General features: G+C 71.8%; 53 protein-coding genes, 1 rRNA gene and 1 pseudogene (1 of these 55 running past the window's edge). 28 read left to right on the top strand and 27 right to left on the bottom strand.

Annotated features, from left to right (window positions below; translation table 11 throughout):
• On the bottom strand, window positions 1–28 hold the beginning of the coding sequence (locus tag ACWEOZ_RS13490; RefSeq protein WP_451911004.1) for a hypothetical protein. Its footprint begins 206 nt before the window's first position; the window shows 28 of its 234 coding nt (coding positions 1–28); it begins with the start codon at window positions 26–28; the stop codon falls past the left edge of the window.
• A gap of 45 nt (window positions 29–73) precedes the next feature.
• Complete coding sequence (locus ACWEOZ_RS13485; RefSeq protein ID WP_451911003.1) at window positions 74–544, bottom strand: hypothetical protein; 471 nt, start codon at window positions 542–544, stop codon at window positions 74–76.
• Window positions 545–984: 440 nt separating this feature from the next.
• Between ACWEOZ_RS13485 and argC the strand changes: the two genes are divergently transcribed.
• From argC to ACWEOZ_RS13445, 8 genes are all read left to right on the top strand, one after another.
• Window positions 985–1,986, top strand: coding sequence for an N-acetyl-gamma-glutamyl-phosphate reductase (gene argC, locus ACWEOZ_RS13480; protein WP_451911002.1), 1,002 nt, complete (start codon window positions 985–987; stop codon window positions 1,984–1,986).
• Window positions 1,983–3,155 carry a bifunctional glutamate N-acetyltransferase/amino-acid acetyltransferase ArgJ gene (gene argJ / locus ACWEOZ_RS13475; RefSeq protein ID WP_451911001.1) on the top strand — a complete coding sequence of 391 codons (1,173 nt, stop codon included), beginning with the start codon at window positions 1,983–1,985 and terminating at the stop codon, window positions 3,153–3,155. Before argC ends, argJ begins: the two co-directional genes overlap by 4 nt.
• Entirely contained in the window at window positions 3,152–4,042 is an 891-nt protein-coding gene (argB, locus tag ACWEOZ_RS13470; protein WP_451911000.1) for an acetylglutamate kinase, read from the top strand. Before argJ ends, argB begins: the two co-directional genes overlap by 4 nt.
• Window positions 4,039–5,196, top strand: a complete 1,158-nt coding sequence (locus tag ACWEOZ_RS13465) for an acetylornithine transaminase (RefSeq protein ID WP_451910999.1) — start codon at window positions 4,039–4,041, stop codon at window positions 5,194–5,196. The genes argB and ACWEOZ_RS13465 overlap by 4 nt, the downstream gene beginning before the upstream one ends.
• Window positions 5,197–5,281: 85 nt before the next feature.
• Complete coding sequence (gene argF / locus ACWEOZ_RS13460) at window positions 5,282–6,205, top strand: ornithine carbamoyltransferase (RefSeq protein ID WP_451910998.1); 924 nt, start codon at window positions 5,282–5,284, stop codon at window positions 6,203–6,205.
• Window positions 6,202–6,699, top strand: a complete 498-nt coding sequence (locus ACWEOZ_RS13455; RefSeq protein ID WP_451910997.1) for an arginine repressor — start codon at window positions 6,202–6,204, stop codon at window positions 6,697–6,699. The genes argF and ACWEOZ_RS13455 overlap by 4 nt, the downstream gene beginning before the upstream one ends.
• Window positions 6,696–7,574 carry a hypothetical protein gene (locus ACWEOZ_RS13450; RefSeq protein ID WP_451910996.1) on the top strand — a complete coding sequence of 293 codons (879 nt, stop codon included), beginning with the start codon at window positions 6,696–6,698 and terminating at the stop codon, window positions 7,572–7,574. The genes ACWEOZ_RS13455 and ACWEOZ_RS13450 overlap by 4 nt, the downstream gene beginning before the upstream one ends.
• A gap of 30 nt (window positions 7,575–7,604) precedes the next feature.
• Complete coding sequence (locus ACWEOZ_RS13445) at window positions 7,605–8,849, top strand: argininosuccinate synthase (RefSeq protein ID WP_451910995.1); 1,245 nt, start codon at window positions 7,605–7,607, stop codon at window positions 8,847–8,849.
• Window positions 8,850–8,902: 53 nt separating this feature from the next.
• Here the strand turns inward: ACWEOZ_RS13445 and dapE are convergent, their stop codons facing one another.
• Window positions 8,903–9,970, bottom strand: coding sequence for a succinyl-diaminopimelate desuccinylase (gene dapE / locus ACWEOZ_RS13440; RefSeq protein ID WP_451910994.1), 1,068 nt, complete (start codon window positions 9,968–9,970; stop codon window positions 8,903–8,905).
• Between the two features lie 50 nt (window positions 9,971–10,020).
• Between dapE and argH the strand changes: the two genes are divergently transcribed.
• Together argH and ACWEOZ_RS13430 are read left to right on the top strand one after the other, a co-directional pair.
• Window positions 10,021–11,451 carry an argininosuccinate lyase gene (gene argH, locus ACWEOZ_RS13435; protein ID WP_451910993.1) on the top strand — a complete coding sequence of 477 codons (1,431 nt, stop codon included), beginning with the start codon at window positions 10,021–10,023 and terminating at the stop codon, window positions 11,449–11,451.
• Between the two features lie 139 nt (window positions 11,452–11,590).
• A complete protein-coding gene (locus tag ACWEOZ_RS13430; protein WP_451910992.1) occupies window positions 11,591–11,758 on the top strand; it encodes a hypothetical protein in 168 nt (55 codons plus the stop codon).
• 6 nt (window positions 11,759–11,764) lie between these two features.
• Here the strand turns inward: ACWEOZ_RS13430 and ACWEOZ_RS13425 are convergent, their stop codons facing one another.
• Window positions 11,765–12,685: a sulfite exporter TauE/SafE family protein gene (locus ACWEOZ_RS13425; protein WP_451910991.1), complete on the bottom strand. Its 921-nt coding sequence runs from the start codon at window positions 12,683–12,685 to the stop codon at window positions 11,765–11,767.
• 222 nt (window positions 12,686–12,907) lie between these two features.
• Between ACWEOZ_RS13425 and ACWEOZ_RS13420 the strand changes: the two genes are divergently transcribed.
• The gene (locus ACWEOZ_RS13420) at window positions 12,908–13,885 is read left to right on the top strand and encodes a LysR family transcriptional regulator (protein ID WP_451910990.1); all 978 of its coding nucleotides are present in this window, start codon (window positions 12,908–12,910) and stop codon (window positions 13,883–13,885) included.
• A 19-nt stretch (window positions 13,886–13,904) separates the two neighbouring features.
• On the opposite strand, the gene pdxR is transcribed toward ACWEOZ_RS13420, so the two are convergent.
• Window positions 13,905–15,368: a MocR-like pyridoxine biosynthesis transcription factor PdxR gene (pdxR, locus tag ACWEOZ_RS13415; RefSeq protein ID WP_451910989.1), complete on the bottom strand. Its 1,464-nt coding sequence runs from the start codon at window positions 15,366–15,368 to the stop codon at window positions 13,905–13,907.
• Window positions 15,369–15,451: 83 nt separating this feature from the next.
• Between pdxR and ACWEOZ_RS13410 the strand changes: the two genes are divergently transcribed.
• Both ACWEOZ_RS13410 and ACWEOZ_RS13405 read left to right on the top strand, forming a co-directional pair.
• Window positions 15,452–16,303: an EamA family transporter gene (locus tag ACWEOZ_RS13410; RefSeq protein ID WP_451910988.1), complete on the top strand. Its 852-nt coding sequence runs from the start codon at window positions 15,452–15,454 to the stop codon at window positions 16,301–16,303.
• Between the two features lie 42 nt (window positions 16,304–16,345).
• Window positions 16,346–17,212, top strand: coding sequence for an MBL fold metallo-hydrolase (locus ACWEOZ_RS13405; protein ID WP_451910987.1), 867 nt, complete (start codon window positions 16,346–16,348; stop codon window positions 17,210–17,212).
• Here the strand turns inward: ACWEOZ_RS13405 and ACWEOZ_RS13400 are convergent.
• Entirely contained in the window at window positions 17,155–17,832 is a 678-nt protein-coding gene (locus tag ACWEOZ_RS13400) for a CPBP family glutamic-type intramembrane protease (RefSeq protein ID WP_451910986.1), read from the bottom strand. The two genes, ACWEOZ_RS13405 and ACWEOZ_RS13400, sit on opposite strands and share 58 nt — an antisense overlap.
• Before the next feature lie 94 nt (window positions 17,833–17,926).
• On the opposite strand from ACWEOZ_RS13400, the gene ACWEOZ_RS13395 reads away from it, so the two are divergent.
• Window positions 17,927–18,685, top strand: coding sequence for a metallophosphoesterase (locus ACWEOZ_RS13395; protein ID WP_451910985.1), 759 nt, complete (start codon window positions 17,927–17,929; stop codon window positions 18,683–18,685).
• Here ACWEOZ_RS13395 and arfA read toward each other — a convergent pair.
• From arfA to ACWEOZ_RS13365, 6 genes are all read right to left on the bottom strand, one after another.
• Window positions 18,682–20,163: an arabinosylfuranosidase ArfA gene (gene arfA, locus ACWEOZ_RS13390; RefSeq protein ID WP_451910984.1), complete on the bottom strand. Its 1,482-nt coding sequence runs from the start codon at window positions 20,161–20,163 to the stop codon at window positions 18,682–18,684. The genes ACWEOZ_RS13395 and arfA overlap by 4 nt on opposite strands.
• A 2-nt stretch (window positions 20,164–20,165) precedes the next feature.
• On the bottom strand, window positions 20,166–21,008 hold the full coding sequence (locus tag ACWEOZ_RS13385) for a carbohydrate ABC transporter permease (protein ID WP_451910983.1): 843 nt from the start codon (window positions 21,006–21,008) through the stop codon (window positions 20,166–20,168).
• Window positions 21,009–21,011: 3 nt separating this feature from the next.
• A complete protein-coding gene (locus ACWEOZ_RS13380; RefSeq protein ID WP_451910982.1) occupies window positions 21,012–21,947 on the bottom strand; it encodes a carbohydrate ABC transporter permease in 936 nt (311 codons plus the stop codon).
• 11 nt (window positions 21,948–21,958) lie between these two features.
• Window positions 21,959–23,263 (bottom strand): extracellular solute-binding protein, encoded by a 1,305-nt coding sequence (locus tag ACWEOZ_RS13375; RefSeq protein ID WP_451910981.1) that lies wholly within the window; start codon window positions 23,261–23,263, stop codon window positions 21,959–21,961.
• Window positions 23,264–23,366: 103 nt separating this feature from the next.
• A complete protein-coding gene (locus ACWEOZ_RS13370; protein ID WP_451910980.1) occupies window positions 23,367–25,658 on the bottom strand; it encodes a putative bifunctional diguanylate cyclase/phosphodiesterase in 2,292 nt (763 codons plus the stop codon).
• A gap of 45 nt (window positions 25,659–25,703) precedes the next feature.
• Window positions 25,704–26,450 carry a hypothetical protein gene (locus tag ACWEOZ_RS13365; RefSeq protein ID WP_451910979.1) on the bottom strand — a complete coding sequence of 249 codons (747 nt, stop codon included), beginning with the start codon at window positions 26,448–26,450 and terminating at the stop codon, window positions 25,704–25,706.
• Window positions 26,451–26,589: 139 nt separating this feature from the next.
• On the opposite strand from ACWEOZ_RS13365, the gene ACWEOZ_RS13360 reads away from it, so the two are divergent.
• Genes ACWEOZ_RS13360 through ACWEOZ_RS13350 form a run of 3 tightly spaced genes read left to right on the top strand, consistent with a single transcriptional unit; the run spans window position 26,590 to window position 28,605 of the window.
• Window positions 26,590–27,318, top strand: coding sequence for a histidine phosphatase family protein (locus tag ACWEOZ_RS13360; protein ID WP_451910978.1), 729 nt, complete (start codon window positions 26,590–26,592; stop codon window positions 27,316–27,318).
• On the top strand, window positions 27,302–28,147 hold the full coding sequence (locus ACWEOZ_RS13355; protein ID WP_451910977.1) for an NAD(P)H-hydrate dehydratase: 846 nt from the start codon (window positions 27,302–27,304) through the stop codon (window positions 28,145–28,147). The genes ACWEOZ_RS13360 and ACWEOZ_RS13355 overlap by 17 nt, the downstream gene beginning before the upstream one ends.
• Window positions 28,148–28,191: 44 nt before the next feature.
• The gene (locus ACWEOZ_RS13350) at window positions 28,192–28,605 is read left to right on the top strand and encodes a CBS domain-containing protein (protein ID WP_360829891.1); all 414 of its coding nucleotides are present in this window, start codon (window positions 28,192–28,194) and stop codon (window positions 28,603–28,605) included.
• A gap of 51 nt (window positions 28,606–28,656) precedes the next feature.
• Here ACWEOZ_RS13350 and ACWEOZ_RS13345 read toward each other — a convergent pair whose 3' ends face one another.
• Window positions 28,657–31,758 carry a GH92 family glycosyl hydrolase gene (locus ACWEOZ_RS13345; protein WP_451910976.1) on the bottom strand — a complete coding sequence of 1,034 codons (3,102 nt, stop codon included), beginning with the start codon at window positions 31,756–31,758 and terminating at the stop codon, window positions 28,657–28,659.
• A 107-nt stretch (window positions 31,759–31,865) separates the two neighbouring features.
• On the bottom strand, window positions 31,866–32,372 hold the full coding sequence (locus tag ACWEOZ_RS13340; protein WP_451910975.1) for a hypothetical protein: 507 nt from the start codon (window positions 32,370–32,372) through the stop codon (window positions 31,866–31,868).
• Between the two features lie 70 nt (window positions 32,373–32,442).
• Between ACWEOZ_RS13340 and ACWEOZ_RS13335 the strand changes: the two genes are divergently transcribed.
• From ACWEOZ_RS13335 to ACWEOZ_RS13325, 3 genes and pseudogenes are all read left to right on the top strand, one after another.
• Window positions 32,443–32,805 (top strand): hypothetical protein, encoded by a 363-nt coding sequence (locus ACWEOZ_RS13335; RefSeq protein WP_451910974.1) that lies wholly within the window; start codon window positions 32,443–32,445, stop codon window positions 32,803–32,805.
• Between the two features lie 69 nt (window positions 32,806–32,874).
• Window positions 32,875–33,315 (top strand): glyoxalase superfamily protein, encoded by a 441-nt coding sequence (locus tag ACWEOZ_RS13330; protein ID WP_451910973.1) that lies wholly within the window; start codon window positions 32,875–32,877, stop codon window positions 33,313–33,315.
• Window positions 33,316–33,337: 22 nt separating this feature from the next.
• Window positions 33,338–34,451: pseudogene (locus ACWEOZ_RS13325) on the top strand (MerR family transcriptional regulator).
• A 7-nt stretch (window positions 34,452–34,458) separates the two neighbouring features.
• Here ACWEOZ_RS13325 and ACWEOZ_RS13320 read toward each other — a convergent pair.
• Window positions 34,459–35,100 carry a DNA-3-methyladenine glycosylase gene (locus ACWEOZ_RS13320; protein WP_451910972.1) on the bottom strand — a complete coding sequence of 214 codons (642 nt, stop codon included), beginning with the start codon at window positions 35,098–35,100 and terminating at the stop codon, window positions 34,459–34,461.
• A gap of 10 nt (window positions 35,101–35,110) precedes the next feature.
• Complete coding sequence (locus ACWEOZ_RS13315) at window positions 35,111–36,217, bottom strand: citrate synthase 2 (RefSeq protein WP_451910971.1); 1,107 nt, start codon at window positions 36,215–36,217, stop codon at window positions 35,111–35,113.
• 67 nt (window positions 36,218–36,284) lie between these two features.
• Here ACWEOZ_RS13315 and ACWEOZ_RS13310 point away from each other — a divergent pair, with 67 nt between their 5' ends.
• Window positions 36,285–37,481 carry a citrate synthase gene (locus tag ACWEOZ_RS13310; protein WP_451910970.1) on the top strand — a complete coding sequence of 399 codons (1,197 nt, stop codon included), beginning with the start codon at window positions 36,285–36,287 and terminating at the stop codon, window positions 37,479–37,481.
• Here ACWEOZ_RS13310 and ACWEOZ_RS13305 read toward each other — a convergent pair.
• The 3 genes from ACWEOZ_RS13305 to ACWEOZ_RS13295 form a co-directional block, all read right to left on the bottom strand.
• Window positions 37,478–38,983 carry a N,N-dimethylformamidase beta subunit family domain-containing protein gene (locus ACWEOZ_RS13305; protein ID WP_451910969.1) on the bottom strand — a complete coding sequence of 502 codons (1,506 nt, stop codon included), beginning with the start codon at window positions 38,981–38,983 and terminating at the stop codon, window positions 37,478–37,480. The two genes, ACWEOZ_RS13310 and ACWEOZ_RS13305, sit on opposite strands and share 4 nt — an antisense overlap.
• A 339-nt stretch (window positions 38,984–39,322) precedes the next feature.
• A complete protein-coding gene (locus ACWEOZ_RS13300) occupies window positions 39,323–40,102 on the bottom strand; it encodes a CAP domain-containing protein (protein WP_451911131.1) in 780 nt (259 codons plus the stop codon).
• Between the two features lie 142 nt (window positions 40,103–40,244).
• Window positions 40,245–40,985 (bottom strand): tyrosine-protein phosphatase, encoded by a 741-nt coding sequence (locus ACWEOZ_RS13295; protein ID WP_451910968.1) that lies wholly within the window; start codon window positions 40,983–40,985, stop codon window positions 40,245–40,247.
• Between the two features lie 118 nt (window positions 40,986–41,103).
• Between ACWEOZ_RS13295 and ACWEOZ_RS13290 the strand changes: the two genes are divergently transcribed.
• Window positions 41,104–42,051 (top strand): radical SAM protein, encoded by a 948-nt coding sequence (locus ACWEOZ_RS13290; protein WP_451910967.1) that lies wholly within the window; start codon window positions 41,104–41,106, stop codon window positions 42,049–42,051.
• Here the strand turns inward: ACWEOZ_RS13290 and ACWEOZ_RS13285 are convergent.
• Window positions 42,017–42,718: a hypothetical protein gene (locus ACWEOZ_RS13285; RefSeq protein WP_451910966.1), complete on the bottom strand. Its 702-nt coding sequence runs from the start codon at window positions 42,716–42,718 to the stop codon at window positions 42,017–42,019. The two genes, ACWEOZ_RS13290 and ACWEOZ_RS13285, sit on opposite strands and share 35 nt — an antisense overlap.
• Before the next feature lie 80 nt (window positions 42,719–42,798).
• Window positions 42,799–43,038, bottom strand: coding sequence for a hypothetical protein (locus tag ACWEOZ_RS13280; RefSeq protein ID WP_451910965.1), 240 nt, complete (start codon window positions 43,036–43,038; stop codon window positions 42,799–42,801).
• A 154-nt stretch (window positions 43,039–43,192) separates the two neighbouring features.
• Here ACWEOZ_RS13280 and ACWEOZ_RS13275 point away from each other — a divergent pair, with 154 nt between their 5' ends.
• Window positions 43,193–44,407, top strand: a complete 1,215-nt coding sequence (locus ACWEOZ_RS13275; RefSeq protein WP_451910964.1) for a hypothetical protein — start codon at window positions 43,193–43,195, stop codon at window positions 44,405–44,407.
• On the opposite strand, the gene ACWEOZ_RS13270 is transcribed toward ACWEOZ_RS13275, so the two are convergent.
• Window positions 44,389–44,994, bottom strand: coding sequence for a nucleotidyltransferase domain-containing protein (locus tag ACWEOZ_RS13270; RefSeq protein WP_451910963.1), 606 nt, complete (start codon window positions 44,992–44,994; stop codon window positions 44,389–44,391). The two genes, ACWEOZ_RS13275 and ACWEOZ_RS13270, sit on opposite strands and share 19 nt — an antisense overlap.
• Window positions 44,995–45,029: 35 nt before the next feature.
• Here ACWEOZ_RS13270 and ACWEOZ_RS13265 point away from each other — a divergent pair, with 35 nt between their 5' ends.
• The 3 genes from ACWEOZ_RS13265 to ACWEOZ_RS13255 are packed head-to-tail and all read left to right on the top strand — an operon-like array spanning window position 45,030 to window position 46,806.
• Window positions 45,030–45,515, top strand: coding sequence for a type II toxin-antitoxin system PemK/MazF family toxin (locus ACWEOZ_RS13265; RefSeq protein ID WP_451910962.1), 486 nt, complete (start codon window positions 45,030–45,032; stop codon window positions 45,513–45,515).
• Window positions 45,516–45,553: 38 nt separating this feature from the next.
• Entirely contained in the window at window positions 45,554–46,138 is a 585-nt protein-coding gene (locus ACWEOZ_RS13260; protein WP_451910961.1) for a hypothetical protein, read from the top strand.
• Window positions 46,139–46,152: 14 nt separating this feature from the next.
• A complete protein-coding gene (locus ACWEOZ_RS13255) occupies window positions 46,153–46,806 on the top strand; it encodes an adenylate kinase family protein (RefSeq protein WP_451910960.1) in 654 nt (217 codons plus the stop codon).
• A 31-nt stretch (window positions 46,807–46,837) separates the two neighbouring features.
• On the opposite strand, the gene ACWEOZ_RS13250 is transcribed toward ACWEOZ_RS13255, so the two are convergent.
• Window positions 46,838–47,599: a polyphosphate kinase 2 family protein gene (locus ACWEOZ_RS13250; RefSeq protein ID WP_451910959.1), complete on the bottom strand. Its 762-nt coding sequence runs from the start codon at window positions 47,597–47,599 to the stop codon at window positions 46,838–46,840.
• Window positions 47,600–47,700: 101 nt separating this feature from the next.
• Here ACWEOZ_RS13250 and tyrS point away from each other — a divergent pair, with 101 nt between their 5' ends.
• Window positions 47,701–48,942, top strand: coding sequence for a tyrosine--tRNA ligase (gene tyrS, locus ACWEOZ_RS13245; protein WP_451911130.1), 1,242 nt, complete (start codon window positions 47,701–47,703; stop codon window positions 48,940–48,942).
• Window positions 48,943–49,002: 60 nt separating this feature from the next.
• Here the strand turns inward: tyrS and ACWEOZ_RS13240 are convergent, their stop codons facing one another.
• The 4 genes from ACWEOZ_RS13240 to ACWEOZ_RS13225 all read right to left on the bottom strand — a co-directional run bounded on the left by ACWEOZ_RS13240 (window position 49,003) and on the right by ACWEOZ_RS13225 (window position 53,004).
• On the bottom strand, window positions 49,003–51,183 hold the full coding sequence (locus tag ACWEOZ_RS13240; RefSeq protein WP_451910958.1) for a bifunctional polysaccharide deacetylase/glycosyltransferase family 2 protein: 2,181 nt from the start codon (window positions 51,181–51,183) through the stop codon (window positions 49,003–49,005).
• A 6-nt stretch (window positions 51,184–51,189) separates the two neighbouring features.
• The gene (locus ACWEOZ_RS13235) at window positions 51,190–51,585 is read right to left on the bottom strand and encodes a hypothetical protein (RefSeq protein WP_451910957.1); all 396 of its coding nucleotides are present in this window, start codon (window positions 51,583–51,585) and stop codon (window positions 51,190–51,192) included.
• A gap of 5 nt (window positions 51,586–51,590) precedes the next feature.
• Entirely contained in the window at window positions 51,591–52,292 is a 702-nt protein-coding gene (locus ACWEOZ_RS13230; protein ID WP_451910956.1) for a hypothetical protein, read from the bottom strand.
• A 112-nt stretch (window positions 52,293–52,404) separates the two neighbouring features.
• Window positions 52,405–53,004: an RNA polymerase sigma factor gene (locus ACWEOZ_RS13225; protein WP_451910955.1), complete on the bottom strand. Its 600-nt coding sequence runs from the start codon at window positions 53,002–53,004 to the stop codon at window positions 52,405–52,407.
• Between the two features lie 1,891 nt (window positions 53,005–54,895).
• Here ACWEOZ_RS13225 and ACWEOZ_RS13220 point away from each other — a divergent pair.
• Window positions 54,896–55,109, top strand: a 16S ribosomal RNA gene (locus tag ACWEOZ_RS13220); the annotation flags it as partial.

Below are 55,109 nucleotides of genomic sequence, written 5' to 3'. Positions count from 1 at the left end.
GGATGCGGGCGAGTTCCTTGTCAGCCATGGCTGCAGTCATACCCGCCCGCGTCGCCGCCCGTCCACCGGCGCTTCAGTACGCGGGGCAGATCCGCTTGCGCACGACCTCGAGGATCCGGGCGGCCGTGGCCTCGCCGAAGCCGTCCGGGTGGTCCGGCGCGGTGAAGCGCTGGTCGGTCAGCGCCACCAGCTTGGCCTGATCGTCCGGCCACTGCTGGACGCCGGCGCACTGGTTCAGGCCGCGGTCGACGAGCCGGCGGATGTCGCCGTCGCCGACGATGGCCGGGTCGATGCGCCGCAGGTCGGCGACGTAGGCCTCGGCGGTCGCCCGGTCCGGCGGCGGCAGCATTCCGGGCGGGGGCGGACCGCCGGGCGGCGGCCCACCCGGCGGCGGGCCACCGGGTGGAGGACCACCGGGCGGTGGCGAGCCGCCGGGTGGCGGCCCTCCCGGTGCACCGGCAGGCTGGGCGGAGCCGCAGCCGGCGAGCGCGGCCAGGACCGCACCGACGGCCAGGACCTGACGTATGCGCACAGTGGACCTCACCGGGGCACGATAGCGGCCGGCCCGGCTCGCCCGCCGGACCGCACGTCCGGTCCTGGAGGCCCGCCGCGGGCATCGAGGTCCTGTCGATGGTGCCGTACCTCGCGGCCATCGGCCTGCTGACGGCGGCGGACGTGGGCTCGCCCGTACGAGTGGCGCTGCTCACCGGGTAGGTCGTCGTGACGGTGCTGCCCGCGCTGCTGCTGCTCGGGGTGCGTCAAGCGTTCAGCAGTCGGATCGAGACGCCGTTGCGGCTGGTCAGTGCATGAATGTCCCCGCGCCTGGACGGGGCGCTGGGCCGGCTGCTGGCGATCATCGGCGTGCTGCTCGTCCGCGACGCCGCGCTCCGGCCGCACCTGATCGGGTGAGAGCGCCACCATTCGAGGTTGCTTCCTGGCTCTGCGCGTTGATACCGTCCTCTGCATAGTCATGCGGAGGTAAGTATGGGAATCAGGGTCGCTGTCGCCGGGGCGAGTGGGTACGCCGGGGGCGAGCTGCTGCGCCTGATCGCCGGGCACCCCGAGTTCGACCTCGTCGCCGCCACGGCACACAGTCAGGCGGGAACGCCCGTGGCCGCCGTACACCCGCAGCTCGCGGGCCTGGATCTGGTCCTCGGCGCGACCGACGCGGAGACCCTGGCCGACGCTGATCTGGTCTTCCTGGCCCTGCCCCACGGGCAGTCGGCGGCGCTGGCCGCCCAGCTGCCCGCCGGGGTCAGGATCGTCGATCTGGGCGCCGACTTCCGGCTGCACGACGCCGGCGCCTGGGGCCGCTACTACGGCGGCACGCACGCCGGCACCTGGACCTACGGCCTGCCGGAGCTGCCCGGGCACCGGGCCGCCATCGCCGCCAGCGAGCGGGTGGCCAACACCGGCTGCTACGCGGCCACCATCGCCCTCGCGCTGGCCCCGCTGATCGCCGCCGGGGCCGCCGATCCCGCCGACGTCGTGGTGGTCGCCTCCTCCGGCACGTCCGGGGCCGGCCGGTCCGCCAAGGTCAACCTGCTGGCCAGTGAGGTGATGGGTGACCTGTCGCCCTACAAGGTGGGCGCGCACCAGCACGTCCCCGAGATCAAGCAGGCCACCGGCGCGACCTCGCTGTCGATGACCCCGGTGCTGGCGCCGATGCCGCGTGGCATCCTCGCCACGGTCACGGCCCGGCCGCTCGGTGACGCCGACCCGCGGGCCGTGCTCCAGGCCGCCTATGCCGACGAGCCGTTCGTGCACGTCCTGCCGGCCGGCACCTGGCCGCACACCGCGGCCACGGCCGGCTCCAACTCCTGCCACCTGCAGGCCACTCTCGACGTCGACTCCGGGCGGATCGTCGTCGTCAGTGCTCTGGACAATCTCGGCAAGGGCGCCGCGGGCCAGGCCGTGCAGTGCGCCAACCTCATGCTCGGCCTGCCGGAGACCGCGGGCCTGACGGTATTCGGAGTCGCTCCGTGACGATCACCACCCCCAAGGGGTTCCGGGCCAGCGGCGTCGCCGCGGGGCTGAAGACCGGCGGCGGTCCCGACGTGGCGCTCGTCGTCAACGACGGGCCCGACGCCACCGTGGCCGGTGTCTTCACCGCCAACCGGGTCAAGGCCGCGCCCGTGATGTGGAGCCAGCAGGTGCTCAAGGGCGGTGTCGTCCGGGCCGTCGTGCTCAACTCCGGCGGCGCCAACGCCTGCACCGGCACGCAGGGCTTCCGGGACACCCACGCCACCGCCGAGCACACCGCCGCCGTGCTGCGCGGCGGGCCGAAACCGCTGCTGGTCGGGGCCGGGGACATCGCGGTGTGCTCGACCGGCCTGATCGGCGAGCTGCTGCCGATGGACAAGCTGCTGCCCGGCGTGACCGCCGCGGTCAAGGCGCTGAAGCCGGACGGCGGCCCGGCCGCCGCGAGCGCCATCATGACCACGGACACCGTGGCCAAGAACGCGGTCGCGCACGGGGAGGGCTGGTCGGTCGGCGGCATCGCCAAGGGCGCCGGCATGCTCGCCCCCGCCCTGGCCACCATGCTGGTCGTGCTCACCACCGACGCGGTCGCCGGCTCCGAGGCGCTGGACACCGCGCTGCGCGAGGCGACCCGGCTGACCTTCGACCGGATCGACGCCGACGGCTGCATGTCCACCAACGACACCGTGCTGCTGCTGGCCAGCGGCGCCTCCGACGTCCAGCCGACCCAGGAGGAGCTGACCGCCGCGGTCACCACCGTCTGCGACGACCTGGCCCGGCAGCTGATCGACGACGCCGAGGGCGCCACCAAGCACATCGCCATCGACGTGCAGGGCGCGGCCAGCGAGGCCGACGCGGTCGAGGTCGGCCGTACGGTCGCCCGCAACAACCTGGTCAAGACCGCACTGTTCGGCAACGACCCGAACTGGGGCCGGATCCTGGCCGCGGTCGGCACCACGGCCGCGGCGTTCGCGCCGGACCGCATCGACGTCGCCGTCAACGGCGTGTGGGTGTGCCGGGGCGGGGCCGCCGCCGAGGACCGGTCCAAGGTGGACCTGAGCGGGCGGGACGTGACCATCACCGTGCACCTGCACGAGGGTGAGATGAGCGCGACGATCCGCACCACCGACCTGTCGCATGCGTACGTCCACGAGAACTCGGCGTACAGCTCGTGAACGCCTCCGACAAGGCCGCCATCCTGATCGAGGCCCTGCCCTGGCTGGAACGGTTCCACGGCACCACCGTCGTCATCAAGTACGGCGGCAACGCGATGATCGACCCCGAGCTGCAGCGGGCCTTCGCCGCCGACATGGTCTTCCTGCGGTACGCCGGAATCAAGCCGGTCGTGGTGCACGGCGGCGGCCCGCAGATCTCCTCGATGCTCGGCAAGCTCGGCATCGAGAGCGAGTTCCGTGGCGGCCTGCGGGTCACCACCCCCGAGGCGATGGACGTCGTGCGGATGGTGCTGGTCGGCCAGGTCGGCCGTGAGCTGGTCGGCCTGATCAACGAGCACGGCCCGTTCGCCGTCGGTCTGTCCGGTGAGGACGCCCGGCTGTTCACCGCCGTGCGCCGGCACGCGGTGGTCGACGGTGAGCCGGTCGACATCGGCCAGGTCGGTGACGTCGCGCAGGTCGACACCTCGGCCGTGGACGACCTGATCGCCGCCGGGCGCATCCCGGTCGTCGCCACCGTCGCGCCCGACGCCGACGGCCTGGTGCACAACGTCAACGCCGACACCGCCGCGGCCGCCCTGGCCGTCGCGCTCGGCGCCCGCAAGCTGGTCGTGCTCACCGACGTGCCCGGCCTCTACACCAACTGGCCCGACACCTCCTCGCTCACCTCGCAGATCGACACCGACGCCCTGGAGAAGCTGCTGCCCAGCCTCCAGTCCGGCATGGTGCCGAAGATGGAGGCGTGCCTGCGGGCGGTGCAGGGCGGCGTCCCCGCGGCGCACGTGGTCGACGGCCGCGTGCCGCACTCGACGCTGCTCGAAGTGTTCACTTCGGAAGGATTCGGCACGATGGTCGTGAGCGCAGCGAAGCAACAGGAGAGTCCGGCATGACCTCATTGTCGGACCGGTGGTCGCAGAGCATGATGAACAACTACGGAACGCCGTCGCTGGGTCTGATCAGCGGCTCCGGCGCCGTCGTGGTCGGCGAGGACGGCAAGGAGTACGTCGACCTGCTCGGCGGCATCGCGGTGAACGCCCTGGGTCACGCCCACCCGGCCATCGTCGCCGCGGTCTCCCAGCAGGTCGCCACCCTGGGCCACGTCTCCAACCTCTACATCGCCGAGCCGCCGCTGGCCCTGGCCGAGCTGCTGCTGGCCCTGGCCGGGCGCCCCGGCCGGGTCATCTTCAGCAACTCGGGCGCGGAGGCCAACGAGGCCGCGTTCAAGCTGTCCCGGCTCACCGGCCGCACCCACGTGGTCGCCACCGAGGGCGGCTTCCACGGCCGCACGATGGGGGCGCTCGCCCTGACCGGCCAGCCCGGCAAGCGGGAGCCGTTCCGGCCGCTGCCGGGAGAGGTCACCCACGTCCCGTACGGGGATGCCGAAGCCCTCCGCGCGGCCGTCACGACGCAGACCGCCATGCTCATCCTCGAGCCGATCCAGGGTGAGATGGGCGTGGTCGTGCCGCCGCCCGGTTACCTGGCCGCGGCCCGGGAGATCTGCACCGCCACCGGCACCCTGCTGGTGCTCGATGAGGTGCAGACCGGCATCGGGCGCACCGGGCACTGGTTCCACCACCAGAGCGAGGGCGTCGAGCCCGACGTCGTGACGCTGGCCAAGGGGCTCGGCGGCGGCCTGCCGCTGGGCGCCTGCATCGCCTTCGGCAAAGCCGGGGAGCTGTTCGGGCCCGGCTCGCACGGCACCACCTTCGGTGGCAACCCGGTCAGCTGCGCGGCCGGCCTGGCCGTCATCCGGACCATCGCCGGTGAGGGCCTGCTCGATCACGTCAAGCGGGTCGGCGAGCTGATCCGGCGGGGCGTCGAGGGTCTGCACAGCCCGGCGATCGCCGGGGTCCGGGGCGCCGGGCTGCTGCTCGGCATCGAGCTCACCGCGCCGACGTCCGCCGCGCTGGCGAAGTCCCTGCAGGAGGCCGGCTTCCTGGTCAACCCGATCCAGCCCGACGTGATCCGGCTCGCCCCGCCGCTGATCCTGACCACCGAGCAGGCCGAGGCGTTCGTCGCGGCGCTGGGGGAGGCTCTGTCGTGACCGCCTGCACCGAGCGTCGCTTGCCGGCGCTGGTCGACCGCCGTACCCGCGAGGGCCAGAAGGGCACGACAAAGGGAGCTCAGCCATGACGAGGCACTTCCTGCGGGACGACGATCTGTCGCCCGCCGAGCAGAGCGCGGTGCTCGACCTGGCCGCCGCGATGAAGGCCGACCGGTTCGCGTACCGGCCGCTGGAGGGGCCGCGGTCGGTCGCCGTCTTCTTCGACAAGGTCAGCCTGCGCACCCGGCTGTCGTTCGAGACCGGCATCCCCGAGCTGGGCGGCAACGCCATCGTGGTGGACACCCAGGCCACCCACTTCGGCCGCGGCGAGTCGCTGCTGGACGCGGGCCGGGTCGTCTCCCGGTACGTGTCCGCGATCGTGTTCCGCACCTCCGGCGACGAGCGGCTGGCCGAGCTGGCCTCCGATGTGCACGTGCCGGTGGTCAACGCGCTCACCGACGGCTTCCACCCCTGCCAGCTGCTGGCCGACCTGCAGACGATCCGCGAGCGGCTGGGCGCCACGGCCGGGCGCACGCTGACCTACGTGGGCGACGCCGCCAACAACATGGCCCACTCGTACCTGCTGGCCGGCGCGACCGCGGGCCTGCACGTACGGGTCGCCGGTCCCGAGGGCTTCGACCCGGACCCGGCCGTGGTGGCCCGGGCGGCGGAGATCGCGGCCGGCACCGGCGGTTCCGTCGCCGTGCTGCGGGACCCGCGCGAAGCGGCCACCGGCGCGCACGTGCTGGCCACCGACGCGTGGACGTCGATGGGCATGGAGCACGACGGGATCGACCGGCACACGCCGTTCCGGCCGTACCAGATCAACAAGGACCTGCTGGCCGCGGCCGCGCCCGACGCGATCGTGCTGCACTGCCTGCCGGCGCACCGCGGCGAGGAGATCACCGACGAGGTGATGGACGGCGCGCAGAGCGCGGTCTTCGACCAGGCTGAGAACCGCCTGCACGCCCAGAAGGCCCTGCTCACCTGGCTTCTGGACCAGCAATGACCGGGCCGGGCACGCGGGCTGCGCGGCACGCGCGGATCGTTGATCTGGTGCGGGACAAGGCCGTGCGGTCGCAGACCGAGCTGGCCGACCTGCTGGCCGTCGACGGCGTCCAGGTCACCCAGGCGACGCTGTCGCGCGACCTGGAGGAGCTGCGGGCGGTCAAGGTCGGCGGGGTCTACGTCATCCCCGAGGACGGGCTGCCCGCCCTGCGCCCGGTCGAGCAGGCTCCGGCCCGGCTGATCCGGCTGCTGCGCGAACTGCTCAACTCGGTCGACGTCAGCGGCAACCTGGTGGTGCTGCGGGTGCCGCCGGGGGCGGCGCAGTTCCTGGCCAGCGCCCTGGACCGCTCGGGCTTGCCCGACGTCGTCGGCACCATCGCCGGCGACGACACCATCCTCGTGGTGGCCCGCGACTCCGGCGACGGGCCGGGCGCCGCGCTCGCCGAGAAGCTCACGGCCTGGAGCCGTGCCGACCCCGAAGGGAGCCAACCATGACCGCCGTCGAGGCACACTTCCCCGGCTTCGCCGACAACATGCAGAAGCTCCTGAACCACGGGCTGGAGTTCTATCTGGCGTCCAACGAGTCGCTGCGGCCGTTCCTCAACGAGGCCCCGTACGGCCACAAGCTGAGCTGGCTCGACTTCACCGACACCACCGAGGACAAGGGCTGGGACACCGGTGCGTTCCTCAACCTGTTCAACGTGATGAACGGCATCGCGTTCGGCGACCGGGGCATCCCGATGCCGCAGTGGGTGATGGTCGACCTGATCCTGATGCCCTCGGCCGCGGTCATCGCCGCGCTGCCGCAGTCGTCGTTCACCGAGGTGCTGGAGACCAGCGCCTTCGACGAGGACGCCAAGCGCCACATGCGGGCGGTGTTCGACAAGGCCAAACAGAGCGACTACAACGGCCCGATCCCGATCGCCGGCTACTGCGCCGCGCCCAGTGCGGCCCCGGGCACCTGGGTGGGCTGGTCGCTGTGGTCGCTGTGGACCAGCGTCGGGCTGGGCAAGGCGCTCAAGGCGCTGGCGCTGTCGGCGTACCAGGCGCAGAAGCTCGACGGTGTCACCCAGTACGACAACAGCGCCCTGCGGGTGCACACCCGTTTCGGCCGGCTGCGCATCATGGTGGCGACCGTGCCGTTCCACACCTCGCCCGGCTCGTTCGTCTACGAGAACGACTTCACCGTGCCGGTCACCGGGCCCGAGCCGGAGCCGACGTTCCTGCTCGACCCGTTCGACTACGAGCGGCAGCGGGCCATGCAGAAGGCCATCGAGGCCCGCGAGTGCACGTACTACGTGCTCGCCCCCGGCCACCTCGTCCAGGAGGGCCGGACGTACGTGCCCATCCTCGAGATCCCCGCGTCCTGATAAGCCTGTGCCCTGATTAAGGAAGTCCTGATGTCCAAGCGCAAGATCGTCCTCGCCTTCTCCGGTGGTCTCGACACCTCGTACGCCCTGGTGTCCCTGCGCGAGCAGGGCTGGGAGGTGCTCACCGCCAACATCGACACCGGCGGCCTGCACAGCGGCGAGGGCGACGTCGTCCGGGCCCGGGCGGAGGAGCTGGGCTCGGCGCGGCACTTCGTCATCGACGCCCGCGAGGAGCTGTACGCGCGCGTGGTCACGTACGCGATCAAGGCGAACTACCTGCGCAACGGCGGCTACCCGTCCTGCGTCGGCGCGGAGCGGCTGGTCCAGGCCGAGAAGGTCGTGCAGTGCGCGCTGGACAACGGGGCCGACGCGATCGCCCACGGCTCCACCGGCGCCGGCGCCGACCACGTGCGTTACGACTCGGTGATCCGCGCACTGGCCCCGCAGCTGGAGATCATCACCCCGATCCGCGACGAGCGGCTGACCCGCGAGTTCGAGCGGGACTTCCTGCGGCAGCACGGCTTCGAGACCAGCGACAAGGTCACCACGTACTCGATCAACGAGGGTCTGATCGGCACCTCGATCGGCGGCAAGGAGACCTACGGCTCGTGGGACTACCTGCCCGAGGAGGCCTGGGAGAGCACCAAGTCCATCAAGGACGCTCCTGAGGACGGCATCGAGCTGATCCTGGCCTTCGACAAGGGCGAGGTCACCTCGGCGACCACGCTCGACGGCACCCCGATCGAGGGCACCGGCCCGGACGCGCCGAACTACGCGATCCTGCGCTCGCTGAACACGCTGGCCGCCGAGCACGGCGTCGGCCGGGGCATCCACATGGGCTCGACCATGGTCGGCAACCTGGCCCGGGTCGGCTTCGAGGCCCCCGGCATGCTCACCCTGATCGCGGCGCACCGGGAGCTGGAACGCCTCACCCTGAGCAACCGGCAGCAGGCCACCAAGCTCCAGCTCGGCAACACGTACGGCGACCTGCTGCACGAGGCCGTCTACTACGACCCGATCCTGGACGACTTCCGGGCGTTCCTCGACTCCAGCCAGACCCGGGTCACCGGCGAGGTGCGGATCCGGCTGCAGAAGGGCAACGTGATCCCGCTGGGCAGCCGCAGCCCGTACAGCCTGCTGGACGCGGCCACCCGGCAGGGCGTGGTCTACGGCTACGGCTCGTCGCTGTGGAGCGGCGAGCAGGCCCGCGCCTTCGCCCACATGTACGCCATCCCCGGCGCCATCCAGAAAAACGCCGGCCCTCAAGACAAATGACCATCCCGCGGCGTAACCCCGGGCGCAGTGCCCGCCGAGCGGAGCGAGGCCATTCAGCAGAGCCAAGCGGCCAGGACCCGCTCGCATTCGCGGATCTCCGCGACCGGCACGTACTCCTCGTCGGTGTGGGCCAGCAGCGGGTCGCCCGGGGCGTAGTTGACCGCCGGAATGCCGAGTTCGGCGAAGCGGGCCACGTCCGTCCAGCCGAACTTCGGCGCCGGCTCCTTGCCCACCACGGCCAGGAACTCGGCGGCCGCGGGCTGGTCCAGGCCGGGGCGCGCGCCCGGGGCCTGGTCGCGGATCTCCAGCTCGTAGCCGGCGAAGACCTCCTGCAGGTACGCGTAGGCCTCGGCGATGCTGCGGTCCGGGGCGAACCGGTGGTTGATGTCGATGACGCACTCGTCGGGCAGGACGTTGCCGGCGATGCCGCCCTGGATGTTCACCGCGTTGAGGCCCTCGTGGTACTGCAGGCCGTCGACGAACGGGCGTCGCGGCTCGTAGGCGTTGAGGATGGCCAGCACCGGGGCGGCGGCGTGGATCGCGTTGACCCCGCGCCAGGCCCGGGCGGTGTGCGCGGCCTTGCCCCGCAGGGTGATCCGCACCCGCATGGTGCCCTGGCAGCCGCCCTCGACCCCGCTGTTGGAGGGCTCGCCCAGGATGGCGAAGTCACCGGCCAGCCAGTCGGGGTGGTTGCGCACGAGCCGGCCGAGCCCGTTGCGGACCGAGGCGACCTCCTCGTTGTCGTAGCAGACGAAGGTGAGGTCGTGCCGCGGCTCGGTGACGGTCGCGGCGATGCGCAGCTGGGTGGCCAGGCCGGCCTTCATGTCACAGGTGCCGCGCCCGTGCAGGAGCTGGGCGTCGCCCTCGCCGGTGGTCCAGGTGGGAAGATTGTCCTTGATCGGTACGGTGTCCAGGTGCCCGGCGAGCACGATCCGCTTGTCCCGGCCCAGGTTCGTGCGCGCCACCAGGGCGTCGCCGTCGCGCAGCACCTCGAGGTGGCCCAGTTTGCGCAGGGAGGCCTCCACGGCGTCGGCGAGGGGGCCCTCGTCGCCGCTGACCGAGGGGATGTCGCAGAGCGCGCGGGTCAATGAGACAACATCATCGTGCAGGTCGAGCGTCATGGGACGGACCCTATCGTGGGTCACCCGAACCGAATTGAAGGAGTGAGCGCGTGCCGGAGACCGAAGGTCCGACCAGGCTGTGGGGTGGCCGTTTCGCCGGCGGACCGGCGGAGGCCCTGGCCCGGCTGAGCGTGAGCGTGCATTTCGACTGGCGCCTGGCCCCGTACGACATCGCGGCCTCGCGGGCCCACGCCCGCGTCCTGGCCGGCGCGGGCCTGCTCGACGCGGACGAGCTCGGCCGGATGCTGGCCGCGCTGGACGATCTGGAGTCGGCGTGCGCGGCGGGGGAGTTCCGCCCGACCGTCGAGGACGAGGACGTGCACACCGCGCTGGAACGCGGCCTGCTGGAACGCCTCGGCACCCTGGGCGGCAAGCTGCGGGCCGGCCGGTCCCGCAACGATCAGGTCGCCACCGACCTGCGGATGTACCTGCGCGACCACGCCCGCGGGGTGGCCGCCGCGGTGGTCGAGCTGGCCGACGCGCTGCTGGAGCAGGCCGGCCGGCACCTCGACACGCCCGCGCCGGGCATGACCCACCTGCAGCACGCCCAGCCGGTGAGCTTCGGGCACTGGCTGCTGGCCCACGTCCAGCCGCTGCTGCGCGACCTGGACCGGCTGCGCGACTGGGACGACCGGACGGCCATCTCGCCGCTGGGCTCGGGCGCGCTGGCCGGCTCGTCGCTGCCGCTGGACCCGGGCGCGGTGGCCAAGGAGCTGGGCTTCAAGGCCCCGGCGCAGAACTCGATGGACGCGGTGTCGGACCGCGACTTCGTGGCCGAGTTCCTCTTCATCACCGGCCTGATCGGCGTGCACCTGTCCCGCCTCGGCGAGGAGGTGGTCCTCTGGACCTCGCAGGAGTTCGGCTGGGTGATCCTCGACGACGCGTTCGCCACCGGCTCGTCGATCATGCCGCAGAAGAAGAACGCGGACATCGCGGAGCTGGCCCGCGGCAAGGCGGGCCGGCTCATCGGCGGCCTGGTCGCGGTGCTGACCATGCTCAAGGGCCTGCCGCTGACCTACGACCGCGACATGCAGGAGGACAAGGAACCGGCGTTCGACGCGATCGACACGCTCCAGCTGCTGCTCCCCGCGCTGGCCGGAATGATCTCGACGATGACGGTCCGGGTGGACCGCCTCGCCGCGGCCGCCCCGATCGGCTTCTCCCTGGCCACCGAGGTGGCGGACTGGCTGGTCCGCAAGCACGTCCCGTTCCGCGACGCCCACGAGATCACCGGCCGCCTGGTGGCGCTGTGCGCGGCCCGCGAATGCGAGCTGGAGGACGTCTCGGACGAGGACCTGAAGACGGTCAGCGAGCACCTCGACCCGTCGGTGCGCGAGGTGCTCAGCGTCCGCTCGGCCCTGGCGGCCCGGACGACGGCGGGCTCGACGGGCCCGGGCCCGGTCTCCGACCAGCTCCAGACGGCCTCCGACAAACTGGACGGCTGGCGGGAATGGTCCATCGAGAGTGTGGTGCCGCGGTAGTTCTTTTTCCGGTACGCGCGGCGGCTTCCTCAACCGCAACACCGTCGCACGCCACCACGACGCGGCTGGGTGAGGCTCCAGCCCGGCGGGCGACCGCCGGGCTGAAGCACACCCGGGCCGTCCCCGTTACGGTGGCCGGGTGCGCAGAGACCGGTTCGCTCACGGCCTCGGCCAGTGGCATCAACGGTGGGCCCACGCGGACAGCGCCGTCGGTAGTTTCACCGGGGCGGTCCTGTGGCCGGTGGTGATCGCCGCAGTCATCCTGACCATCGGCATCGTGGCCGACGAGCGTTCCGTCTACGAGTAGCGAAGCTCAGCGGGCGCTCACACTCTCCTGGTGCTCGTCCGCTGCCGGCTCCTGCCGGCTGGGCCCGGTGGGGGCCGGCCGGTGCATCCGGCGCCAGATCGCCAGACCGACGGCTACGAGGATCGCGGTGGCGGTGATCGCTCCGACCGCCATGGTCGGCACGTCCAGCAGCTTCAGCGCGCTCGCCAGCAGCACGATCACCAGCGCCGCCCGGACGATGCCGCCCGGCGCCCGCGACGAGATCCGCGCGCCCAGCAGGACGCCCGGGATCGAGCCGATCAGCACCGCGCCCGCGATGTCCAGCTGCAGGTCGCCGAAGAGGGCGTGGCCCACCGCCGCCGAGATCACCAGCGGGATGGCCTGGATCAGGTCGGTGCCGACCAGGTCGTTGGCGCGCAGTTTCGGGTACAGCGCCAGCAGGGCCACGATGATCAGGGAGCCGGAGCCCACCGAGGTCAGGCCCACGATCAGCCCGCCGCCCACGCCGACCAGCAGAGTCGGGATCGGGCGTACCGTGATCGGCTCGGCCGGGCCGTCGCCGCGCTGGTGGCGGGTCACCCAGGCCTTGAGCAGCATGCCGGCCGCGGCCAGCAGCAGCGCGCCGCCGAGGGCGATCTTGATCGTGTGCTGCACGGTCGCGTCGTCGCCGAGCAGGCGCAGCAGCAGGACCCCGAGGAAGGCGCTGGGGACACTGCCGGCGCAGAGCCAGCGGACGAGGCGCCAGTTCACGGTGCCGCGGCGGGCGTGCACCCAGCCGCCGAACGGCTTCATCACCGCGCTGGCCGCCAGGTCGCTGGAGACCGCGGCGACCGGCGGGACACCGAAGACCAGGACCAGGACGGGGGTCATCAGGGCGCCGCCGCCCATGCCGGTGAGTCCGACCACGATGCCGACGCCGAGTCCGGCGAACGCCAGGGTGAGATCCATCGGTCGAGTCTCGGCGAGAATCCCTGCCTTGTCTACTAACTCGGTCGACTATATCAACTATTGGAACGCCGATCGGGTGACGTGACCGGTGATGTGACCGCTAACAACGGCCTGCCGGGGTTCATGTTGCCGCTCTGTTACGCCTTGACTACATCAATGTTAGCGATAACACTGCGAGGGACGTATCGATGGGATGAGCGGGGTCATCGAGGAGGTCGCACCATGAGCACCCTGCCCCGGCACTCCGCTCTCCGCGCCGTCTCCGACACGGTCGGCGGCAACCGCATCGAGCTGCGTCAAATGCGGTATTTCGTCACCCTCGCCGAGGAACTGCACTTCGGCCGGGCCGCCGCCCGCGAGCACATCGTCCCCTCGGCGCTCAGCGCCCAGGTGCAACGCCTCGAACGCGCGGTCGGCGTGCTGCTGGTCGACCGCACCACCCGGCACGTCGCCCTCACCCCGGCCGGCGCCCGCTTCCTGATCGAGGCCCGGCAGATCCTCGAGCACGTCGACCGGGCCGCCGTGCTGGCCCAGGGCATGGCGCTCGCCGCGCCGACTCTGCGGGTCGGGCTGCTCGACGAGGGCTACGACGCCGTCCGGCCGGTGCTGCGCGCGGTGCAGGCCCGCCATCCCGAGCTGGAGATCCACCAGGTGCTCGCGGGCGTGCCCGAGCAGTGCCGGCTGCTCGCCGACGGCCGGCTCGACGTGGGCATCGGGCGGCTGCCGGGGGCGGCGCCGGAGATCGCCGCGGAGATCTTCCGGCTTGATCCGCTGGGCGTGCTGGTCCCGGCCGGGCACCCGTACGCCGCCCTGACCCACGTCCCGGTCAGCGACCTGCGGGGCGAGACGCTGCTGCTCGCCGACGAGGACCAGGCGCCCGAGTTCAACGGCTTCGTCGCGGAGGTCTGCCGGTCCGCGGGCTTCTTCCCGACCCTGTTCACCGGCAGCGTGCAGACGCTGCGCGCGGCCGTGGACCTGGTGCTGCAGGGCCGCTGTGTGCTCTGCACCCCGGAGTCGACGGCCGGCGTGTCCGCCGAGCTGGTCTGGCGCCCGCTCGACGCGTCGGTGCCGCGTTACCCGTGGTCGATGCTGTGGCGGGCCCACCATCCGTCCCGGTGGGCGATCGAGCTGGTCGCGACCGCCCGCGCCCTCGCCGCCGAGCTGGGCTGGTGCGACGCGGCCCGCGATCGCGCCAGTTGAGCGCCAGGCCCGTCCTGCCCTAAGGCGTGTGTCGAAGTCGGTCGTGCCGGACGGCTTCGGCGAGGGTGCGGATGCCGCGGCGGATCTGGAGTTCGCTGACGTTGCCGAAGCCGAGTACCAGAGCGGGCGGGCGTGGCTCGGTTTCCGTGCCCGCGGACGCGAACCGGTAATGGGCGAGTCCGTTGACTCGGACGCCCATGGCCGCCGCGGTCGCCACGACGGCGCGTTCGGAGCTCTCGTCGGGGAGGCGCAGCTGGGCGTGGCAGCCGGCCGCCAGCCCGTGCAACCGTCCGGGCCCGAAGGCGAGTTCGGCTTCGGCTGCCAGCACGTCCCGGCGGGCGTGGTAGATCTCCCGCACGCGTCGCAGGTGGCGGTCGAAACGGCCGGTTTCCATGAGCAGCGCGAGCGCTTCCTGGTCCAGGCCGGGGGCGCCGCGACTGCTGAGCCGCTTCTCCTCGACGATCCCGGCCACGAACCGGGCGGGCGCGAGCACCCAGCCCAGCCGGATCGCCGGTGCGAGCGTCTTGCTGACCGATCCCAGAGCGATCACGCGATCCGGGTTGAGGCCCTGGAGTGAGCCGACCGGCTGGCGGTCGTATCGGAACTCGGCGTCGTAGTCGTCCTCGAGGATGACCCCGTCGACCTCGTCCGCCCAGGCCGCCAGGTCCCGTCGCCGCGACGGACCGAGCGCGACGCCGGTGGGGCACTGGTGGGCCGGTGTCAACAACACCGCTCGTGCCCCGGTCTCGCGCAGGCGGCCCACGTCCAGGCCGTAGTCGTCGACGGGGACCGGCACGGGGTCCAGGCCGGCGCGGAGGGCGATGACGTCGTGCTCCCGGGGACCGGGATCCTCCAGTGCGATGCGCTTGATGCCGTGCTGGGCCAGCGTCGCGAGGGCGAAAGTCAGTCCCTGCCGGAAGCCGGAGACGATGACGGCTTCCTCGGCGACCGCGCAGCCCGAGCGAACGCGACGGTGGTAGGCGGCGACGACCTCCCGCAGGTGCCGCGAACCGGCCGGGTCCTCGTCACCCAACTCGGCGGTCGGCAGGGTCCGCGTCGCCTCCGACACCGCCCAACTCCAGTCGGTAAGCGGCACCGAGCCGAGGTCGGGGATGCCGTACTCGAAGTCGACCTCGGCCGGCCGGACCGACGGGGGTGAGCCCGAGGGGACGCCGAGCGCTCGCCGGGCCGGCCCGGCCTCCGGCAGAGTGGACGGCAGGGCGGCCACCCGGGTCCCGGAGCCGACCGCGGACTCCACGTATCCCTCGGCCAGCAACTGCTCGTAGGCATCGACGACCGTGCCGCGGGACACGCCGAGCAGCTCGGCCAGTCGTCGCGTCGACGGCAAGCGCTCGCCGGCGCCCAGCCGTCGGTCGCGGATCGCCGCCCGCAACTGGTGTTGGAGCTGAATTCCGAGCGGACCGGCGTCGCGGTCCAGCGCCACCAGAAGGTCGGGGCCACCGCGGGCCCAGTCCACCGTCATGCCACCAGTACACCAAATGGTCCACTCCTCGGCTCCGCGAGTGGACCTTCATAGTGGACCGCATCAGCCCCAGGCTAAGTGCCATGAACCTCGGAATCCTGCTGGCGCTCTCGTCGGCTCTCGCCTACGGCGCCGCGGACTTCATCGGCGGTGTGGGGTCGCACCGGCACTCCTCATGGCAGGTCGTCCTGGTCGGGCAGGCCGCCGGCGCGCTGGTCATGCTCATGGCCGGCCTGATGCGGCCGGGCAATCCCGTCATGGCGGACTTCGCCTGGGCGATCCTGGCCGGAGCCGGCTCGGCGACCGGCAGCATCTTCCTGTTCCGCGGGCTCGCCCGCGGCCGGATGGGCCTGGTGGCGCCGATCTCGGCGGTCGGGGCCGCGGTCCTGCCCGTGCTGGTGAGCGTAGCCCTCGGTGACCGTCCCAGCCGGCTGGTCTGGGTCGGCGTGCTGGCCGCACTTCCAGGGATCTGGTTGGTCTCCCGAGACACCACGTCGGACCGACCGGCCAGTACCCGGGAAGCGCTCATCGACGGAGCCATCGCGGGCGTGGGCTTCGGAGTCCTGTTCGTCGCACTTGACCAGATCTCCGCAGCCGCCGGTGTGCTGCCACTTGCCGCCAACCAACTGGTCGGCGCGATCCTGACCATGGTCGCCGCCACCAGCCTCGGACAGCCATGGCGCCCCCGCCGCGGCATGGGCGCAGGCGTGGTCGGCTGGGGCAGCGCCTCCGGCGTGCTCGGCACCTTCGGCACCCTCGCCTTCATTCTCGCCGCCGGAACGACCAGCCTCGGCCTCGCCGGCGTCCTTGCCTCCCTCTACCCGGCCGTCACCGTCCTGCTCGCCGCCGGCGTACTCGGAGAGCGGATCGGCACCGCACAACGAACGGGTATCGGGGTCTGCATTCTCGCCGTAGCCACCCTGGCTCTCGGCTGAGCCAGGACACACCACGAATGAACGAAAGCAAGGAGGAGCCCCATGCTGACGCAGGTTGCTGAGGGCGTGCTGGTCCACCGGAGCGAGTTGATCCAGAACAACACGGTTGTCGTGCAGGGCCGGGCGGGCGTGTTGCTCATCGACCCCGGGATAACGGGCTCCGAAATGGCCTGCCTGGCGAACGACCTGTCCGAGTCGGGCCGACCCGTCGTGGCGGGCTTCGCGACGCATCCTGATTGGGATCACGTGCTCTGGCATGCCGAATTCGGCCAAGCGCCTCGGTACGGCACGGCCCGTTGTGCGGCTGATATGCGACAGCTGCGGTCGAACGCGGGCTGGAAGGCCCGCGTCGCCGAGAGGTTGCCACCGGAGATCGCCGAGGAGACACCGCTGGACCTGTTCGGCCTCATCACCGGCCTGCCCGCCGAAACCGCGTGGATTCCATGGGATGGCCCGCGGGTCCGGATCATCGAGCACCCGGCTCATGCCCCGGGCCACGCGGCGCTGTTGATCGAGGAACGCGGAGTTCTCGTCGCCGGCGACATGCTGTCGGATGTCCTCATTCCGATGCTCGGCGACGTGAACCGCACCAACGACCCGATCGAGGAATACCTCGCCGGGCTGCGCCTGCTCGAAGACGTGGCGGACGCCGTCGATGTCGTCATCCCGGGTCACGGCTCCGTCGGCCGAGGTGATCAGGTAAGGGCAAGGATCGACCAGGACCGTGCGTACGTACGTGCCCTGCGCGACGGGGATGTTCCCGACGACCCGCGGATCGGCTCATCGGCCCAGCCGGGCTGGGAATGGGTGAGCGACATACACGCAGGGCAACGCGAACGGTTCGCCCGGGCTCAGCAACAACGCCTCGTCACCGACGTCCATGGACAGACCACCTCGGTGCCGTGGTAGAAGAACCGGCCCAGGCCAATGGTGAAGATCGTGATGCCGTACAGAGCGTGCTCCACCGACGTCACCAGCAGGGACCGCGTCCGCTGGTACCGGCGGGCGAAGAGCCAGCCGCCCACCAGCGTCGCGGCGACCGCCAGGACGTTGCCGAACAGCAGGTGCGCGAAGCTGAACACGGCCGCGCTCACCGCGGCGGCACCGCGGCCCGTGCCGAGCAGCGGGGCGAACCGGTGCAGCAGGTAGGCTCGGTACAGCAACTCCTGCGGATACACCGAAAGCAACGGGTACAGCAGGACGACCGCCAGCCACAGTGCGGTCTCCCGGCGCGGCATGTCGAAGAGGCGGTCGGGAGCAGCGAGGGCCACGCCGGCCGTCGCCGCCACCGACACCGCCGCCCACAGCAGCAGCACACTCAGCAGCGCCGGCCGGAGCGCGGCGGCGTTCCACAGCCTGCGACGGTCGAAGCCGGGGTCGCGACGCAGAGCCAGCGCGGCGAGAATGCCGGCCACGACCAGCGGTGGAATGGGACCACCCGGTACGTCGAGGACGAGGTACGCCCCGACCACCACGACGAAGAGCAACCCGAACTCCGTGGCGAGCCGCCACCGGTATGCCCGCGTCATGCCCGCACGGTCTCCGGCCCGCACCACGAACGCATGGCCGCGGTCCCACCAGCTGATGAAGTCTGGCTATCGTCGTCGGCACGGGGGTGAGGCGATGACACGGGTCGTGGTGATCGGGGACGTCGGCGGGTGCGCGCGGCATCTGGCCGACGCGGTCAGCGGGCTGACAAGCGACGAGGAGACCGTCGTCGTCCAGGTCGGGGATCTCGTCGACCGGGGCCCGGACAGTTCCGGCGTGCTGGCCTTCGTCGCCGGACGGCTGGCGGACGCGCCCGCCCGCTGGGTCCAGCTCATCGGCAACCACGAGTCGCAGTATCTCGGCGGTGAGGTGTTCTGGCCCGAGCCGCTGGCCGAGAGCGACGCCGCCCTGCTGCGCGGCTGGTGGCTGCGCGATCAGCTGCGGGTCGCCGCCGCGGTGCGGACCGCCGGGGGTGAGGAGTTCCTGCTCACCCACGCCGCGCTGACCGTCGGTGCCTGGCAGGAGCTCGGGGCGCCGGTCACCGCCGGGACAGCCGCGGACCTGCTCAACACCCGGCCCGACGAGCTGCTGTGGCACGGCCGCGGACCGCTGTGGGCCGAGGCCGGCCCCGACGTGTACGAGTCCTGGCTGCACGCCGCCGAGCCGCCCCCGTTCAGCCAGCTGCACGGCCACTCGAGCATCGTCGACTTCCGCCGCCGCGCCTGGCTGTGCGGCGAGCGGATCCGGCAGCGCAGCACCGTGGACTGGGCGGCCCGGCACACGTTCACCAGGATCGGCGGCGCCCGCTTCGTCGGCGTCGACCCCAAACACGGCCGCGCCGGCGCCCCGCGCTGGGCGCCGCTGGTCTTCGAGGACGCGACCCTGATCGGTTAGCTCAGCCTGATCATGTTCCAGGACAGGGCCGGGAGCTCGGCCCGCAGGCGGCCACCGTCCAGTTTGGGCTCGCTCAGGTCGCGCGGCTGCACCCGGTCGGGCTGCTGGGCGGTGTTGACCGCGTCCGGGTCGTCGTCCGCGAGGACCGTGTGGCTGGCGGTGGTCAGGCCGGGCAGGGCGCGCAGGTCCACGTCCAGGGTCATCGGCTCGGTCTGCGACCTGTTCACCGCGAAGAGCACCGCGCCCTCGTCCGTCTGCACGGCGACCGCGTCCAGCAGCGGAACCTCGCCGTGCCGGGCCGTCTCGTGCGTCGGTGCCGAGATCGCCGGCTGCAACACGGTGCCGCGCCCGTAGCGGGTCGTCAGCGCGTACGGGTGGAAGCTCGCCTGCCGCCACGCCGTGCCGCCCGGCTCGGTCATGATGGTGGCGATGACGTTGACCAGTTGCGCCTGGCAGCCGATCTTCACCCGGTCGGCGTGGCGCAGCAGGCTGATCAGCAGGTTGCCGACCACGACGGCGTCGGTGACCGAGTAGACGTCCTCGATCAGCCGGGGCTGGTGCTCGACGGCCAGGTTCGTCTCGCCGGCGAAGCGGCTCTGGTACCAGACGTTCCACTCGTCGAAGGAGATGTTGATCCGCTTGCGGTGCCGGCCGACCGCGCGCACGTGGTCGGCCGTCGCGACGAGCTCGTCGATGAACTGGTCCATGTCGGTGGCGCAGGCCAGGAAGCTGTCCCGGTCGTCGCCGTGCTGCTGGTAGTAGGCGTGCATCGAGACGTAGTCGACGGCGTCGTAGGTCTCGGCCAGGACCGTGGCCTCCCAGCTGCCGAACGTCGGCATCTGCCGGCCCGAGCTGCCGCAGGCGACGAGCTCGATCGACGGGTCGACCTGGCGCATCGCCTTGGCCGTCTCCAGCGCCAGGCGGGCGTACTCCGGCGCGGTCTTGTGCCCGATCTGCCACGGGCCGTCCATCTCGTTGCCCAGGCACCAGGTCTTGATCCCGTACGGGTCCCCGCCGCGCAGGTCCGACCAGTACGTGCCGCCGGGCAGGTTGCAGTACTCCACCAGGGACCGGGCCGCGTCGATGCCCCGGGTGCCCAGGTTGACCGCCATCATCGGCTCCACGCCCACGGTCCGGCACCAGCTCAGGAACTCGCCGACGCCGACGTGGTTGGACTCCAGCGAACGCCAGGCCAGGTCGAGCCGGGTGGGCCGCTCGCCGACCGGGCCGATGCCGTCCTCCCAGCGGTAGCCCGAGACGAAGTTGCCGCCGGGGTAGCGCACCAGCGGCACGCCCAGCTCGCGGACCAGCTCCGCGGTGTCCTGCCGGAAGCCGTTCTCGTCGGCGCGCGGGTGGCCGGGCTCGTAGATGCCGGTGTAGACGCAGCGGCCCATGTGCTCGACGAACGAGCCGTACAGCCGCGGGTCCACCTCGCCCACCCGGAACGCGGGGTCGACGGTCATGGTGGCGGAAAGCATGCTCAACCTTTCAGGCCGCTGCCGGCGATGCCCTCGACGATATGACGCTGGAACAGCAGGAACACGGCGACGAGCGGGATCGCGCCGAGAATAGCCGACGCCATCGTGTCGGCGTACCGGATGCCGAAGGCCCCCTGCACCGTGGCCAGGCCGACCGGCACCGTCATGATGTCGGGGTTGCTCAGCACCAGCAGCGGCCACAGCAGGTCGTTCCACGACGTGACGAAGGTGAAGATGGCCACGGCCGCGACCGCGGGCCGGGCCAGCGGCATGATGATCTTCCGGTAGATCCGCAGGTAGCCGGCGCCGTCCATGCGCGCGACCTCCTCCAGCTCGCGCGGCAGGCCGTCGAAGAACTGCTTGAAGATGAACACGGCGATCGCGGTCGGGATCTGCGGCAGGCTCACCGCCCACCACGTGTTGAGCAGGCCCAGCGCGTCGAACTCGCGGAACCAGGGCACGATCAGCACCTGGCCGGGGATCATGATGCCGGCCAGCACGAGCCAGAACACCACGTTGCGGTAGCGGAAACGCATCCGGGACAACGCGTACGCGGCCAGGCTGGCCACCAGCACGGTGCCCACCGCCGTCAGCGTCGAGATGAACAGGCTGGAGCCGAACCAGGTGATGAGGTCGGTGTCGCGCAGCACCCGGCTGAACGCGTCCAGGGTCGGGTCGGCGATGGCCCAGGTGGTGCGGGTGGTCTCGGCGTTGGGCTTGAGCGCGGTGTCCAGCGCCCAGGCCAGCGGCACCAGCCAGAGCAGGGCGAAGGCGATCAGCACGCCGAAGCAGATGCGGTTGAAGAGCTTGACGCGTGTCTCCGCCCGCTGAGCGAGATCCGTCATGGGTCAGACCCCCTTCTCCTGGCGGCGGACGATGGTGAACCAGACGGCGGAGACCAGGAGCACGACCACGAAGAACAGCATCGACACGGCCGCGGCGTAGCCGACCCGGAAGTTGGTGAAGCCCTCGTCGTAGACGTACTCGAGGATCGAGCGGGTGGCGAAGTTCGGGCCGCCCGAGGTCATGATGTACATCTGGTCGAAGACCTTGAGCGAGGCGATCACCTGCAGCACCGCCACCAGCGTGGTGGTGCGGCCGAGCATCGGGATGGTGATCTTGCGGATCTGCTGCCAGGGCGAGGCGCCGTCCATGGCCGAGGCCTCGTAGAGGTCGCGCGGGATCTCCTGCAGACCGGCCAGGTAGAGCACGAAGTTGAAACCCAGCGTCCACCAGATGGTGGTCATCGCCAGCGACGGCATGGCCCAGTTCGGGTCGCCGAGCCAGTTCGGCGAGGTGATGCCGACCTTCAGCAGGGCGGTCTCGATCAGCCCGAGCCCCGGCGTGTAGATGAAGATCCAGATCAGCGCGACCACGGCCGAGGGCAGGATGAACGGCGCGAAGAAGGCCAGCCGGAAGAACCACCGGCCGCGGCTGGCCCGGTCGGCCAGCAGGGCGAAGACGAACGCGAGCACGATCAGCGGCGGCGTGGTCAGCACGGTGAACCACACGGTGTGCCACAGCGACGACCAGAAGTCGCTGCTCTGCAACGCCTCGGCGTAGTTGCCGAAGCCCGCGAAGCCGGACAGCCCGGGCTTGACCAGGCTGGTGTCGAAGAAGCTCATCACCAGGCCGTAGATGGTCGGGCCGATGATGAACGCGAGATACAGGATCAGGAACGGCGCCAGGAAACCCAGCGCGGGCAGGCCGGTGCCGGGACGTTGCTCCGGCGGGGCCCCGTCCTCGGTCGCGGGGCGGGGGCGTACGACGGTCTCGGTGGTCACCAGGCACCCCCTCAGATGGGTGACGCGGTCGTGGACAGGTTCTGCAGCTGGCCGCGCATCTGGGCGATCGCGTCGGCCGGGGACTGCTGGCCGCCCAGGACGGTGGCGACGGCGGAGCCCATGACGATCTCGAAGTTGGAGCCGGAGCCGGAGTACCAGCCCTCCGGGTCGTAGACGGCGGCGTCGGCGGCCGCGGAGTAGTTCGACTGCGGCGTCATGGCCTGGTAGTCGGCGCTGTCGCGGAACGGCAGCCAGGCCGGCACGTGCCCGCCCTCGGCCCACGTCTTGCTCTGGTCCAGCATCGAGCGCACCAGCAGCAGCGAGCGGTCGAGACCGGCCTGGCTCTGATCCGGCCGGCGCGGGATGACCAGGGTGTGCGAGTCGGCCTGGACGGCGTACCGGTCGCCGCCGAAGACATTGGGGAACAGCGTCATGGAGAACGGCATCTTGGCGGTCTGGAAGGTGGAGATCTCCCACTCGCCCTGGAAGTAGAAACCGGCCTGGCCGTTGGCGAACGTGGCGATGGAGCCCTGGTAGTCGCTGCCCGCCGGGAACAGGCCGGACTTGGTCAGCGACTGCAGGAAGGTCAGCACCTGGCTCGCCCTGGCCTCGTCGAGCACCACCCGGCGGCCCTCGTCGGCCAGGACCTCGCCGCCGAGCTGGCTGTAGAGCGACTGGAAGATCCGCCAGGGGGTCGAGGTGTCGTTGTTGATCGCCACGACCCCGCCGTACGCGCCGGAGGCCTCCTTGGCCTTGCGCATCGCCTCGGTGAACTTCTCCGGGGTGTCCAGCGGGCGCAGCGCCCCGGAGGAATCCAGGAGCCCCGCCTTCTCGCAGATGTCGGTGTTGTAGAACATCACGAACGGGTGGGTGTCGATCGGGATCGCGTACGCCTTGCCGTCGACCAGCCCGGCCTGCCAGGCCCGTTGGGTGAACAGGTCGGCGCTGATGCCGTGCCGGGCCAGGTCCGCGGGCCGCAGCTCCTCCAGCAGGCCCGAGCTGACCAGCGTCTTCATCCGGGTCAGGTGCGAGATGGCGACGTCCGGCGGCTTGTCGCCGAGCGTGGCCAGCGCCAGCTTCGTGTAGTACGGATTGCCCCAGGCCAGGGTGACCGCGCTGAGCGTGACGCGGGGGTTGGCGGTCCGGAAACCGTCGAGCATCTGGGTCATCCGGACGCCGTCGCCGCCGCCGAACAGGTTCCAGTAGTCGAGCGACCCGCTGGTGTCGCGCCCCGGCGTCACGCCACTGCACCCGGTCAGCCCGAGGGCCGCCGCCGCGGCCGTGCCGCTCAACAGAGCGCGTCGGGTCAGTGTCATGACAGGAGCCTCCCGCCGTGCTTGTTCACGAGTCCACAGATCGGCCTTCGCAAGACGAGAACGATCGGACGCGAATCGAGAAGGATCGCCGGGCCTGACCGGTTCACGCGCCGAGCGTCACCGGGGTGAGCAGCCGGGTGATGTCGTCGCCGGTCATCGGGCGGGCGAAGTGGAAGCCCTGGGCGTAGCGGTAACCGGCCTCGTACAGCCGGCGGGCCTGCGCGGCGGTCTCCACGCCCTCGGCGACGGCCTCGATCCGCAGGCCGGTGGTGATGGCGATCAGGCTGTCGACGATGACCGCCTGGGCGGTGCCGGCGGTGACCCCGTCGACGAACGACTTGTCGACCTTGAGGACGTGCACCGGGCAGTCGACCAGCAGGCTCAGCGACGACTGGCCGGTGCCGAAGTCGTCCAGCGCCACCCGCAGGCCGAGCTCGTGCAGCGCCCGGACGGCTTCCGGGCCGGGGCCGGTGCCCAGCACCGCGGTCTCGGTGATCTCGGCGGTGAACCGGGCCGGGTCGACCCCGGCCCGGGCCAGCAGCGCGGCGACCCCGGCCACGAAGCCGGGCTCGTGCAGCTCCCGGGGCGAGACGTTGACACTGACCCGGCCGGGCGCGTCCGCGCCGAGCGTGCGGTCCCAGTCGGCGACTTGGGCCACCACCTGCTCCAGGATCCACCGGCCCAGGTCGATGATCGCGCCGCTGCGCTCGGCCAGCGGGATGAACACCGCCGGCGACACCTGCCCGTGCACCGGGTGCTGCCAGCGCACCAGCGCCTCGACCCCGGCGGGCCGGCCGTCCGGCAGCTCGACGATCGGCTGGTAGACCACCGACAGCTCGCCGCGGGCGACGGCCTGGCGCAGGTCCGCGCCGAGCCGGGCGTCGCGGTCGGCCCGCTCGTCCATCGCCGGGTCGAACCAGGCCGAGCGGCCCCCGCCGGCGTTCTTGGCCGCGTACATGGCCACGTCGGCGCGGCGCAGCAGCTCGCCCGGGGTGTCGCCGGGCCGGGCGGCGGTGACCCCGATGCTGATCCGTGGCGTCATCTCGTGACCGTCGATGATCAGCGGTTCCTGCACGTCGGTGATCACCCGCCGCAGCAGGGCGGCCGCCTCGGTGTCGGTCAGGCCCGGCAGCAGCAGGGTGAATTCGTCGCCGCCGAGGCGGGCCACGGTGTCCCCGGCCCGCAGCAGCCCGAGCAGGCGACGGCTGACCGCCTTGAGCAGGGCGTCGCCGGTGCCGTGCCCGAGCCGGTCGTTGACGGTCTTGAAGTCGTCGAGGTCGAGCAGCGCCACGACGAAGCCGCCGGCCGCGAGCCGGCCGGTGACCTGTTCCTCGAAGCTGGCCCGGTTGGCGATCTCGGTGAGCGAGTCGTGCCGCACCTGGTGGGCCAGCTGCTCCTGGTACGCCCGTAGCTGGCTGAGGTTGCTGTCGACCGTGGCGAGCAGCCGGCTGTTCTCCCGCAACGCGGCGACCTGCCGCATCACCACCAGGGCGGTGATGGCCACCGTCCCGGCGGCGACGATCCGTCCCTCGGCGCTGGGGATGTCGGTGCCCAGCAGCATCGCGTCCATGCCGGCCACCGCCAGGTACGGCACCACGCTCACCCGCTGCCGGCCGCGCCGCGCGACGGGCGCCACGACCCGGGCCCGCAGCTGCCGGCCGGCGGCGAGCTGCGCGCAGAAGCAGGCGATCGGCACGGCCAGGAAGGTCGAGTTGAGCTCCGGCCGTTCGTCCAGGAACGGCATGAGCGAACCGGTCGCGGCGGCCAGCGCGGTGCCGAACGACAGCAGATGCACAGCCCCCCGATCCAGTCCACCGGCGCCGGTGAAGGCGACCTTGACGAAAGCGATCAGCGACACCGAGGCGATCATGACGATGCCCAGCAGCGGCGCCGCCGAACCGGTGTGCGCGGTCCACCCCGCCGCGTGGATCAGCACGAAGTGCCAGACCAGGATGCCGCTGGTGATCAGGATGATGCCCGCGTCGAAGCCGAAGCGCGCCCAGTCACCGCGCGAGCGCGCCTCGGCCGGCAACCGCATCAGCGCCCAGACCAGGGCCAGCAGCAGGAGCAGGTACAGCGCCGTGGTCGTGAGGCCGATCCGCTGGTGCGGCGCCGGGCCGGTGAGCGCGTCGCGGGCGTGCAGCACCAGGGTCACGGCCAGCACGCCGACACAGGCCGCGAAGTGCCGCCAGAACCGGCGGGTCGGCCCGGCCAGCTCGGCGCGCCGGCCGACCTGCCAGGACGCGTACGCGGTCAGCACCGCCATCACCGGCAGCGGCAGCCACCCGGTCACCGGATGCAGCCCGGCGCCCAGCAGCCCGGCGGTGAAGTTGCCCAGGCTGACCGCGAGCAGCGCGCCGCCGGCGACCACGGGCCCGCGCTGTCCTGCGATCATGAACCCGCTCATCGGTAGCGACGGGCGGGTCTGAAGGACTTCGGGTCAGTCCGCGTCCCGTGACTCGCCGGCCGGTTCGGTCTCCTCGGCGCGTTCGCCCGTCTCGCCGGCGGTGTCGGCTTCCTCGGCGGGTGTGGTCTCCGGCCCGCCGGCGCCGGTCACCGGGGCCTGCAGGTCGGTGCCCACCTGCGGCCGGTCCACCCAGAGCGCGCGCAGCTGGCCCTGCATGAACGTGGTCAGCCGGGCCCGGTACTCGCGGTCGAAGTGCTCCAGCGCTTCTATCTGCTGCTGCAGTGCCTCGCGCTTGGCGATCAGGCTGCCGACCGAGTCCTCGTAGCGCTGCTGGGCCTGGAGTTTGAGCTGCTCCGCGTGGCCCTGGGCGTCGCCGACGATGGCCGCGGCCTCGTCCTTGGCCTGGGCCAGGATCTGGTCGGCGGTGTGCTTGGCGTCGTCGGCCCGCAGCCGGGCGTCGCGGGCGGCCTGCTCCGACGTGGCGCGCGCCTCGGCCAGCACCTTGTCCGCCTCGCACCGCACGTTGTGCGCGTGCACCTGGGCGTCGCGGGCCGACTGGTCGGAGGCGGCCTGCGCGTCGGAGCGGATCTTGTCCGCCTGGCGTTTGGCTATCGCGACGTGTTCCTCGGCCGTGCGCTGGGCCAGGGTCAGCACCTGCAAGGCGTGGTCCGGGTGCAGCGGGCCGCCGGGCACGACCATCGGGTGTTCCGAGGTGGCGGTGTCCGCGGCCGTGCCGTTGAGCACCGCTTTGACCCGCGCCTTGATCTGGTTGTCAGTCACGATACCTCCGGTAGCCAGGGCGAGGTCCGCGCCGTGGACCTTGCCTCCCTCCTAACGGGCCAGGGCTGCCGGACGCGACGGCCGGGGCTCGCCTCATTGTTGGTGGTAGTCCTCACCCCGTCCGGGTAAGAGGCTGGCCATGGAGCAACTGCAGTGGCTGGGCGTCATCCGTCATGGCCAGAGCACCGGAAACGTGATCGCGCAGGACGCCGAGACCGGCGGGCTGGAGGCCATCGACATCCCGGAACGCGATGCCGACGTGCCGCTGTCCGATGCCGGCCGCGAACAGGCCGAGGCGGTGGGCAGCTGGCTGAGCGGGCTGGGGCGCGACGAGCGGCCGCAGGTGGCGATCGTCTCGCCGTACCTGCGGACCCGGCAGACGGCCGAGCTGGCGCTGGCCGGCACCGGCATCCCCGCGGTGGTCGACGAGCGCCTGCGCGACCGGGAGCTGGGCGTGCTGGACCTGCTCACCGCCCGCGGCGTGCAGGCCCGGCTGCCGGAGGAGTACGCCCGCCGCGCCCGGCACGGCAAGTTCTACTACCGGCCACCCGGCGGGGAGTCCTGGGCCGACGTGCTGCTGCGCCTGCGGGCCCTGCTGCGTGAGCTGCGTCAGGATCATCCCGGTGGCCGCGTCCTGCTGTTCGGTCACGAGGCCACCGTGCTGCTCGTGCGCTATCTGGCCGAGTCGCTGAGCGAGGCCGAACTGATGGAGGTCGCGCACGCCACCTCCGTCGCGAACTGCTCGATCAGCACCTGGCGCCGCGGCGACGACGTGCTGCGCTCGGAGCTCTTCAACTCTGTCGCCCACCTGCACCAGGAAGGTGCGCCGCACACCCGGCAGGAGGAAGTCAATGCCGAGCCCGTCTGAGGCCGAACGGGTCATCACGCCGCAGGTGCTGCGCGACTGGCCGCTGCCCGATCCGCAGGGCGGCAAGGAGGCCCGCGGGACCGTCCTGGTCGTCGGCGGGTCGCGGTCGACGCCGGGCGCCGTGCTGCTGGCCGGTGTCGCGGCGCTGCGGGCCGGGGCCGGGCGCCTGCAGCTCGCGGTCGAGCCCTCCACGGTGAGCGCGCTGAGCATCGCCGTGCCCGAGGCCAAGGTCGTCGGCCTGGGGGAGAACCCGGACGAGCTGGAGCAGCTCGCGGCGGACGCCGACGTCGTCGCGATCGGTCCCGGTCTCGACGACATCGACGTCACGTCGCGGCTGCTGCACGCCGTGCTCGACGCGGTCGGCAAGGACACCGCGATGGTGCTGGACGCGTACGCGCTCGGCGCCCTGAGCAAGGAGCAGGACCTGCTGGCCGGCCGGTCCGCGCGGGTGGTGCTGACGCCGAACGTCACCGAGGCCGAGCGGCTGCTCGGGCGCGAGCCGGGCGACGACCTCGCCGCCGAGGCGGCCAACCTGGCCCAGCGCTACCAGGCGACGGTCAGCCTGTTCGGGCACATCGCCACCGCGGACGGCGGCCGCTGGCGGGAGGAGAGCGGCGACGTGGGCCTGGGCACCTCGGGCAGCGGTGACGTGCGCGCGGGGATCGTGGCGGGCCTGCTGGGGCGCGGTGCCGAGCCGGCTCAGGCGGCCTGCTGGGGCGCGTTCGCGCACGCGGTCAGCGGTCAGCGCCTGGCCCCGCGGTTCGGGCGCACCGGATTTCTGGCCCGCGAACTCGTCGACGAAGTGGCATACACGATTGCCACGGTCTGAGACGGGTACGCGACAGGTATCCACCGAGCGAAGGGAGAACCCCGATGACCACCGCACGCGAGATCATGACCCCCGACGTGACCTGCATCGGTGAGAAGGAGAACCTCGCCGAGGCCGCCCGTAAGATGGCCGACCTCGACGTCGGCTCGCTGCCCATCTGCGGCGAGGACAACCGTCTCAAGGGCATGATCACCGACCGCGACATCGTCGTGAAGGTCGTGGCCAAGGACCGCAACCCGGCCGACTGCACGGCCGGTGAGCTCGCCCAGGGCAAGCCCGTCACGATCGGCGCGGACGACGACGCCGCCGAGATCCTGCGCACGATGTCCGAGCACAAGGTGCGCCGGCTGCCGGTGATCGACGGCCACCAGCTGGTCGGCATCGTCGCGATCGCCGACGTCGCCAAGGCGTTGCCCGACCGTCCGGTCGGCGACCTGATCGACGCCGTAACGTCCTGATCGGCCGGCCCGGGGTGGGGGTCGCGGGACCCGGCCCCCACCCCGGGGGTCTCAGGCGGTCACCAGCACCTCGTAGAGGCGGGCCGCGGCGCTGCCGTCGGATGTCGGCGTCACCACCGCCACCCGCACGTAGCGGGCGTCGGCACCGACCGCCGTGGTCGTGGAGTCGGCCGTGTTGCCCCGGACCTGCGCCCGGGTGGTCCACGCGGACCCGTCATCCGAGGTCTGGATGTCGAAGTCGCGCGTGTTCCAGGCCGCCGGCTCGCCGCCCGCGCCCGCGTGCCGGATCAGCACCGAGCCGACCCGCTGCCGGGTGCCCAGGTCGGTCTGCACCCACCGGGCCGAGCCCTGGGAGCACCACTTGTCGTTCCAGCCGCCCAGCCAGCTGCCGTTGAAGGCCTTGGCCGGGCCCTCGTTCGCGCCGCAGGACGAGTCCGCCGTCGCCGGCCGGTTCAGCGCCAGGTCGGGCGGGGCGCTGCTGCTGCCGTACACCTCGAGCTCGTAGATCCGGGCCGCCGCGCTGCTGTCGGCGGCCGGCTGGCTGGTCTCGAACCGCACGTAGCGGGCGCTGCGGGCGGCGATCGGGGTGTAGGTCCGGCTGCTCCTGGAGCCGGTCACAGTCACCGCGGGCGTGAAGGTGGTGCCGTCCGTGCTGGTCGCGATCGTGAACGCGCCGGTGTTCCAGGTGGTGTTCTCCCCGCCCAGACCGGCGTGCTTGACGACGAACGACGACACCGTGCGGGCCGAGCCGAGGTCGACCTGCAGCTGGCGCGGCGCGGTGGACGTACACCATTTGCTGTTGCCGGCCAGCGCGCCGTCGACCGCCTTGCCGGCGGCCTCACTCGCTGCGCAGGCCGGCGAGCCGGTCACCGGCCGGCCCAGGGCCAGGTTCGCCCCGAGATCCGGTTCCGCCGGCGGCTGGGTCGCCCCGGCGGCAAAGCTCGGCGGTACGTCCGCAGCGCCCGTGCCCCAGCTCGACGGACTGCCGCCCATGGTGAAGGTGACCGTCCCGCCGTCCGCGATGTCGCCGTAGCGCAGGTAGTTGTGGCTGGTCGTGGTCCCGTCGACGGCCAGCGACTGCACGTACCGGTTGGCCGCACTGCCGCCGCTGATCGTGATGTCGCCCGGGCCGCGCCGGATCAGCACGCTCGGGAACAGCGCGCCGTGCGCGGCGAGGGTGTCCGCGCCCGGCGTGACCGGGTAGAGGCCCAGCGCCGACCAGACGTACCAGGCCGAGGTCGCACCCAGGTCGTCGTTGCCCGGCAGGCCGCCGGCGCCGGTGGTGAACGAGTCGGCCATCACCCGGCGGACGGCGTCGCTGGTGCCGGCCGGCTTGCGGGCGGCGTTGTACGTCCACGGGACGTTGTGCTCGGGCTCGTTGCCGATGTAGAAGTACGGCCGGCTGAGCCCGCCGTTGAGCTCGGTGAAGTGGTGGTCGAGGCGCTGCACCGCGGTGCCGGGGCCGCCCATCAGGGTGATCAGCGCGCCCATGTTGTGCGGGACCATCCAGGTGTACTGGGCGGCGTTGCCCTCCACGTACGGGCTCTCCTGCGCCGGGTTCAGGTTCGCCGACCAGCCCCCACCGCTGTCCCGGGTGTGCAGATAGGACGACTCGCCGTTGAACAGGCTGCGCCAGTACTGCGAGCGGGCGGCGTACGTGTCGCGTGCGGCGCTGTCGCCGAGCGCGCCGGCGAACTGGGCGATCGCGAAGTCGCTGGCCGCGTACTCCAGGGTGTCCGAGGGGTTGCCCGGGATGAAGTGGTTGGCCTGATAGGTGGCCTGGTTGCCACGCAGCACCCCGCCCTGGGTCGCGCCGCCGCTGGCGCTCTTCTTCATCAGCGCCAGTGCCCCCGCCGTGTCGAAGCCGCGCACGCCGAACGCGTACGCGCTGGCCACGATGATCGGCCCGGGGTCGCCGGTCATGACGAAGTCCTCGACGGTCTGGTGCGACCACTTCGGCAGCAGTCCGCCCTGCTGGCCGTCGAGCACCATGGACTTGACGATGTCGGTCATCACGTCCGGCGCTATCAAGGCGACCAGGGCGGCCCAGGACCGGTAGATGTCCCACCCGGAGTAGTTCTGGTAGACGGGATGGCTCGCCGTGTGCACCGCGTTGTCGAAGCCGCGGTACTCGCCGTTGGTGTCGCTGGACAGGTTCGGGTTCTGCAGCACGTGGTAGAGCGCGGTGTAGAACTTCTGCAGGTCGGCGGCGGCGCCGCCGGTCACCTGCACGCGGTTCAGGGCCGTGTTCCAGGCGGCGTCGGCGTCGGCGCGCACGGTGGCGAAGGGTGCCGCCTCGGCGGTGGCGTTGTTCTGCGCGTTGGCCACGCTGACGAAGGAGATGCCGACAGTCGCGTTGACGACCGCGTTCGCCGTGGTGTCGAAGGTGACGTAGGCGCCGGTGCTGGTGCCGCTGGTGGTCGACGACCCGGCGGTCACCGTGGCGCCCTTGAAGGTGCCGAAGCCGGTGGGCGTGCGGTCGAACTGGATCGAGTAGTACATCTTGAACGTCTTGCCGCCGCAGAAGCCGCCGGCGGTGTGCTCACCCCAGACCCGGTTGCCGGTGATCGTCACGTTGCCGTCGCGGTCGCCGGTGGCCGAGCGGCTGGCGTTGATCAGCACCCGGGCGGTGGTGCTCGCCGGGTAGGTCAGTTTCAGGGCGCCGGTGCGCTTGGTCGCGCTGAGCTCGGCGTCCACCCCGTACTTGTCGAGCCGGTTGCGGTAGTAGCCGGGCTCGGCGCTCTCGTTGCTCTTGGTGTAGGCGGACGCGTAGCTGGTCCAGCTGGAACCGGGGGAGGCGCCGAGCGCGCCGGTGACCGGCAGGATCGGGATGTCCTCGTTGTTGGGACAGCCGGCCCCGTTGAAGTGGGTGAGGCTGAACGACTCGACGGTGCGGTCCCGGTCGCGGTAGCCCGACGGTGAGGCGGTGGGGGTGTCCGGGCTGAACTGCACCATCCCGAACGGCACGGTGGCGCCGGGGAAGGTGCTGCCGCCGGCGCCGCCGCCGACCGGGTTGGGGGAGTTGCTGTCGTCGGTGCCGACGAACGGATTGACGTACTGGGTGAGGTCGGGATCCGCGGCCGCTTGCGCGGCGGACGGGACCGACAGGGCCGCGGCGGCGAGGATGACCGCCGTGGCGAGGGTACGGAGCATGAGGAAGCCGTCCCTTCGTGGTGACAACGATGTCAAATCGCGTGCCTCATAGAAGCATGCAGATATAACCAGTTGTCAATACACGGGACGGTGCCGGTCTCGACGCCTCAGTGCGCCGCCGGCTGCCGCTCGCCGGTGCGGGCTGTGCGCCGTACCCGGAGCAGCGACGCGGCGGCCAGCGCGGTGCCGCCGGTGCCGACCCCGCCGAGCACGCCCAGCGCGAACCGCTGCTGGTGATCGACCTGGCGTCGCGCGGCGGCGCTGTCCCCGGCCGGGAGCTCTTGGCTCATCCCGGCGACGGCGCTGATCCCGGCGAACCAGAACGCGAAGAACACCAGGCCGGTGAGGGTGAGCCCCCACCGCGGCAGCTCGGGCGGCGACCACACCGACCGCACCCACCCGCTCTGCGGCTGCCGGCCCCGCACGATCCGCCGGTTGGTGAGGACCCCGGCGGTGAACCCGGGCAGCACGAGCACCCCGGCGACCACGACGGCCACGGACGTCGGCACGAGCCGGTCCCCGCCGAGCAGGGCACCGATGAGCACGCCGGCCCAGCCGACGCCGGCCACACACATGACGTCGAGCAGCAGCAACATCCGACGCGAGATCACCATCGGAAACGCTAACGGCCGGGCGGCCCACCAGGGGCCGGATCCCGCGTATTGCACCGGGTACCGTGCTGCCGTGCGAAGAGCCGGAGCGGTGCTGGCCCGATCGGGCGGGTACCTGCTGGTCTTCCTGGTGGTGGGGGCGCTCGACACGGTGGTCGCCACCACGTGGGTGCGCCCCGACCTGGTCGCGGTGGTGGGAACCCCGTTGTGGGCGGTGGGCCCCATCCTCTTCTACGTCGCCAGGCCCTGGCCGTACGTCAATGCCCGCGCGTTCTGGATCCTGGTCGCCTGGGTCCTGAGCGTCCTGCTGATGGTCCTGGCGGCGGCCGCCTTCTGGGCCGTGGTGCTGGACGTGCGCGGTGAGCGGACCGTCGCGACGGTGGCCGAGGTCCACCGCAGCAGCCGCGGCCCCAACCTCACTGGGCAGAACAACTAGGGCGTGGGCCCGGGTCGCTTAGGGTGGAGGCCGGCCGGTGCGGCCGGTCGCTCACGGCCGGGAGGCTCCATGACCACCATCGGCGAGCCGGCCCGGCCGGAGATCGCGCCCGGCGTGCCGGTGCTGCGGGTCATGTCGGTCGAGGTGGCGTTGCGGTTCTACGTCGGGCACCTCGGCTTCACCGTGGACTGGCGGCACCAGTTCGAGCCCGGGATGCCGTGGTACGTGCAGGTTTCGCGGTCGCAGGCCGTGCTGCACCTGTCCGAGCACCACGGCGACGGCAGCCCGCACGGCGTCGTCTGGTTCCCGGTCGCCGATGTCCACGCGCTGCGCGAGGAGCTGCTGTCCCGTCCGGGGGCGGCCCGGCCGCCGGGCGTCGACGTGGACGCGCCGGGCGGACCGACGATGCAGCTGATCGACCCGTACGGCAACCTGCTGCGTTTCGCCCAGCCGGAGCGGAACCGACCGTCAGCTCCGGATGCGGTGCCGGAGGGCTTGCCCCTCACGTGACGTCATGCCGCATAGTCGCGGCGTGGAGGAGAACCTGACCGTGGGGCGTGCGGCAGAGCTGGCAGGTGTAACCGTCCGCACGCTCCATCACTATGACGAGATCGGCCTGCTGCAGCCGTCCGCGCGCAACGGCGCCGGTTACCGCGTCTATTCCGCGGACGACATGGAACGGTTGCGGGAGGTGCTGGCCTACCGCCGGCTGGGCTTCGGATTGCGGGAGATCGCGGCTCTGGTCGACGACCCGGCCACCGATGCGGTCGCGCATCTGCGCCGGTTACGGGGCCTGTTGCTGGAGCAGCGTGACCGCGCTGCCGCCATGGTGACGGCCATAGACAGGGAGCTGGAGGCACGAGCGATGGGAATCAGGTCGACTCCGGAGGAGCAGTTCAAGATGTTCGGCGCGCAGTTGTACGACGCCATCGGGTCCGCCTATCCGGCCACCCGGCGCACCGAGCCACGGATCGCCGCGCGCATCTGGGAGGCGCTGGGGGACGCGCGTACGGTGCTGAATGTCGGGGCAGGCACGGGCTCCTACGAACCACGTGACCGTGAACTCACCGCGGTGGAACCGTCGGCGGTCATGCGGGCGCAACGTCCCGCGGGTGCCGCGCCGTGTGTGGCCGCGGGAGCGGAGAGCCTGCCGTTTGAGGACCAGTCGTTCGACGCCGCGATGGCGGTCAGCACCGTTCACCACTGGCCGGACCCGATTGCCGGGCTGCGCGAGATGAAGCGGGTGGCCCGCCGCGTGGTGGTGTTCACGTACGACGCCGGCAACACCGGGTCGCCCGAACAGTTCTGGCTGACTCGCGACTACCTGCCGGAGTTCGCCGACCTGCTCACCGGCTGGCCGTCCGTGACCGACCTGACTCGAGCGATCGGGGGCCGCGCGGAGCCGGTGCTCATCCCGTGGGACTGCGCCGACGGCTTCTTCGAGGCGCACTGGCGCCGGCCCGAGGCCTACCTGGAGGACCATGTCCGTCGCGCGGTATCAGTGGACACGGGTCGGCTCGCGGGCCGAGCAGCGGGCAGTGGGCCGGCTCCGCGAGGACCTGTCCTCCGGGCGGTGGGCTGAACGCAACCGCGACCTCGTCGCTCTCGACGCGGCAGAGCTCGGCCTGCGGCTCCTCGTAGCCTGACCACAGCTCAGTCGCCGGGACCGCCGTTCCGCCTCTGAGATCTGGCTTTCGGTTTGACGTGCCGGCGGTAGCCGCTCACCGTGGGATCGCCCTTGATCCAGAACCGCCACGGCACATCGTGCGCGGAGGTCACCCCGACCCGGGGGCCGGCCACCACCTCGCCGGCCGGCACCGGCTCGACCGGCGGGGTCAAGGTCGCGGGGCCGGTGCCGTCCACGACGGACGTCGCGTTGGCCTGCCGGTCGAGGGCCAGGACCTGCATCAGTTTGGCCGGCCCGGCGGCCAGATCGCGGTCGTACTTGGCGGCCGGGCGCCGGGACCGGGCCGTCTCCAGCCCGGCGACGACCTCACCGGCCCGCAGCAGGACGGCGGAGGCGACCCCCTCCTCGCCGCAGACCACATTGGCACAGAAGTGCATGCCGTAGATCTGGTAGACGTACAGCATCCCGGCCGGGCCGAACATCACCTCGTTGCGCGCGGTCATGCCCCGGTGGGCGTGGCTGGCCGGGTCCTGGCCGAGGCCGCTGTAGGCCTCGACCTCGGTGAGCCGGGCGGTGACCCCGTTGGCGGTGAGCTGCCACCCGAGCAGCTCCCGCGCCGCCCGGTCCACGTCGGCCGCGGGGATCCGCAGCCAGGAGTAGTCGTTCACCCGCCAGACGCTAGCGGGTGGCGCCGAGACGCTCCCACCCGGCGAGGGCGGACGGTTCCCGGTCGGTCTCGCCGACGTAGTCCGCGGACGGCCGGATGATCTTGCCGAGGTGCTTCTGCTCGATGATGTGCGCGCTCCAGCCGGCCGTCCGGGCGCAGGCGAACAGCGGCGTGAACAGCTCGGCCGGTACGCCGGCGAAGTCGAGCACGATCGCCGCCCAGTACTCGACGTTCGTCTCCAGGACCCGGTCCGGTTTGCGCTCGCGCAGCTCGGCCAGCGCCGCTTCCTCCAGGGCGAGCGCGACCTCGTACCGGGGCGCCCCCAGCTCCCGGGCGGCCGCGCGCAGGATGCGGGCCCGGGGGTCCTCGGCCCGGTAGACCGCGTGCCCGAAGCCCATCAGGCGTTTGCCGCTGTCCAGCACCTCTCTGACGTAGCCGCGGGGGTCGCCGCTGCGCTCCACGGCCTCGACCATGCCCAGCGCCCGCGACGGCGCGCCGCCGTGCAGCGGCCCCGACAGGGAGGCGACCGCCGCCGACAGGCATGCGGCCACGTCGGCGCCGGTGCTGGCGACCACGCGCGCGGTGAACGTCGAGGCGTTCATCCCGTGCTCGGCCGCGCAGACCCAGTACCGGTCGACGGCCTCGACCCGGCGGGGGTCCGCCTCGCCCTGCCACCGGATCATGAACTGCTCGGCGGCGGTGCGGCCCGCGTCGACCTGCTGCTGGGGCACGGCGGGCAGGTCCGGACCGCGGGCTGCCTGGGCCACGAACGACAGCATCGTGGCCGACGTGCGGGCGAGATCGTCGCGCGCCTGGTCGTCGCCGATGTCGATCAAGGGCTGTAGCCCGTGCCGGGCGGCCACCATGGCGGTCGCCGCCTGCAGGTCCACCCGCAGGCTGCCCGAACGGACCGGCAGGGCGAAGGGCTCCGCGGCGGGCAGCGGCCGGGCGAAGTCGCCGTCGACCAGCAGGCCCCACACGTCGGCGAAGGTCGCCCGCCCGACCAGCGTCTCGATGTCGACCCCGCGGTAGCGCAGGGAGCCGCCGGTGCGGTCGGGTTCGGCGATGCGGGTGTCGAACGCGACGACGTCGGCCAGTCCAGGTTTCACGGTCAGCATCAGCTCAATGTCGGTCTCGCCGATCCGCATGTCAACATTGATCCAGTCAACATGAGAAGATGACCACATGGGTGGAGACTGGTTGCTGACGACCGAGGAAGTGGCGCGCCGGCTGGGCGTCAAAAAGGCGACGGTCTACGCGTACGTGAGCCGGGGCCTGCTCGGCAGCCACCGCAACGCCGACGGCAAAGAGAGCCTCTTCGCCGAGCCGGAGGTCACGGCTTTCGCCGCCCGGCGCAGGCGTCCCGCGGCCGCGCCGGACGCCCCGGCGATCCACACCGGTATCACGCTGATCACCGGCGACGACCTCTTCTACCGCGGCCACCGGGCCCGCGAGCTGGCCACCACGGCGTCCTTCGAGGCGGTGGCCACCCTGCTGTGGACCGGGCGGCTGGAGCACGTCCCGATGGAGCCCGACCCCGAACTGCTGGCACTGGCCGAGGCAGTGACGGCGCCCCTGCCGGCGAACGCGCGGGCGGCCGACCGGCTCCGGGTGACAGTCGCCGCGATCGCCGCCGCGGACCGGTTGCGCTTCGACACCACGCCGGCCGCGGTGATCGCCCGCGGCCGCACGATCATCGCCACCATGGTCGCGGCGCTGCCCGTGCGATCCCAGTCCTCGCGGGACGGAAACCTGGCCGGTGCGCTGTGGGCGCGGCTCAGTCAACGCCCGCCTGCCCCGGCCGACCTCGTCGCCCTGAACGCCGCCCTGGTCCTGCTGGCCGATCACGACCTGGCCGCCTCCACCTTCGCGGCCCGGGTGGCCGCCTCGACCCGGGCCCACCCGTACGCCGTCGTCCAGGCCGGCCTGGCGGCGCTCGACGGCCCGCTGCACGGTGGGGCCAGCGACCTCGTGGTCCGGCTGCTGATCGAGGCGACGCGCTCCGGGGATCCGGTCGGCACGATCGCCGACCGGCTGCGCGCGGACGGGTGGGTTCCCGGCTTCGGTCAGCAGCTCTACCCCTCCGGCGACCCCCGCGCGGTGGTCCTGCTCGGCCTGCTGGGCGAGTCGCCGGCCACGGCGGAGGCGCGGGCGGTCCGGGCGGCCATGGCCCGGCACTCGGGCGCCGCACCGAACGTGGACTTCGCCCTGGCTGCCTTCACCCTGGCCACCGGCATGGCCGCCGACGCCGGGGAGGCGATCTTCGCCGTCGCCCGGACCGCCGGCTGGCTCGCCCACGCACTGGAGGAGTACGCCGACGAGCCGAGCCGCTTCCGGCCCAGCGGCCGCTACGCCGGCCGTTCCCCGCGGGACCCGTCCTAGGCCCGCGAGCCGACCAGCATGCGGGTGAGCAGGTTGCGCGTCGCCAGCTGGATCCGTACGTCGGTGTACGCCGAGTCGATCAGGGCGAGGTTCCAGTGGAACGTCCCCGCGGCGAAGACCAGTGTGCCGCGGTCGGTCTCGTAGAGGCTGGTGTTCTGCACCCGGGCCCCGCGCCCGAGCTGGTCCTCGTACGGGGTCTCGGACAGCAGTGTCTGGTTCGCCCGGCGGGACAGCTTGATCTTCGGGTTCCAGCCGTCGGCCTCGACCGCCACCAGTCCGGGGACGGTGTCGCCGTCGCGGACCCCGGTGCCCGCCCAGAACCAGTGCCCGCTCTTGCTGATCACCAGCGGCAGCGGCTCGGCCAGCATCCCGTTGTACTGCACGCCCAGCAGCCGCTGCTCGGCGTGGCCGTGCTTCGGGCCGATCTTGCGCCAGTTGCACGTCGGGCCGTTCGCGTCCGCTCCCGGGTCCGGGGTGTCCTTGTAGCAGGTCACCACCCGGTTGCGGCGTCCGTCCCGGGCGGGGTCGAACCGCACGTGCCAGTAGATGTTGTTCGCCGCCAGGAAGGCCAGGTGCGTGCCGCCGTCGACGGCGCTCTCCGCGCTGTCGCGCATGGCCTTGGACCAGTACTCGTCGTGGCCCGGGAAGATCAGCGCGGCGTGCTTCCCGGCCGGGATGCGCTGTTCGTGCAGGTCCACGCTCGAGGCGTACACCACGTCGAAGCCGGTGGCCTCGAGCCAGCGGACGGCGGCGAGGTCCAGGTCGGACCGGCTGGGCATCCCGTCGTGGGAGTAGGGGCGGTCGAAGGACACCTGGAACGCGCGCTCGGGGATGCCGCCGACCTGGCCGGACCGGGCGTACCCCTTGTAGAGGCTCTTGCCGGTCCGCCTGTCGGCCGGCCAGAAGTTGTAGGCCTGGTAGGTGCTGAACGGCACCACGACGACGAAGTCGGCCTTGCGCCCGTCGTCACGCACCACGAACGGTGTGCAGCTGCGGAACCCGTCGTCGGTGTCGAACACCGCCAGGAAGTATCCGGAGGTCCAGTCGGCCGGCACGGCGAGCGTCCAGGAGACGGGCCAGTCGCACTCGATCAGCCCTGTACCGGGATCGGCGGTGGGCGTGGGCAGCTCCGTGCCGCGCAGGCTGCCGCTGGTCAGCAGGCGCCGGCCTCCCGCGCCGCCGTAGTGGCCGAGCCGGTAGACCGACACGGTGAACGGCCGGTCGCCGGCCACCGAGACGTGGAAGTCGAGCGACTCGCCGACATTGACCGACGTCCGGGACGCGTAGCCCTGGATCTGGCGCGTGACGTCGTCCGAGCTGCGCCGGCCGGCCGGCTGCCACCCGCTGTCCCCGGCGAACATGTTCTCCGAGACCACCGGGTTGGCGGCCCGTCCTTTTCCCGGGCTGTCCCGGTGGGCCGGCTGGGCCCGGGCCGTACCGCACGAACCCGAGGTGCCGGCCGCGGTGAGCGCGAGCAGGCTCAGCGCCGTACGACGAGACATGGTCGGCATGGTGTTTCCCCCGTGGTCAAATGCCGCCGGCGCCGCCGATCAGACGCCAAAAGGGCTCCACTGTAGACAGTGGAACCGCAGGGCTGGGCCCGGGAGCCGTCGGCGGCGGCAGGCGTTCTGTCACTGCCGCGCCGAGTATGCCGGGCGTCCGCAACCCCGTCCGGGGTCCGCGGCGGGAGGGTCAGCGCGCCGGGCGCCGGGGGCCGGCCGGCCGGGTGCGCTTGACCGGGCCGCACTGCCCGCCCGGCCGGTTGGGGCCGAACGGGCGCGTCGGGCCGAACATGTCCCGCAGGCGGCGACGCCGGGCCGGGCCGCTGGGCCAGCGGCCGGTCATCCGACGAAGTCCTGGGTCAGCCAGACCTTGCCGCCCGACTCGCGGACGACGCTGAGCCCGATCCGCTTGAAGTCCTTGCTGAGCAGGTTCTTGCGGTGCCCGTCGGCCGGCGGCACCTCGGCCAGCATGCTGTCGCACAGCCCGTTGGCCGCCTTGACGATCTCCGAGTCGGCGGCGCCCGCGAAGCCGAAGCCGATGTTCTCGCCCGCCGAACGCCACTGCACACCCTGGGCGCTGAACCGATCGCCGATACCGCCCTCGCCCGAGCACTGGTGACTGAGCCCGCAGCCGTCGATCATCCGCTGGTTGTGCAGGGCCGCCGCCTTCGACAGCGAGCTGTCCAGCGACAACGCCGCCAGCCCCTCGTCGCCGCGGGCCGCGTTGATGTGGTCCAGCACCTGGTCGAGAACCGAGCCGCTGGTCGCCGGGGCGTTATTCGGCTTCGGCCGCTCCGCCGGCGCGGTCGTCCGGCGCTTCGTGGGCGTCGCCGGCTTCTTCGCGGCCTTGGTCGGCGCCTTGGTCGCCGGGGTGGCGCTCGTCACCGACGGGGACGGTGCCGGGGTCGCCGAGCTGGGCAGAACCGTCTCGTCCAGCAGGTCGGTGCCGGTGTCCGGCTCGCGGGGCGACTCGGCCACGACCAGGGGGACGTCCGCGGCGGTACGGGTCGCCGGGGGCGCGGCCTGCCGGTTGAAGCCGACGACCGTGAAACCCACCCCGATCACCACGGCGGTGGCTCCCGCCACCAGGGTGTACCGGAATCTCTGGGCAGCGGGCATCGGCACGGGACGGTCACCTCGGGAGTAGCGGGTCGCGGCCGCGCGGGCGCGGCAGGAAGCCGGGTGGGGGACGGCAACACAGGCGACTATGCGGCCCGCCGGCCCCGCGCGGGGGCCACCTCAGGAGCGCTTAAGGATCGACTCACGAAGACATAAGAAGCCGGGCCCGCAGGGCGGCGATCACGCTGTCGTCGAGCTCCAGCCGCTCGGCCGCGTACCGGTGCACCGAACCGTGCCCGGCGGTGAGCTCGGCCAGGACCATCCGGATGAGCTCGGCCGGGGCCCGGCCGTAGCCGGGCCAGCGCAGCTCCCGGCCCGGGTGCTCGGCCAGCCACCGCTCCCGCAGCCGGGGCGTGGCCAGCTCGGTGAGGGCGAAGTCGGCAGCGATCGTCTCGACCGGCACGTCCAGCAGCGCCAGCACCAGCGCGGCCAGCAGCCCGGTGCGGTCCTTGCCCGAGGCGCAGTGGAACACCAGCGGCGCCTCCGCGGCGGCGATGGTCTCGATCGCCTGCCGCAGCTCGGCGGTGCCGTCGGCGGCCACCTCGGCGTACCGGTCGGCCAGATACCGCCACGGGTCGAGGTTCGGATCGATCTGCGACTGGTCGTACGGGCGGTGCTCGATGCTCAGGTTGAGCCAGGTCACCCCGTCGGTGGCGGGCAGCCGGCCGGACGCGGCGATCTCCCACGGATAGCGCAGGTCGATGACCGTGCCGAGGCCCAGCTCCCGGAAGCGCCGCAGGTCGTCCTCCCCGGCCAGCCGGCCGAGAGAGTCGGCGCGGTAGAGCGTGCGCCAGCGGGTGGTCCGCCCGTCGCTGGTCGCGTAGCCGCCCAGGTCGCGGAAGTTGCAGAGGCTGTCGAAGGGCACATGCCGGCCGGAAGTCATGCCGGAGATCATCGCTTCTTCGAGGATGGGTAAGGCTCTAAAGATGAAATAGGACAAGTAGCGCTAACGCGGCATGCCCTACCGCTTTGGTGCATGCCGGTCACGTAGAGTCCTGCCCGTGACGGCGGCTGATGTGGGGGCGCGGGCGGCCGGCGGAGACAGCCCTTTGCCGCCGGGCCGGATCAGCTTCAATTTCACCGATCGATGCAACATGGCGTGTCGTTTCTGCTACATCCCTTTCGACGGTGTCCGGGTGGACGCGAACCGGGCCGCCCGGGTTATCGACATCGTCATGAGCTGGTCGCCGGCGAGCATCACGGTGGGCGGCGGCGATCCGCTGATGTACCCGTTCACCGTTCGGCTGCTGCGGCAGATCCGGCACAGCGCGGCGGCAAAACCGCCGTTCGTCCAGCTCGACAGCAATCTCGTCCGCTCGCGGCGGCACAACCTCGCGGCGCTGGCCGATTGTGTCGACATGCTGGGCGTTCCGGTGGACACTTTCGACCCTGACATCGCCCTGCGGATGCGGGGCAATCAGGGCCATCCCGCGGAGATGCGTGCCCTGATCCCCGCGCTTGTGGATGCCGGTCTGTGCGTCAAGCTCAACACGACTGTCGCTCTGCCCAATCTCGGCTGCCTCGGCGCGCTGGCCGATTTCGTGGCGGAGTCGGGCGTGCGGGCATGGTCGTTGTACGAATTCTGGGCAGTCGGTCGTACGGCCGTCCGGAACCGGAAGTCGTTCGCCGTCGACCACAACACATTCCTCGCTGCGGTCGCCGCCGCCGAGAGCCGGGCAACGCATGCCAACGTGGAGACGGGCACCATTTCGTCGCGCCGGTCGGCGTACTTCTTCGTGACGCCGTCAGGGCGGGCATACACGGTCGACGGCTCCGACCCCACCCGGTACGCGGAACTGGGCAACGTCATCGACGACGAGGACGGGGTCCTGCGCCGCTGGCACCAACACGCTGACGCCGGCTGGAACACGGCGCGGGTACGGGCGAGGGCGCAATGGGCCGAGCGGTCCGCGGCTACGCCGGCCATTCCTGAGCCTTCTCGAATCTGAGCACCGCCCAACCGCGGAACCGCTGGTACAGCGGGTTGGTCAGTCCGGACACCTCGAAGCCGAAGCTGTCGTCCCGCGCCGTCCGGTACAGCTTCATGTCGACCTGCGCCCGTGCCTGCGGCGTGTCGTCGTCGAGGACGATGATCGACACGACCGGGGTGGACGTGTAGGTCTTCACCTGCAGCCGCTGTCGCGCATCGGCCGGCAGGTCACTGCGGACGCGCTGCAGCTTGTTCAGGGTCGACCGGCACCGTTCACTGATCTGCTGCTGATCCTCGCCCAGGTGTTCGGCCAGGCTCTCGAGGTGCGAGCCGTCCGGGTGGATGATCGCGATCCGGACCTGCAGCGCCGGCTTCTGCAGAATCATCCGGCCGATCTTGGAGATGTCCTCGATCTCGCTCCCCTGCGCCATCCAGTAGCCGATCACCATGATGGACCGCTCCGCTGTGGCCAGAAAGCCCATGAGGGTGTGGATGCCGCGATAGGTGGCGTAATCGGCGCGCGTGATGAACAGGTTCGTCAGGCCCGCATCGAGCATTCTCGAGGCCAGTTGCCGCCGTTGCGCGCGCTGTCGAGCCGTTCTGGTCATGAAGCCGTTGGCCCGGACGCCGAGGAAGATCAAAGTGGACGCGATGATGCTGGATCCGATTCCGATGATCCATTCCATGCGTCCCCATCCCGACGAACGGCGGCATCGATTCCCATCATCGCCGAGCGGGCTCACGTTGGCGAACGGACGGGAAGCGGTCAGCCGACCCAGGCGAGGAAGCGTTCGTAGAGGTCGGCCGGGGTCGGTTCGCCGACGGTGGTGAGGTCGCCGATCGCGTCGTACATCACCGAGGCCATGTAGATGGCCAGGCCGGCCGGGAAGCGGGCGTACTGCTCGGCCAGGTCGGTCTTCGCCTGCGGGCAGGGCCACGGGTCGGCGCAGACCTCGCAGTCCCAGGTCGGGCGGGCCGGGAGGTGCTCGGTCCGCGGCAGCAGCATCGGCGCACGCACCTTCCGGGCGATCCTGCTCACGTTGAGCGATATGGGAACTACACAGGGGAGCGTGCCTGACCCCGTGCCAGTCCTCAATGGCTGTCGTCGCAGTGGCAACTTTCCGACACGAGCGAGGCCCCGGGGGTCATAGCCTGATCCCGTGATCATCTCTGTCGACCTGCCGGAACCCGGCCCGGTGTGGACCCGATGGGCCACGCTGGCCGCCGCGCTGACCGGCATCGGGTACGACGACGTCTGGTCGGTGGGCGACACCGGCGCCCACCACGACGACGGCGGGGGCAACTGGGCACACCTGGCCCTGATCGAGGGCGACCGCGCGGTCCTGTACGGCTGCGACCACGAGTACAGCGCCACCACTCACACCGACCCGCCGCTGGACCTGCTCGCCGGCGCGCCGGACTGGCTGCCCTGGGACGATCTGGTGCCGTACGCCGCCGAGGACCAGCTCGGTTACGTGCTCTGGCACGACGGCGGCAGCTGGCACCGGGTCGGATATCCGGACGGCGTGGAGGACGGGCTCGCCGAGACGGCCGGCGCCGTGCTGGACGCGGACGCCACGGTGGCCGAGCTGGCCGAGGTGGTCTTCGAATGGGGGCAGCACGACGTCGACACCGCCGACGAGCGGGCTGACGTGCGGGCTGCCGCCGTACGGCTGCTCACCGCCGGCACCCGCCGGGAGCTGGACGGGACCGCTCTGGCCGGCCTGCTCGCCCGGCTCGCCGACCCGGCCCTGGATGCCGCCGCCGGCCTGGCCGTCGCCGTGCGCGGTGGCATCGTGCCGGGCACCTCGGTGCCGCGGACACCCGCGGGCCGGCGCCCGGCCCGGCGCCGGGTCCGCAAGCTCAGCGACCACGAGCACGACCGGCTGATCTGGGCCGCCATGCACACCGAGCCCGAACGCGAACGTCCCGAGCCGGTGGCGACCGGCGAGCTGGGAGCCCTGGTCACGTGGATGCGCAGCCGCGCGCCGGGCGGTGACGGCCGCTGCACGCTGCGGGTGTACGCCGACGGCAGCAGCCTCGCCGCCCAGCCGGGCGAGCGTGCCCCGGCCGACCGGCCCGGCGAGGGCAGGTTCGGCGCGTTCGGCGAGCTGAGTGATCTGGTCCGCCGCCTGCGGTCGGCCGAGGCCACTGACGCCTCGGGGCGCTGGTTGTTCCTGTTCGTCGAGACGACCGCGCACGGCGTGACGGTCGAACGCCGCTACGACTCGTGGCCGGACTGGTGGGAGGACAACGGCATCTCGGGTCCGTGGCGCAGCAACCTGCGGGCCGAGGTGCAGGCGCGGGAGCCGCAGTGGCACCCGTCCTGGGCGGCGCTGCTCGACCCCGAGGTCGCCTACCGCTCGGCGGAGTGAGCCAGCCGGGCCCGCCAGGGATGGTCCGGGTGGGCCAGGGCCAGCGCCGCGTCCAGCCAGGCCCGGCGGCCGACCGACAGCTCCGGCAGCACCGCGGCCAGGTCCTGCTCGTCCTTGTCCCGGGCCGCCTTGGCCTTGAACAGCAGGACGACCTCCGGGACGACGAACGGGATCCCGTCCGGCGTGCGCTGCACGACCTCCGCGTACGGGCGGCGGATCCGCTCGTCGCGCCGGCAGATCCAGGTGTCCCCGTCGTGCGGCTCCCGGAACACATCGAAACGCCACATCCCGATCGCCGGGTCCAGCGCCCAGGTCTGGAACTCGGCCGCCAGGCTCACCGGGTCGGCGGGCGTCAGCTTCCCGGACAGCGGCACGTGGAACTCCCAGCCGGGGAACAGCGGGGTGAGCTGCCCGAAATGGGACGCGGGCAGGGCCATCTCGAGGTCGTGATGGTCGCGGGTGACCCGGCCGAGGAACAGATCGACGGCCCATCCGCCGGCCACGGCCCAGGTGACCGGCAGCCCGGCCAGCCGGTCGGCCAGCTCCCGCGGCGAGTACGGCTGCCACGCGTCCACGCCGGGAGTCATGCCGTCAGCGTAGGACCTGTCGATACAGTGCGCGGGTGAGCAGACTCCTCAACGGCATCACCAGCACGCTGCGCCGGGTCGCCGGACGCCGTACCCCGGCCCCGCAGGGCACCGCGCACCCCGCCCCGCCCCGGCAGGTCCCCACCGTCCAGCGCGGCCGCCACCTCGAGTATTCGCCGAACCTCGACGGCGACGCCGACCCGGGCGAGATCGTGTGGACCTGGGTGAAGTACGAGGACGACCCGTCGCAGGGCAAGGACCGGCCGGTGCTCGTGGTCGGGCGCAACGGCCGTACCCTGCTCGGCCTGATGCTCTCCAGCCAGACCGAGCGCGACGGCCAGCGCAACTGGCTCGCCCTCGGCCCCGGCGACTGGGACCGCGACTCGCGGCCCAGCTGGATCCGCCTCGACCGGGTCCTCGAGGTCGACGAGGACGGCATCCGCCGCGAGGGTGCGGTGCTGGACCGCGCCCGCTTCGACCGCGTCGCCGGTGTGCTGCGCCGCGATCACGGCTGGGCATAACCGGTCACTCCCGTGAGTTGACCACTACCGTGGTGGACATGGATACGGACGTCATGGTCGGTTTCGGCGGTAAGCAGGCGTGGCTCGCCGTACGCGACGGCGACCCGGAGCAGGTGCTCGCCGCGCTCGGCCTGCGGGACCTCGGCGAGGTGTCCTGGCGCGCCGGCATCGACCTGGCGCACCTGAGCGACGACCGCGTCGCGGTGACGCCCGCGCTGCCGGGCGCCCGGGACACGTCCTGGGTGCTCGCAGCCGGCCGCTACCTGTTGCGCCTGGACACCGTGGTGGACGTCGTGGAGCTCTCGGCGCGCCTGCACACCGAGGTGCAGTTCTTCGCCACCCACCGGGTGACCGAGTCGCACCGCTGGCAGCGGGCCGTCGACGGCGAGCTGGTGCGCACGTTCGGCTACGTCGGGCAGACGGGCGACGTCACCTCGTGGCACGGCGACCCCGATCCGGCCGAGCGTGCCGCCGGGCTGCCGGCGAGCTTCGTGGACGAGGAGAGCACGGTGCTCGTCTCCGAACAGGACGTGCTGCGGGTCGCCGACGGGTGGAGCATCGACCCGTCCGCGCTCGACGGACGCAAGGCCCCCGGCCCGCTCCGCGTGGGCGCCGCGGACTGAGAGAGGACGACACCATGCGCAAGTACGTGATCATGGGCGTGCAGGGCAGCGGCAAGGGCACCCAGGCCGAGCTGCTCTGCCGGGACCTGGACCTGGTGCACATCAGCGTCGGTGACATCTTCCGCTGGCACGTGCAGCGCCACACCAAGCTCGGCGCCCAGGTGCGGCGCGCCATGAACGCCGGCCAGCTGGTCGGCGACGACCTGGTGGAGTCCGTGGTCCGCGACCGCCTGGACCAGCACGACTGGAACTTCGGCTTCGTCATCGACGGGTTCCCGCGCAACGGCCGGCAGGCCGAGTTCTTCATGGAGAGCTACGACATCGACGGCGTCATCCACCTGGAGCTGCCCGACGACGAGGTCCGCCGCCGGGTGCTCAGCCGCCGGCTGTGCCCGGGCTGCGGGATGGACTACAACCTGATCGCCGACCGGCCCGAGGTCGACGGCCGCTGCGACATCTGCGGCACCGAGCTGATCACCCGCGCGGACGACACCCCGGAGGCACTCGCGGCCCGGCTGCGCGACTACCACGAGAAGACCCGGCCGGTGCTGGAGCTGTTCGGCCGCAAGGAGGTCGTGCACGACGTGGACGCCCGCCCGTCGGCCGACCAGGTGCAGGCGTCCATCCGCGAGGCGCTGGGGCTACCCGCCTACGCCCCGGCCGCCTGACCGGGCTCCGCTGCCGCCGCCACGGCCGTGCTCAGTCGGCGTCGTGGATGTCGTAGCCGTGCTTGGTGAGCGCCTTCTCGACCGTCTTGCCGACCCGCTCGACGACGGCGAGGCGGGCGTAGTGCTTGTTGTCACCGGCGATGACGTGCCAGCGCGCCTTCGGCTTGTCCGTCTTGTCGAGCATCTCGGCCACCGCGACCTCGTAGTCGGCGCGGCGGTCCCGGTTGCGCCAGTCCTCGTCGGTGAGCTTCCACCGGCGCAACGGGTCGCCGGCCCGGTCCTCGAAGCGGCGCAGCTGCTCGTCCTCCGAGACGTGCATCCAGAACTTGATGAGGATCGCGCCCTCGGCGGTCAGCGTCCGCTCGAACTCGGCGATCTCGTCGTACGCGCGGGTCCACTGTTTCGTGGTGGCGAAGCCTTCGACGCGTTCGACCAGGACGCGGCCGTACCAGGAGCGGTCCAGCACCGTCATGCCACCCCAGCCCGGCAGCTTGGGCCAGAAGCGCCAGAGGAAGTGGTGCCGTTTCTCGTCGTAGGTGGGCGCGGCGAACTGCGACACCCGGACGTGGCGCGGGTCCAGCGGCGCGACCAGCCGTTTGATCGCCCCGCCCTTGCCGGAGGCGTCCCAGCCCTCGAAGACGACACAGAGCGGCGGTCCGATCTTCTTGTTGCCGATCTGGCCGCCGAGCAGCAGCCGCAGGCGCAGCAGCCGTTGCTGGGCCACCTCCAGCCGCTCCTTGGCCTGCTTCTTGGACAGCTCGACGGGCGGCGCGGCGGAACCCAGGCGACTCATCGCCCCAGCGTCGCACCCGGCCGCGCCCGCGGCATCCCGAAACCCGGTGTGAACGGCCCGGCCCGGTGCGGGACAATTTCCCGGTGACTCTCGTTGACGACATGCAGTGGCGCGGACTGATCCAGGACTCCACCGACCCCGAGGAGCTGCGCAAGCACCTCGACGGCGGCTCGATCACGTTCTACGTCGGCTTCGACCCGACCGCCGCCTCCCTGCACGTCGGCAACCTCATGCAGGTCGTCACCGCCCGCCGCCTCCAGCTGGCCGGGCACCGCCCGTTGCTGCTGGTCGGCGGCGCGACCGGGCAGATCGGCGACCCGGGCGGCAAGTCCGCCGAGCGGGTGCTCAACCCCCGCGAGGTGACCGCCGGCTGGGTGCTGCGCATCCGCGACCAGCTCGCCCCGTTCGTGACCTACGAGGGCGAGAACGCCGCCACCATGGTCAACAACCTGGACTGGACCGGCGACCTGTCGGTGATCGACTTCCTGCGTGACGTCGGCAAGCACTTCCCGGTCAACAAGATGCTGGCCCGCGACGTGGTGAAGAACCGCCTGGAGACCGGCATCAGCTTCACCGAGTTCAGCTACCAGCTGCTGCAGGCCAACGACTTCCACGAGCTGCACCGCCGGCACGGCTGCTCGCTGCAGTTCGGCGGCTCCGACCAGTGGGGCAACATCACCGCCGGGGTCGACTTCGTCCGCCGCCGCGGCGCCGGCCCGGTGCACGCCTTCACCACCCCGCTGGTCCTCAAGGCCGACGGCACCAAGTTCGGCAAGAGCGAGGGCGGTGCCACCTGGCTCGACCCGACGATGACCTCGCCGTACGCGTTCTACCAGTTCTGGGTCAACGCCGACGACCGGGACATCCCGCAGTACCTGCGCTACTTCAGCTTCAAGAGCCGCGAGGAGATCGAGGAGCTGGAGAAGGCGACCGCCGAGCGGCCGCAGGGCCGCCTGGCCCAGCGGGAGCTGGCCTTCGAGATCACCGCGCTGGTGCACGGCGAGGAGGAGGCCCGGCAGGCGGTCACCGCCAGCCAGGCGCTGTTCGGCCGGGGCTCGCTGGAGGAGCTCTCGGCGGACACGCTGCGGGCCGCGCTGTCCGAGGCCGGCCTGACGGAGGTACGCGGTGAGCTCCCGACCGTGACGGCTCTGCTGCAGACGTCCGGCCTGGTCAAGAGCGGGGGAGAGGCGCGCCGCACGATCGCCGAGGGCGGGGCGTACCTGAACAACGAGCGCCTCACCGACCCCGAGGCCACCGTCGGTGAGTCGGCGCTGCTGCAGGGCCGGTTCCTGGTCCTGCGCCGCGGCAAGCGCACCTTCGCCGGCGTGGAAGTGATCAAGTGAGGAACGCCGCGGGGGCAGGCACACCGGCCCCACACCGGGCCTGCCCCGCGGCGTTCCGGTCTAGTTGATCGGCCAGCGCACGAACTGCCGCGGATACGTCACCGGCACCGGCGGCTCCGGTGTCGTCGCGGCGATGTGGGCCGTGGCGGCACCCGTGCGGACCATGCGGTGCCAGCCGAGGCCGCCGCCGAGCAGCGCCATCACCGTGGACTGCACCACGACCAGGTACATGAGCTGCCGGTAGACGACCTGTTGCAGCGGCAGGCTCCACAGCGGCCCATAGCGTTCGCCGTCGAGCTTGAGGGCGTACGCCGCCGTGGCGACCTGCACCGCGGTGAAGCTGGCCCAGACCGCGACGACCTTGCCCAGGGGCAGGAAGAACAGGCCGTACAACCCGTACACGTCGACCATCGGCGCGCTCAGCGGCAGCAGCACCTGGAAGATCAGCAGATAGCCCAGGCCGCGGCGGCCGAGCCGGCCGGCCGGGCCGCGCTGGGTCAGCGCCCGCCGGTGCTTCCACATCGCCTGCATCGTGCCGTAGCACCAGCGGTAACGCTGCCGCCACAGCTGCCGCAGTGAAGCCGGGGCCTCGGTCCAGGCGACGGCGCCGGGCTGGTAGACCACGCGCCAGCCGGCCCGGATGACCGCCATGGTGAAGTCGGTGTCCTCGGCCACGGTGTCCTGCGACACGCCGCCGACGTCACGCACGGCGGCCCGGCGGAACGCTCCGATCGCGCCCGGCACCGTGGGCATGCACCGGCCGACGTCGAACATCCGCCGGTCCAGGTTGAAGCCGATCGCGTACTCCAGGTGCTGCCAGCGGCCCAGCAGCCCGCCCCGGTTGGCGACCTTGGTGTTGCCCGACACCGCGCCGACGCCCGGATCCCGCAACGGCTGGATGAGCCGGCCGACGGCGTCGCGTTCGAAGACGGTGTCGCCGTCGACCAGGATGAAGATGTCACCCCGGGCGTACCGCATGCCGGTGTTCAGGGCGGCGGGCTTGCCGGCGTTGCGCTGCCGGACGACCCGCACCCGGGGCAGCGCGAGCCGCTCCACGATCCCGGCGGTGTCGTCGGTGGAACCGTCGTCGACGACGATCACCTCGAGCAGCGGGTAGTCGTTGGCCAGCAGCGAGGAGACCGTGCCGGCGATGTTGGCCGCCTCGTTGTACGCGGGCACGATCACCGACACCAGGCCCAGGCTGACCAGGGGCTGCGCGTCGAGCCGGCGGATCCGGCGCCGATGCGTACGGGCACACCACAGCTGTACGACCAGCCGCAGCCCGGCGAGCACCACCGCGATCAGCATCAGCACGGTCATGGCCCGGGCCAGCCCGCCACCGGTCGCCTGCGCGACGGCGAACGCGTGCCCACGCCAGCGCTCGCCCACGGACGCCCGTGGCGCGGCGGGCAGTCGCAGGCCCTCCGACATCGTGACGAACCGGTAGCCCTGCGCCTGCAACGACGGGATGAACTGCTCGAGCGCCCGCACGGTCTGGGTCCGGTCACCACCGGAGTCGTGCATCATCACCACCGCGCCGGCGCCCTTGACCGGCCGGGCCTTGCTCACGATGGCCTGGACACCGGGCCGCCGCCAGTCCTCGGAGTCGTGGTCGGCCAGCGCCACCAGGTAACCGGCGGCACTGATCCGCCGCAGCGCGGCGAAGTCGGCCCCGGTGACCGCGTCCGGCGCCGACGAGTACGGCGGCCGCATGAAGACCGGCCGCTGACCCGTGGCGGCCGCGACGGCGTTGCGGGTCAGCGTCAGCTCGGCGCTGAGCTGCCACTCCGGCGCGCCCGCGGTCGCGATGTGGCTGAACGTGTGCGACCCGATCTCGCTGCCCTGGGCGACGACCTGCCGGGAGATCTCCGGATGCTCGTTGACCCGCGACCCCACCTGGAAGAACGTGGCGTGGGCGCGGTAGCGGGCCAGCACCGCCAGGATGCGCGGCGTCCAGACCGGGTCGGGCCCGTCGTCGAAGGTCAACGCGATGGTTCCGGCCGGCATCGCCCGGCTGCTGACCGATCCGTCGGCGGTGATCCGCTGCACGGCCGCGCCCTCGAGCACGGCGGCCGGGACCTGACCACCACCGGGTGCGGCAGCCGGGGCCTCACCGTTGCCTTCCGCGCCGACGTGCGTCACGTAGCCGTTCAGCGACAGCTCCGCCAGCAGCACCAGCATGAGCAGGGCCAGCAGGGCCCAGTGTGCTCGCGGGGTGGGCTGCCGTACCCGTTTGCCCATCCTCGGTCAGCCCTTGTTCTTGCGCGGATTCGGCGTGTGCGTGGGAACCCGCCGGTGCGGGTTCGTGGTGGCGCTCGGCGTCGCACTGGCACTGGCGCCGGCCGAGGTCGCGGTCCTGGACACCGGAGCCGCCGGGACGGTGGTGCGCCGCGCGGGGGCTGTCGTGACCTTGACGAGCGGCCGGGTCCTCGTCGGCCGGGGGCGGACCGACACGGCGGGGTCCGGCCGGCTGATGCGCAGGTCGTCGTGGCCCGGCCAGCCCGGCCCCGAGCCGGGACCGGCCCCGGTGAAGCCGGCCAGCAGCGCCACCACCGCCACCAGCAACAGCAGGCCACCGACCGAACCCGCGGCCACGAACAGCCGCCGGCGCCGCCCGGTGCGATCCAGGAAAACGGGATCCACTGCGTTCACTTGACCGGACCGGAGGGCTTGCCGTGACCCTTACCGGGGTGGCTGGGCGTGACCGGAGGCTTACCGGGGGACGACGGCTTCGGGTTCGGCTTCGGCTTCTCCGTGGGCGTACCGGTGCCGGCGGGTTCGCTCGCCCCGGCCGGCTTGCCGAGCAGCCCAGCGCAGAAATCGTCGATCTTCGGCATCCCGCCGGCCGCGGCGGCCAGAGCCCGCCGGTCCGGCGCCGGCACGGCCTTACCGGGCGGATCCTCCCGGGCGGCATCCCAGGCCCGGCAAAGATCCAGGACAGCGGTCACGGCCGGCGAGGACGACACGCTGCGGGCCGGGGTCGGGGCCGGCGGCGGAGACGGTACGGCTGACGGGGTCCCGCCACCAGCAGTGGGCTGCGTCGACGGGTCCGGCGCCGGCGCCGGCACGCCCACATTCGAGAAGACGTCATGCGCGCGTTCCTGCACCGACGGGGGCAGACTGCCCGTCCGCGCCGCCAAGGCGGTGCCACCGAAAGCCAGGACGGCGACTCCGAGAGCCCCCTTCATCGCCAATGTCCTGACTGCACGGTTCTTCCTCCTCGGCGGCGCGGTCGGTACAGCACGCTGCCGTGCGGCGAGGAAGCCGGCCACAGCCGCCCGCTCGCCGGCCAGATCCTCCCCGGGGGTGGAAGCCCTGGCGGCGTCGAGCAGCTCGACCAGACCCTCCATGCCAGGGTCCGGCCGTGCACCGGCTACAAGCCGATCGGCCTCGGAGAGACCGATCCGGCGGGCTCGCCTCATCGACATCGCAGACCGAAGAGCGCTCCATGCCCCCACCGCGTTACACCCCCTCCGGCAGAGCCGGATCGACCGGCGAATTACCGGCCACCGGCGCATTACGCGCCTGCACCTGCGGATGCGCGGCCAGCCGCCGCAGCCCCCGCATCGTGGCGATCCGCACGGCCCCGGACCGCTTGCCGAGCACCTTGGCCGTGGTGGCGACATCCAGCCCGGCGACCACCCGCAACATGACGGCCTCGGCCTGATCGGCAGGCAGCGAGGCGATCAGCCCGAGCGCCCACCGGGTGTCGGAACCCTCGAGCGCCTCGGCGGCGGCATCCCGGACCTGGAGCTCGGCATTCACCGACCCGGCCGGATCCTCCGGACGACGGCCCAGCCGCCGCCGCTCATCGATCCCGCGATGCCGGGCGATCCGGAAGAGCCAGCCCCGGAAGGCGCCGGCATCACCGGAGAACCGATGCAGATCCCGGGCGGCCTGCAACCACGTCTCGGAAGCGACATCCTCGGCGGCATCACCGACGACAACCCGCAGATACCGGAGAACGGCAGGCTGCAAGGCCCGCCAAACAATGGCAAAACCCCGCTCATCACCACCCTGAGCAGCCCGCAGCGCGGGGAGGAGGTCATCGTCATCGGACACGGTGATCCCGTCGGCTCCCTGTCGCAAGAAATGTGCACGTCCAACCAAGGGCAGCACCATACGCCGGGCGGGGAGACCAGTAATCCACCGCAAGTGCGATGGGGTTGTGGTTCCGCCCCGAGGTCTGGTCTTCGTGACGCTTGACCTGGGTGTGGTTCTTGATGGTCCGGGGGTGCGGTTGGTGGGGGCTTGAGCGCTGGTCGCCGCCTCAGCCCCGGCCCGGTTTCGGGCCGGTCCCGGTTTGTTACTGGCCTGAGCTGACCTGAGCTGGCCTGGCCTGGCTGGACCTGGCCTGGCCTGGTTTTGGGCGCGGCCCCGGTCTGGAGCGGTGCGGTCCTGAGGTCCGTGTTCATGGCCGGCTTTCTGGCCGGTCGCCCGCCGCCCTGGCCTCGGATCTCGAACCTGCCTGTCCCGCCCTCGCGCCTGGTCCTTGCCGCGCGGCTTCGCCACGGTTTTGACCTGTTTCCTCCTTCGGCTGCAGCTGGGGGCGCGAGTCCGGCACCGAGCTGAAGCACGGGCGTGCTTCGGCGAGGTCGACCCTCGGCTTCGCCCAGCCCATCCCCTTAAGTGCTCTTCGTGCCCTGACCAGCCAGCCCTGACCACCCAGCCATGACCAGCCAGCCATGACCTGCCTGCCATGACCTGCCTGCCATGACCTGCCTGCCTGCCTGGCCTGCCTGGCTCTGCCTGCATACCCGGCCTGCCAGCCCGCCGCTTGGCCCGACCTGGCCGGCCTGCCCACCTACCCGGCCTGGCCCGCCTGCCCACCTACCCGGCCTGGTCCGCCTGCCCACCTACCCGGCCTGGTCCGCCTGCCCACCTACCCGGCCTGGTCCGCCTACCCACCTACCCGGCCTGGCCCGCCTGCCCGGCCTGCCTGCCCGGCCCACCTACCCGGCCTGCCTGCCTGGCCCTGCCTGGTTCGCCTGCCCACCTACCGGCCCGCCCGCCTGGCTTGACCCACCTGCCTGGCCTGCCTGCCTGGCCTGGTCCGCCTGGCCTGTCCGGTCCGCCTGGCCTGCCCGCCGACCCGCCTGCCTCGGTCAGCTTCGGCCGGTCTCGGCGCTTCAACCTTTTCCCGAACTGGGAGAAGGCCGAATCATCGGCCGCTGCCGCTGCCGCTGCCGCTGCCGCTGCCGCTGCCGCTGCCGCTGACCTGGCCGTCCGCCCAGCTGACCAGCAGAAGCGGTGACCCCGCGACTCCTCCCGCCGGCCCTGCCTCAACCGGGATTTCGCCGCGCGCTGGCTCGAACCCCCGCGACACCGAAGCAGAGCCACGCCACCGGGACCGCGACGCGACTTCGCCGCCACTTCCCTCTGCCACCGTCCCATGGCGCCGTAACCCGATCGGATGACGCCGCTACATAGTGCTCTTTCCCCTGCTCAGGGAGCCGCAGTCGACGGTTCGAGGCCCTCTGGAAGCGATGTGGCGGGGGCCACGGGGGGCCGATTTGGCGCTCCTGGGAGGAGCGGGTAATGTTTTGGGAGCCGCAGGGAAACGGGCGAGGCAAGCAGAACGAACTGACCAAGCAAATCCGGTCAGAGAGATCAGCTACCGGCCGTCCTGCGAACCCCCAGGAAATAGCATCGGGTAGAGTCGTGCGCGGCTCTCGGCCGAAGCTACGGACCGGGGGGAGCTTGCGCGAAACTCTCACGCAGAACCGGTGAAACCCGGATTTGACGCTGAGAAATAGCGCGGGTAAAGTTGAATGAGTGCCCCGGGAGCGGGTCGCCTGGTTGGGCGGCAGGTTTTCGGTGTGTGGTTGTTCTTTGAGAACTCAACAGGGTGCTAGATAAGCCAGTGCCATGAGTAATGCCTCGGCCCTTTTGGGTTTGGGGGTTCTTCTGGCAGCAAGTTTTTGATTGTTGCTGGGATGATTTTCCACAGATTTTGTTGGAGAGTTTGATCCTGGCTCAGGACGAACGCTGGCGGCGTGCTTAACACATGCAAGTCGAGCGGAAAGGCCCTTCGGGGTACTCGAGCGGCGAACGGGTGAGTAACACGTGAGGAACCTGCCCTGGACTTTGGGATAACCCTCGGAAACGGGGGCTAATACCGAATACGACACTTCACCGCATGGTGTGGGTGTGGAAAGTTTTTCGGT

The organism is Actinoplanes sp. NPDC004185 (genome assembly GCF_053603475.1).
Note: the sequence above shows the minus strand (reverse complement) of the source record. Positions and strands in the feature narration are given on the sequence as shown.

Excerpts from the sequence above, each read along its gene's own strand:
- argC (WP_451911002.1), top strand. The coding sequence starts at position 985 with ATGGGAATCAGGGTCGCTGTCGCCGGGGCGAGTGGGTACGCCGGGGGC.
- ACWEOZ_RS13465 (WP_451910999.1), top strand. The coding sequence starts at position 4,039 with ATGACCTCATTGTCGGACCGGTGGTCGCAGAGCATGATGAACAACTAC.
- argF (WP_451910998.1), top strand. The coding sequence starts at position 5,282 with ATGACGAGGCACTTCCTGCGGGACGACGATCTGTCGCCCGCCGAGCAG.
- ACWEOZ_RS13455 (WP_451910997.1), top strand. The coding sequence starts at position 6,202 with ATGACCGGGCCGGGCACGCGGGCTGCGCGGCACGCGCGGATCGTTGAT.
- ACWEOZ_RS13450 (WP_451910996.1), top strand. The coding sequence starts at position 6,696 with ATGACCGCCGTCGAGGCACACTTCCCCGGCTTCGCCGACAACATGCAG.
- ACWEOZ_RS13445 (WP_451910995.1), top strand. The coding sequence starts at position 7,605 with ATGTCCAAGCGCAAGATCGTCCTCGCCTTCTCCGGTGGTCTCGACACC.
- dapE (WP_451910994.1), bottom strand. The coding sequence starts at position 9,970 with ATGACGCTCGACCTGCACGATGATGTTGTCTCATTGACCCGCGCGCTC.
- ACWEOZ_RS13425 (WP_451910991.1), bottom strand. The coding sequence starts at position 12,685 with ATGGATCTCACCCTGGCGTTCGCCGGACTCGGCGTCGGCATCGTGGTC.
- ACWEOZ_RS13420 (WP_451910990.1), top strand. The coding sequence starts at position 12,908 with ATGAGCACCCTGCCCCGGCACTCCGCTCTCCGCGCCGTCTCCGACACG.
- pdxR (WP_451910989.1), bottom strand. The coding sequence starts at position 15,368 with ATGACGGTGGACTGGGCCCGCGGTGGCCCCGACCTTCTGGTGGCGCTG.
- ACWEOZ_RS13410 (WP_451910988.1), top strand. The coding sequence starts at position 15,452 with ATGAACCTCGGAATCCTGCTGGCGCTCTCGTCGGCTCTCGCCTACGGC.
- ACWEOZ_RS13405 (WP_451910987.1), top strand. The coding sequence starts at position 16,346 with ATGCTGACGCAGGTTGCTGAGGGCGTGCTGGTCCACCGGAGCGAGTTG.
- ACWEOZ_RS13400 (WP_451910986.1), bottom strand. The coding sequence starts at position 17,832 with ATGACGCGGGCATACCGGTGGCGGCTCGCCACGGAGTTCGGGTTGCTC.
- ACWEOZ_RS13395 (WP_451910985.1), top strand. The coding sequence starts at position 17,927 with ATGACACGGGTCGTGGTGATCGGGGACGTCGGCGGGTGCGCGCGGCAT.
- arfA (WP_451910984.1), bottom strand. The coding sequence starts at position 20,163 with ATGCTTTCCGCCACCATGACCGTCGACCCCGCGTTCCGGGTGGGCGAG.
- ACWEOZ_RS13385 (WP_451910983.1), bottom strand. The coding sequence starts at position 21,008 with ATGACGGATCTCGCTCAGCGGGCGGAGACACGCGTCAAGCTCTTCAAC.
- ACWEOZ_RS13375 (WP_451910981.1), bottom strand. The coding sequence starts at position 23,263 with ATGACACTGACCCGACGCGCTCTGTTGAGCGGCACGGCCGCGGCGGCG.
- ACWEOZ_RS13370 (WP_451910980.1), bottom strand. The coding sequence starts at position 25,658 with ATGATCGCAGGACAGCGCGGGCCCGTGGTCGCCGGCGGCGCGCTGCTC.
- ACWEOZ_RS13360 (WP_451910978.1), top strand. The coding sequence starts at position 26,590 with ATGGAGCAACTGCAGTGGCTGGGCGTCATCCGTCATGGCCAGAGCACC.
- ACWEOZ_RS13355 (WP_451910977.1), top strand. The coding sequence starts at position 27,302 with ATGCCGAGCCCGTCTGAGGCCGAACGGGTCATCACGCCGCAGGTGCTG.
- ACWEOZ_RS13350 (WP_360829891.1), top strand. The coding sequence starts at position 28,192 with ATGACCACCGCACGCGAGATCATGACCCCCGACGTGACCTGCATCGGT.
- ACWEOZ_RS13345 (WP_451910976.1), bottom strand. The coding sequence starts at position 31,758 with ATGCTCCGTACCCTCGCCACGGCGGTCATCCTCGCCGCCGCGGCCCTG.
- ACWEOZ_RS13340 (WP_451910975.1), bottom strand. The coding sequence starts at position 32,372 with ATGGTGATCTCGCGTCGGATGTTGCTGCTGCTCGACGTCATGTGTGTG.
- ACWEOZ_RS13330 (WP_451910973.1), top strand. The coding sequence starts at position 32,875 with ATGACCACCATCGGCGAGCCGGCCCGGCCGGAGATCGCGCCCGGCGTG.
- ACWEOZ_RS13315 (WP_451910971.1), bottom strand. The coding sequence starts at position 36,217 with ATGCTGACCGTGAAACCTGGACTGGCCGACGTCGTCGCGTTCGACACC.
- ACWEOZ_RS13310 (WP_451910970.1), top strand. The coding sequence starts at position 36,285 with ATGGGTGGAGACTGGTTGCTGACGACCGAGGAAGTGGCGCGCCGGCTG.
- ACWEOZ_RS13305 (WP_451910969.1), bottom strand. The coding sequence starts at position 38,983 with ATGTCTCGTCGTACGGCGCTGAGCCTGCTCGCGCTCACCGCGGCCGGC.
- ACWEOZ_RS13300 (WP_451911131.1), bottom strand. The coding sequence starts at position 40,102 with ATGCCCGCTGCCCAGAGATTCCGGTACACCCTGGTGGCGGGAGCCACC.
- ACWEOZ_RS13295 (WP_451910968.1), bottom strand. The coding sequence starts at position 40,985 with ATGACTTCCGGCCGGCATGTGCCCTTCGACAGCCTCTGCAACTTCCGC.
- ACWEOZ_RS13285 (WP_451910966.1), bottom strand. The coding sequence starts at position 42,718 with ATGGAATGGATCATCGGAATCGGATCCAGCATCATCGCGTCCACTTTG.
- ACWEOZ_RS13280 (WP_451910965.1), bottom strand. The coding sequence starts at position 43,038 with ATGCTGCTGCCGCGGACCGAGCACCTCCCGGCCCGCCCGACCTGGGAC.
- ACWEOZ_RS13270 (WP_451910963.1), bottom strand. The coding sequence starts at position 44,994 with ATGACTCCCGGCGTGGACGCGTGGCAGCCGTACTCGCCGCGGGAGCTG.
- ACWEOZ_RS13260 (WP_451910961.1), top strand. The coding sequence starts at position 45,554 with ATGGATACGGACGTCATGGTCGGTTTCGGCGGTAAGCAGGCGTGGCTC.
- ACWEOZ_RS13255 (WP_451910960.1), top strand. The coding sequence starts at position 46,153 with ATGCGCAAGTACGTGATCATGGGCGTGCAGGGCAGCGGCAAGGGCACC.
- ACWEOZ_RS13250 (WP_451910959.1), bottom strand. The coding sequence starts at position 47,599 with ATGAGTCGCCTGGGTTCCGCCGCGCCGCCCGTCGAGCTGTCCAAGAAG.
- tyrS (WP_451911130.1), top strand. The coding sequence starts at position 47,701 with ATGCAGTGGCGCGGACTGATCCAGGACTCCACCGACCCCGAGGAGCTG.
- ACWEOZ_RS13240 (WP_451910958.1), bottom strand. The coding sequence starts at position 51,183 with ATGGGCAAACGGGTACGGCAGCCCACCCCGCGAGCACACTGGGCCCTG.
- ACWEOZ_RS13230 (WP_451910956.1), bottom strand. The coding sequence starts at position 52,292 with ATGGAGGGTCTGGTCGAGCTGCTCGACGCCGCCAGGGCTTCCACCCCC.